At 55.4% G+C, this 57,671-nt stretch carries 53 protein-coding genes and 1 pseudogene (2 of these 54 cut by a window edge); 33 read left to right on the forward strand and 21 right to left on the reverse strand.

Annotated elements, in window-relative coordinates; genetic code table 11:
- From argH to argC, 3 genes are all read right to left on the reverse strand, one after another.
- Positions 1-346, reverse strand: the 5' portion of a protein-coding gene (gene argH / locus Q5705_18365) for an argininosuccinate lyase (GenBank protein ID WLI76515.1). Its footprint begins 1,028 nt before the window's first position; 346 of the gene's 1,374 nt are visible here — the first part of the coding sequence; it begins with the start codon at positions 344-346; its stop codon lies beyond the left edge, outside the window.
- Between the two features lie 72 nt (positions 347-418).
- Positions 419-1,195, reverse strand: a complete 777-nt coding sequence (argB, locus tag Q5705_18370; protein WLI76516.1) for an acetylglutamate kinase — start codon at positions 1,193-1,195, stop codon at positions 419-421.
- 13 nt (positions 1,196-1,208) lie between these two features.
- Positions 1,209-2,213, reverse strand: coding sequence for an N-acetyl-gamma-glutamyl-phosphate reductase (gene argC / locus Q5705_18375; protein WLI76517.1), 1,005 nt, complete (start codon positions 2,211-2,213; stop codon positions 1,209-1,211).
- A gap of 170 nt (positions 2,214-2,383) precedes the next feature.
- On the opposite strand from argC, the gene argE reads away from it, so the two are divergent.
- The 6 genes from argE to Q5705_18405 all read left to right on the forward strand — a co-directional run bounded on the left by argE (position 2,384) and on the right by Q5705_18405 (position 11,325).
- Positions 2,384-3,535, forward strand: coding sequence for an acetylornithine deacetylase (gene argE, locus Q5705_18380; GenBank protein WLI76518.1), 1,152 nt, complete (start codon positions 2,384-2,386; stop codon positions 3,533-3,535).
- A 252-nt stretch (positions 3,536-3,787) separates the two neighbouring features.
- Positions 3,788-6,439: a phosphoenolpyruvate carboxylase gene (gene ppc / locus Q5705_18385; GenBank protein WLI76519.1), complete on the forward strand. Its 2,652-nt coding sequence runs from the start codon at positions 3,788-3,790 to the stop codon at positions 6,437-6,439.
- A 228-nt stretch (positions 6,440-6,667) separates the two neighbouring features.
- Positions 6,668-8,401 carry a phosphoethanolamine transferase CptA gene (locus Q5705_18390; GenBank protein WLI76520.1) on the forward strand — a complete coding sequence of 578 codons (1,734 nt, stop codon included), beginning with the start codon at positions 6,668-6,670 and terminating at the stop codon, positions 8,399-8,401.
- Between the two features lie 83 nt (positions 8,402-8,484).
- Positions 8,485-9,330, forward strand: a complete 846-nt coding sequence (locus Q5705_18395) for an AraC family transcriptional regulator (GenBank protein ID WLI76521.1) — start codon at positions 8,485-8,487, stop codon at positions 9,328-9,330.
- Positions 9,331-9,544: 214 nt separating this feature from the next.
- Entirely contained in the window at positions 9,545-10,207 is a 663-nt protein-coding gene (fsa, locus tag Q5705_18400) for a fructose-6-phosphate aldolase (protein WLI76522.1), read from the forward strand.
- A gap of 14 nt (positions 10,208-10,221) precedes the next feature.
- Positions 10,222-11,325 carry a glycerol dehydrogenase gene (locus tag Q5705_18405; GenBank protein WLI76523.1) on the forward strand — a complete coding sequence of 368 codons (1,104 nt, stop codon included), beginning with the start codon at positions 10,222-10,224 and terminating at the stop codon, positions 11,323-11,325.
- Positions 11,326-11,393: 68 nt separating this feature from the next.
- On the opposite strand, the gene metF is transcribed toward Q5705_18405, so the two are convergent.
- From metF to metB, 3 genes are all read right to left on the reverse strand, one after another.
- Positions 11,394-12,284 carry a methylenetetrahydrofolate reductase gene (gene metF, locus Q5705_18410; GenBank protein WLI76524.1) on the reverse strand — a complete coding sequence of 297 codons (891 nt, stop codon included), beginning with the start codon at positions 12,282-12,284 and terminating at the stop codon, positions 11,394-11,396.
- A 201-nt stretch (positions 12,285-12,485) separates the two neighbouring features.
- Positions 12,486-14,918, reverse strand: a complete 2,433-nt coding sequence (locus Q5705_18415) for a bifunctional aspartate kinase/homoserine dehydrogenase II (protein WLI76525.1) — start codon at positions 14,916-14,918, stop codon at positions 12,486-12,488.
- 2 nt (positions 14,919-14,920) lie between these two features.
- Positions 14,921-16,081 carry a cystathionine gamma-synthase gene (metB, locus tag Q5705_18420; protein WLI76526.1) on the reverse strand — a complete coding sequence of 387 codons (1,161 nt, stop codon included), beginning with the start codon at positions 16,079-16,081 and terminating at the stop codon, positions 14,921-14,923.
- Between the two features lie 263 nt (positions 16,082-16,344).
- On the opposite strand from metB, the gene metJ reads away from it, so the two are divergent.
- A complete protein-coding gene (gene metJ, locus Q5705_18425; protein WLI76527.1) occupies positions 16,345-16,662 on the forward strand; it encodes a met regulon transcriptional regulator MetJ in 318 nt (105 codons plus the stop codon).
- Between the two features lie 96 nt (positions 16,663-16,758).
- Here the strand turns inward: metJ and rpmE are convergent, their stop codons facing one another.
- Positions 16,759-16,971 (reverse strand): 50S ribosomal protein L31, encoded by a 213-nt coding sequence (gene rpmE, locus Q5705_18430; GenBank protein WLI76528.1) that lies wholly within the window; start codon positions 16,969-16,971, stop codon positions 16,759-16,761.
- Positions 16,972-17,178: 207 nt separating this feature from the next.
- Here rpmE and priA point away from each other — a divergent pair, with 207 nt between their 5' ends.
- The 7 genes from priA (at position 17,179) to rraA (ending at position 25,122) form a co-directional block, all read left to right on the forward strand.
- Entirely contained in the window at positions 17,179-19,371 is a 2,193-nt protein-coding gene (gene priA / locus Q5705_18435) for a primosomal protein N' (GenBank protein ID WLI79060.1), read from the forward strand.
- A 124-nt stretch (positions 19,372-19,495) separates the two neighbouring features.
- Positions 19,496-20,521 (forward strand): DNA-binding transcriptional regulator CytR, encoded by a 1,026-nt coding sequence (gene cytR / locus Q5705_18440; protein ID WLI76529.1) that lies wholly within the window; start codon positions 19,496-19,498, stop codon positions 20,519-20,521.
- A 94-nt stretch (positions 20,522-20,615) separates the two neighbouring features.
- The gene (ftsN, locus tag Q5705_18445) at positions 20,616-21,581 is read left to right on the forward strand and encodes a cell division protein FtsN (protein ID WLI76530.1); all 966 of its coding nucleotides are present in this window, start codon (positions 20,616-20,618) and stop codon (positions 21,579-21,581) included.
- Between the two features lie 92 nt (positions 21,582-21,673).
- On the forward strand, positions 21,674-22,204 hold the full coding sequence (hslV, locus tag Q5705_18450) for an ATP-dependent protease subunit HslV (GenBank protein ID WLI76531.1): 531 nt from the start codon (positions 21,674-21,676) through the stop codon (positions 22,202-22,204).
- A gap of 9 nt (positions 22,205-22,213) precedes the next feature.
- Positions 22,214-23,548 carry an HslU--HslV peptidase ATPase subunit gene (gene hslU, locus Q5705_18455; GenBank protein WLI76532.1) on the forward strand — a complete coding sequence of 445 codons (1,335 nt, stop codon included), beginning with the start codon at positions 22,214-22,216 and terminating at the stop codon, positions 23,546-23,548.
- A 66-nt stretch (positions 23,549-23,614) separates the two neighbouring features.
- A complete protein-coding gene (menA, locus tag Q5705_18460) occupies positions 23,615-24,544 on the forward strand; it encodes a 1,4-dihydroxy-2-naphthoate polyprenyltransferase (GenBank protein ID WLI76533.1) in 930 nt (309 codons plus the stop codon).
- 92 nt (positions 24,545-24,636) lie between these two features.
- Positions 24,637-25,122, forward strand: coding sequence for a ribonuclease E activity regulator RraA (rraA, locus tag Q5705_18465; protein WLI76534.1), 486 nt, complete (start codon positions 24,637-24,639; stop codon positions 25,120-25,122).
- Between the two features lie 202 nt (positions 25,123-25,324).
- On the opposite strand, the gene zapB is transcribed toward rraA, so the two are convergent.
- Positions 25,325-25,570 carry a septal ring assembly protein ZapB gene (gene zapB / locus Q5705_18470; protein ID WLI76535.1) on the reverse strand — a complete coding sequence of 82 codons (246 nt, stop codon included), beginning with the start codon at positions 25,568-25,570 and terminating at the stop codon, positions 25,325-25,327.
- 479 nt (positions 25,571-26,049) lie between these two features.
- Here zapB and Q5705_18475 point away from each other — a divergent pair, with 479 nt between their 5' ends.
- From Q5705_18475 to fpr, 4 genes are all read left to right on the forward strand, one after another.
- Positions 26,050-26,904 carry an MIP/aquaporin family protein gene (locus Q5705_18475; GenBank protein ID WLI76536.1) on the forward strand — a complete coding sequence of 285 codons (855 nt, stop codon included), beginning with the start codon at positions 26,050-26,052 and terminating at the stop codon, positions 26,902-26,904.
- Positions 26,905-26,925: 21 nt separating this feature from the next.
- Entirely contained in the window at positions 26,926-28,434 is a 1,509-nt protein-coding gene (gene glpK, locus Q5705_18480; GenBank protein ID WLI76537.1) for a glycerol kinase GlpK, read from the forward strand.
- Between the two features lie 108 nt (positions 28,435-28,542).
- Positions 28,543-29,553 carry a class II fructose-bisphosphatase gene (glpX, locus tag Q5705_18485; GenBank protein WLI76538.1) on the forward strand — a complete coding sequence of 337 codons (1,011 nt, stop codon included), beginning with the start codon at positions 28,543-28,545 and terminating at the stop codon, positions 29,551-29,553.
- Between the two features lie 96 nt (positions 29,554-29,649).
- Complete coding sequence (gene fpr / locus Q5705_18490) at positions 29,650-30,396, forward strand: ferredoxin--NADP(+) reductase (protein WLI76539.1); 747 nt, start codon at positions 29,650-29,652, stop codon at positions 30,394-30,396.
- Here fpr and Q5705_18495 read toward each other — a convergent pair whose 3' ends face one another.
- Positions 30,397-30,816 (reverse strand): DUF805 domain-containing protein, encoded by a 420-nt coding sequence (locus Q5705_18495; protein WLI76540.1) that lies wholly within the window; start codon positions 30,814-30,816, stop codon positions 30,397-30,399.
- Between the two features lie 113 nt (positions 30,817-30,929).
- On the opposite strand from Q5705_18495, the gene Q5705_18500 reads away from it, so the two are divergent.
- Both Q5705_18500 and tpiA read left to right on the forward strand, forming a co-directional pair.
- Positions 30,930-31,529, forward strand: coding sequence for a DUF1454 family protein (locus Q5705_18500; GenBank protein WLI76541.1), 600 nt, complete (start codon positions 30,930-30,932; stop codon positions 31,527-31,529).
- Positions 31,530-31,636: 107 nt separating this feature from the next.
- Positions 31,637-32,404: a triose-phosphate isomerase gene (tpiA, locus tag Q5705_18505; GenBank protein ID WLI76542.1), complete on the forward strand. Its 768-nt coding sequence runs from the start codon at positions 31,637-31,639 to the stop codon at positions 32,402-32,404.
- A gap of 38 nt (positions 32,405-32,442) precedes the next feature.
- Here tpiA and Q5705_18510 read toward each other — a convergent pair whose 3' ends face one another.
- The 6 genes from Q5705_18510 to cpxP form a co-directional block, all read right to left on the reverse strand.
- The gene (locus Q5705_18510) at positions 32,443-33,747 is read right to left on the reverse strand and encodes an SLC13 family permease (GenBank protein WLI76543.1); all 1,305 of its coding nucleotides are present in this window, start codon (positions 33,745-33,747) and stop codon (positions 32,443-32,445) included.
- Between the two features lie 73 nt (positions 33,748-33,820).
- The gene (locus tag Q5705_18515; protein ID WLI76544.1) at positions 33,821-34,579 is read right to left on the reverse strand and encodes a CDP-diacylglycerol diphosphatase; all 759 of its coding nucleotides are present in this window, start codon (positions 34,577-34,579) and stop codon (positions 33,821-33,823) included.
- A 112-nt stretch (positions 34,580-34,691) separates the two neighbouring features.
- Positions 34,692-35,681: a sulfate ABC transporter substrate-binding protein gene (locus tag Q5705_18520; GenBank protein ID WLI76545.1), complete on the reverse strand. Its 990-nt coding sequence runs from the start codon at positions 35,679-35,681 to the stop codon at positions 34,692-34,694.
- Positions 35,682-35,832: 151 nt separating this feature from the next.
- Positions 35,833-36,795 carry a 6-phosphofructokinase gene (pfkA, locus tag Q5705_18525; GenBank protein ID WLI76546.1) on the reverse strand — a complete coding sequence of 321 codons (963 nt, stop codon included), beginning with the start codon at positions 36,793-36,795 and terminating at the stop codon, positions 35,833-35,835.
- A gap of 200 nt (positions 36,796-36,995) precedes the next feature.
- Entirely contained in the window at positions 36,996-37,880 is an 885-nt protein-coding gene (gene fieF / locus Q5705_18530; GenBank protein WLI76547.1) for a CDF family cation-efflux transporter FieF, read from the reverse strand.
- A 150-nt stretch (positions 37,881-38,030) separates the two neighbouring features.
- Positions 38,031-38,525: a cell-envelope stress modulator CpxP gene (gene cpxP / locus Q5705_18535; GenBank protein ID WLI79061.1), complete on the reverse strand. Its 495-nt coding sequence runs from the start codon at positions 38,523-38,525 to the stop codon at positions 38,031-38,033.
- Positions 38,526-38,681: 156 nt separating this feature from the next.
- Here cpxP and cpxR point away from each other — a divergent pair, with 156 nt between their 5' ends.
- The gene (cpxR, locus tag Q5705_18540) at positions 38,682-39,380 is read left to right on the forward strand and encodes an envelope stress response regulator transcription factor CpxR (protein WLI76548.1); all 699 of its coding nucleotides are present in this window, start codon (positions 38,682-38,684) and stop codon (positions 39,378-39,380) included.
- Positions 39,377-40,750 carry an envelope stress sensor histidine kinase CpxA gene (cpxA, locus tag Q5705_18545; protein ID WLI76549.1) on the forward strand — a complete coding sequence of 458 codons (1,374 nt, stop codon included), beginning with the start codon at positions 39,377-39,379 and terminating at the stop codon, positions 40,748-40,750. Before cpxR ends, cpxA begins: the two co-directional genes overlap by 4 nt.
- On the opposite strand, the pseudogene yiiM reads toward cpxA, so the two are convergent.
- A pseudogene (gene yiiM, locus Q5705_18550) lies at positions 40,715-41,456 on the reverse strand (6-hydroxyaminopurine reductase). The gene cpxA and the pseudogene yiiM sit on opposite strands and share 36 nt — an antisense overlap.
- Before the next feature lie 160 nt (positions 41,457-41,616).
- On the opposite strand from yiiM, the gene Q5705_18555 reads away from it, so the two are divergent.
- On the forward strand, positions 41,617-42,510 hold the full coding sequence (locus Q5705_18555) for a dihydrodipicolinate synthase family protein (GenBank protein WLI76550.1): 894 nt from the start codon (positions 41,617-41,619) through the stop codon (positions 42,508-42,510).
- 38 nt (positions 42,511-42,548) lie between these two features.
- Here the strand turns inward: Q5705_18555 and kdgT are convergent, their stop codons facing one another.
- Both kdgT and sodA read right to left on the reverse strand, forming a co-directional pair.
- Complete coding sequence (gene kdgT, locus Q5705_18560; protein ID WLI76551.1) at positions 42,549-43,532, reverse strand: 2-keto-3-deoxygluconate transporter; 984 nt, start codon at positions 43,530-43,532, stop codon at positions 42,549-42,551.
- A 235-nt stretch (positions 43,533-43,767) separates the two neighbouring features.
- A complete protein-coding gene (gene sodA / locus Q5705_18565) occupies positions 43,768-44,388 on the reverse strand; it encodes a superoxide dismutase [Mn] (GenBank protein WLI76552.1) in 621 nt (206 codons plus the stop codon).
- Between the two features lie 289 nt (positions 44,389-44,677).
- On the opposite strand from sodA, the gene rhaT reads away from it, so the two are divergent.
- A complete protein-coding gene (gene rhaT / locus Q5705_18570; protein WLI76553.1) occupies positions 44,678-45,712 on the forward strand; it encodes an L-rhamnose/proton symporter RhaT in 1,035 nt (344 codons plus the stop codon).
- Here rhaT and rhaR read toward each other — a convergent pair whose 3' ends face one another.
- Positions 45,713-46,561, reverse strand: a complete 849-nt coding sequence (gene rhaR / locus Q5705_18575) for an HTH-type transcriptional activator RhaR (protein WLI76554.1) — start codon at positions 46,559-46,561, stop codon at positions 45,713-45,715.
- A 72-nt stretch (positions 46,562-46,633) separates the two neighbouring features.
- Entirely contained in the window at positions 46,634-47,470 is an 837-nt protein-coding gene (rhaS, locus tag Q5705_18580; GenBank protein ID WLI76555.1) for an HTH-type transcriptional activator RhaS, read from the reverse strand.
- 301 nt (positions 47,471-47,771) lie between these two features.
- On the opposite strand from rhaS (Q5705_18580), the gene rhaB reads away from it, so the two are divergent.
- The 9 genes from rhaB to rhaM all read left to right on the forward strand — a co-directional run bounded on the left by rhaB (position 47,772) and on the right by rhaM (position 57,636).
- Positions 47,772-49,241: a rhamnulokinase gene (rhaB, locus tag Q5705_18585; GenBank protein WLI76556.1), complete on the forward strand. Its 1,470-nt coding sequence runs from the start codon at positions 47,772-47,774 to the stop codon at positions 49,239-49,241.
- Positions 49,238-50,497, forward strand: a complete 1,260-nt coding sequence (locus Q5705_18590; GenBank protein ID WLI76557.1) for an L-rhamnose isomerase — start codon at positions 49,238-49,240, stop codon at positions 50,495-50,497. The genes rhaB and Q5705_18590 overlap by 4 nt, the downstream gene beginning before the upstream one ends.
- A 120-nt stretch (positions 50,498-50,617) precedes the next feature.
- Entirely contained in the window at positions 50,618-51,448 is an 831-nt protein-coding gene (rhaD, locus tag Q5705_18595) for a rhamnulose-1-phosphate aldolase (protein WLI76558.1), read from the forward strand.
- Between the two features lie 80 nt (positions 51,449-51,528).
- Complete coding sequence (gene rhaS, locus Q5705_18600; GenBank protein ID WLI76559.1) at positions 51,529-52,515, forward strand: rhamnose ABC transporter substrate-binding protein; 987 nt, start codon at positions 51,529-51,531, stop codon at positions 52,513-52,515.
- A 49-nt stretch (positions 52,516-52,564) separates the two neighbouring features.
- A complete protein-coding gene (locus Q5705_18605) occupies positions 52,565-54,076 on the forward strand; it encodes a sugar ABC transporter ATP-binding protein (protein WLI76560.1) in 1,512 nt (503 codons plus the stop codon).
- Positions 54,076-55,080 carry an ABC transporter permease gene (locus tag Q5705_18610; protein ID WLI76561.1) on the forward strand — a complete coding sequence of 335 codons (1,005 nt, stop codon included), beginning with the start codon at positions 54,076-54,078 and terminating at the stop codon, positions 55,078-55,080. The genes Q5705_18605 and Q5705_18610 overlap by 1 nt, the downstream gene beginning before the upstream one ends.
- Positions 55,077-56,081, forward strand: a complete 1,005-nt coding sequence (locus Q5705_18615; GenBank protein ID WLI76562.1) for an ABC transporter permease — start codon at positions 55,077-55,079, stop codon at positions 56,079-56,081. The genes Q5705_18610 and Q5705_18615 overlap by 4 nt, the downstream gene beginning before the upstream one ends.
- Before the next feature lie 95 nt (positions 56,082-56,176).
- Entirely contained in the window at positions 56,177-57,325 is a 1,149-nt protein-coding gene (gene fucO, locus Q5705_18620) for a lactaldehyde reductase (protein WLI76563.1), read from the forward strand.
- Entirely contained in the window at positions 57,322-57,636 is a 315-nt protein-coding gene (gene rhaM / locus Q5705_18625) for an L-rhamnose mutarotase (protein ID WLI76564.1), read from the forward strand. Before fucO ends, rhaM begins: the two co-directional genes overlap by 4 nt.
- Before the next feature lie 32 nt (positions 57,637-57,668).
- Here the strand turns inward: rhaM and Q5705_18630 are convergent, their stop codons facing one another.
- A protein-coding gene (locus tag Q5705_18630; protein WLI76565.1) for a molecular chaperone crosses the window boundary here: on the reverse strand, positions 57,669-57,671 show its 3' end. 741 nt of this gene lie beyond the right edge of the window; 3 of the gene's 744 nt are visible here — the last part of the coding sequence; its start codon lies off the right edge, out of view; its stop codon occupies positions 57,669-57,671.

The following is a 57,671-nucleotide window of genomic DNA, read 5'->3' on the forward strand; positions in this document are numbered from 1 at the left end:
CTGTCGCCACCTGGTCGTTACGGCTGCGCCCGGTGTGCAGTTTTTTGCCCAACTGGCCCACTTTGTCGATGAGCTTACCTTCCACCCAGCTGTGAATGTCTTCCGCATCGCTTTGCAGGATCTGCTGCGGGTTGGCGCGCACCTCTTCCAGCAAATTGTTGAGCGCTTCTTCCAGTTGCTGCTGCTCAGCCTGAGTCAGCACGCCAACGGTCACTAACGCTTTAGACCAGGCCACAGAGCCAACGATATCCTGCTCCGCCAGGCGGTAGTCAAAGCGCAAAGAGTCATTGAACTGTTTGAACCGTTGATCCGCTGCCTGAGTAAAACGCCCGCCCCAAAGTGCCATAATATGCTTCCTTCTTTTTTCATTTTGCCGGATGGCGCTGCGCTTATCCGGCCTACATAAATGTGTCTGTGATTAAGCCAGAATACGCGTGCCAATCGGCGTGCCGTTAAACAGCGCCGGTAACTGTTCGGCATGGCGCCAGGAAGCGATATCCACCGGGCGACCCAGCGAGCGGGCCGCATCGAGCGCCGCATTCACTTTCACGATCATGCCATCGGTAATAATGCCCTGCGCAATCAATTGCTCAGCTTTGGCCGCTGTCATTTCCGCAATGCGCTGGCCTTTGCCATCCAGAATACCGCTCACATCAGAGAGCAGGATCAGATCTGCACCCAGCGTTGCCGCCAGCGCGGTCGCGGCCTGGTCCGCATTGACGTTCATCAGTTCACCTTCATCAGTCACGCCGATGGAGCTGATCACCGGCAGAAAACCACCGTCCAGCAGCGCATTAATCAGCTTTGGTGAACCCGGCTGCGCTAAACCGACATGGCCGAGTTCTTCATCCAGTTGCGTCACTTTTACGCTGTCGCCGTCACCGAGGAACAGGCCCACCGAGGCGATGTGATGTTTTTTCGCCCATGCCAGCAGCGTCTTATTGGCGGTACCCGCCAGCGCGCCGGTAATAATGTCGATTTGATCGGCGGGCGTCACACGCAGGCCGTTTTTCTTTTTCACCGGCAGATTAAGCTGCTTCATTAACTCATCGACCACGCAACCGCCGCCGTGGACGATCACTAACGGACGTTGATGAGATGCGCGGTATTGCACCAGTGCGGTAAACAAACGTTCCAGCGCTTCTTCACTATCCAGCAGTACGCCACCGAGCTTAATAATTAATGGATTCATCATCACGCCTGTTCGATTAGATAAGAGACTGAGTTTCAGCATAGCCGAAACGAATATTGGCACACTGCATCGCCTGCGCCGCCGCGCCTTTCAGCAAGTTATCTTCCGTGGCGACGACAATCAGATGCTCGCCCTGCACGGCAAAACCGATATCGCAAAACGGCAGGCCAACCACATTTTTCAGCGCCGGAACGCCTTTGTCATACAGACGTACCAGCGGTTTGCTGTCATAGGCTTGTTTGAACACATCCGCCACCTGCGCGTGCGTCACGCCAGCTTTTAAACGGCAGGTAATGGTTTCCAGGATCCCGCGCGGGAAGCTCGCCAGATGCGGAGTGAAAATCACATCGGTGCCAAGATGCGTGGCGATCTCCGGGTGGTGACGATGGTTGAAGATGCCATACGGTTGCAGGCTCACTTCACAAAAGCTGTTGGAGAGCGCCGCTTTGCGCCCTGCTCCGCTTACGCCGCTGGTAGCGTTGATCACCGGCCACTGGTTGAGATCCAGCAGCCCGGCATCGATCAGCGGTTTTAACGACAGCTGCGCCGCTGTCGGGTAGCAACCCGGCACGGCAACCAGTTGCGCCTCTTTGATTTGATCGTGGTTCCACTCCGCCAGGCCGTAAACCGCCTGCGCAAGCAGATCGGCGTGCTGATGGGTAAAACCATAAAATGTTCCATAAAACGCGGGATCGTTAACGCGGAACGCGCCGGAGAGATCGAACACCACGCAGCCCGCCGCCAGGCACACTGGCGCTAAATCGTGGCTCACTTCATGCGCCGTGGCGAGGAAAACAACATCGACGTCGTCAAGGAAGTCGCCAATGTCTGCCATCGGCTGTAGCGGGAGATCAACAATGCCTTTCAACTGCGGATGTAAATCAGAGATACATTTTCCTGCATCATTACTTTGCGCAGAAACCGTCAAAGCGGTTATGTTCATATCTGGATGGCGATTTACATAGGTCACAAGCTCTGCGCCGGCGTAACCGCTGGCACCCACAATTAATGTGTTCAACATCGGGGCGGTCTACCTTCTTACGTCATGTTCGGCCATGGAAGGGTTCAGCATCCCTCCCGCGTCGCTGAGCAAAGTCGCCTCGCGGGTTCCCTTACGCTCAACATTATTGTATTTTTATTCACATTTAGTGCATGAATATTGATACTATCACGAACTCAGGTATGTCAACAATGAAAATGAATTTGCCGCCATTTATCGAGATTTACCGCGCCCTGATTGCCACTCCGTCGATCAGCGCAACGGAAGAAGCACTGGATCAAAGCAATGCGTCTTTAATCAATTTGCTGGCAGGATGGTTTGGCGACCTCGGTTTCACTGTTGAAGTGCAGCCGGTGCCCGGCACGCGCAATAAATTCAACATGCTTGCCAGCGCGGGAACCGGTGCAGGCGGTTTGCTGTTAACCGGCCACACGGATACGGTGCCCTTTGATGATGGGCGCTGGACGCGCGATCCTTTCACCCTGACCGAGCATGACAACAAGCTCTACGGCCTTGGCACTGCCGATATGAAAGGCTTTTTTGCATTTATTCTCGATGCGCTGCGTGACGTCGATGTGACAAAACTGAGCAAGCCGCTGTATGTCCTTGCCACCGCCGATGAAGAGACCAGCATGGCCGGCGCGCGTTATTTTTCGGAAAATACGCAACTGCGCCCGGATTGCGCCATTATCGGCGAACCCACGTCATTGCAACCGGTTCGCGCCCATAAAGGCCATCTCTCTAACGGCATTCGCATTCTCGGCCAGTCCGGCCACTCCAGCGATCCAGCGCGCGGCGTCAACGCCATCGAACTGATGCATGACGCCATCGGCCATATTCTGCAACTGCGCGACAACCTGAAAGAGCGCTATCACTACGACGCCTTTACCGTGCCGTACCCGACGCTGAACCTTGGACATATTCACGGTGGTGATGCGGCAAACCGTATTTGCGCCTGCTGTGAATTACATATGGATATTCGCCCGCTGCCAGGCATGACGCTCAACGATCTGAACGGTCTGCTTAATGAGGCGCTGGAGCCGGTCAGTGCTCGCTGGCCGGGTCGACTGAATGTGTTTGAGCTGCATCCGCCAATCCCCGGTTACGAATGCCCGCCGGATCATCAATTGGTGGAAGTGGTGGAAAACTTACTCGGGGTAAAAACCGATGTGGTGAACTATTGTACCGAAGCGCCGTTTATTCAAACGCTCTGCCCGACACTGGTGCTGGGGCCCGGTTCAATCAACCAGGCGCATCAACCGGATGAATACCTGGAAACACGCTTTATTAAGCCGACGCGCGAACTTATTACGCAAGTTGTGCACCATTTCTGCTGGCATTAACGGCTGTTCATCGCTTTATCGTCCCCTCTTTTGAGGGGATTTTTATGCACGCGAAGGGTGATTTTCATAAGCGAAACTTATCTGGCCCGAAGTGAATTAAATTTCATAAATTGCCACCGTTTATTCGTTTGCTGAACCGATTTCGCCGCAATTGACGCGATGAATTTTACGTGGCTTTATAAAAGACGGTGTCTGATATCTGCTCAACGGCAGGTATAACAAAATAAATTGAGATGGGGTGTCTGGGGTAACATGAACGAACAATATTCCGCGTTGCGTAGTAATGTCAGTATGCTCGGCAAACTGCTGGGGGATACCATCAAGGATGCACTGGGCGAGAACATTCTCGACCGCGTCGAAACAATCCGTAAGCTGTCCAAATCGTCTCGCGCCGGTAACGAAGCCGACCGCCAGGAACTGCTCACCACCTTGCAGAATCTGTCCAATGACGAGCTGCTGCCAGTCGCGCGTGCATTCAGCCAGTTTCTGAATCTGGCGAACACCGCCGAGCAGTACCACAGCATTTCAGCGAAAGGCGAAGCCGCTAACAACCCGGAAGTGATTGCCCGCACCATCAGAAAGCTGAAAGACCAACCTCATCTCAATGAAACCACCATCATCAAAGCGATTGAATCGCTGTCGCTGGAGCTGGTACTGACCGCGCACCCGACCGAAATCACGCGTCGCACGCTGATCCATAAAATGGTGGAAGTAAATGCCTGCTTAAAGCAACTGGATAACAGCGATATCGCCGATTATGAACGCCACCAGCTGATGCGCCGTCTGCGCCAGCTGATTGCGCAGTCCTGGCACACTGATGAAATTCGCAGAAACCGCCCAAGCCCGGTAGACGAAGCCAAATGGGGCTTTGCAGTGGTGGAAAATAGCCTGTGGGAAGGGGTGCCAAACTACCTGCGTGAGCTGAACGAACAGCTGGAAGAGAACCTGAATTACAAGCTGCCGGTCGATTTTGTGCCGGTACGCTTTACCTCCTGGATGGGCGGCGACCGCGACGGCAACCCGAACGTCACCGCCGATATCACCCGCCACGTACTGTTGCTCAGCCGCTGGAAAGCCACCGATCTGTTCCTGAAAGATATCCAGTTGCTGATTTCTGAACTGTCGATGGTGGAGTGTACCGACGAATTGCGCGAGCTGGCTGGCGCTGAAGGTGCACGCGAGCCGTATCGCTATCTGATGAAAAAGCTGCGCGGCGATTTGATGGCAACGCAAAGCTGGCTTGAAGCGCGTCTGAAAGGCCAGAAATTGCCGAAACCCGCCGGGCTGTTGACGCAGAATGAGCAACTTTGGCAACCGCTGTACGCCTGTTATCAATCGCTGCAAGCCTGCGGCATGGGCATTATCGCCAACGGCGAACTACTCGATACCTTACGCCGCGTGAAGTGCTTCGGCGTGCCGCTGGTGCGTATCGATATTCGTCAGGAAAGTACCCGCCATACCGAAGCGCTGGGCGAACTGACCCGCTATCTCGGCATTGGCGATTACGAAAGCTGGTCAGAAGCAGACAAACAAGCCTTCCTGATCCGCGAACTCAATTCCAAACGTCCGCTGCTGCCGCGCCAGTGGGAGCCGAGCGACGAGACCCGCGAAGTGCTGGACACCTGCAAGGTGATCGCCGAAGCGCCGCGCGGATCCATCGCCGCGTATGTGATCTCGATGGCGAAAACGCCGTCCGACGTGCTGGCCGTCCACTTGTTGCTGAAAGAAGCCGGCATCGGTTTCGCGCTGCCGGTCGCGCCGCTGTTTGAAACCCTTGATGACCTGAACAATGCCGACGACGTAATGACCCAGTTGCTGAATATCGACTGGTATCGCGGCTTTATCCAGGGCAAACAGATGGTGATGATTGGCTATTCCGACTCCGCAAAAGACGCGGGCGTGATGGCCGCAAGCTGGGCGCAATACCAGGCCCAGGACGCGCTGATTAAAACCTGCGAAAAAGCGGGCATTGAACTGACGCTGTTCCACGGTCGCGGCGGTTCTATCGGGCGTGGCGGTGCGCCAGCGCATGCGGCACTGCTTTCGCAACCGCCGGGCAGCCTGAAAGGTGGCCTGCGCGTGACCGAACAGGGCGAGATGATCCGCTTTAAATACGGCCTGCCGGAAGTCACCATCAGCAGCCTGTCGCTGTACACCAGCGCCATTATGGAAGCCAACCTGCTGCCGCCGCCGGAGCCGGAAGCGGAATGGCGTCATATTATGGATGAGCTGTCAGAGATCTCCTGCGAGATGTACCGCGGCTATGTGCGCGAAAATAAAGACTTTGTTCCCTATTTCCGCTCAGCAACGCCAGAGCAGGAACTGGGTAAACTGCCGCTGGGTTCCCGCCCGGCGAAACGTCGCCCGACCGGCGGCGTTGAATCTCTGCGCGCAATCCCGTGGATCTTCGCCTGGACGCAGAACCGTCTGATGCTTCCGGCCTGGCTCGGCGCAGGCGCGGCGCTGCAAAAAGTGGTGGAAGACGGCAAGCAGAGCGAGCTGGAAGCCATGTGTCGCGACTGGCCGTTCTTCTCAACGCGCCTTGGCATGCTGGAGATGGTCTTCTCGAAAGCGGATCTGTGGCTGGCGGAATATTACGATCAGCGCCTGGTGAAACCGGAACTGTGGCCGCTGGGCGAAGAGCTGCGCAAGCTGCTGGAAGCGGATATCAAAGTGGTGCTGGACATTGCTAACGATTCGCACCTGATGGCCGATCTGCCATGGATTGCCGAGTCCATCCAGCTTCGCAACATCTATACCGACCCGTTAAACGTCTTGCAGGCCGAATTGCTGCACCGTTCGCGCCTGGCGGAAGAACAAGGCAAAGAGTCGGACAGCCGCGTCGAACAAGCGCTGATGGTCACCATCGCCGGTGTCGCGGCGGGGATGCGTAACACCGGCTAAAAGCCCAACTTCAACCAACGCTCAACAAATGCAGCATTTTTGTCCAGTGGATAAAAATGCTGCAAAATTTGATTGTCATATCTCCTTCATATTCCCTATATTCCTTCCGAAATTCACTCTCATTGATGAATGTTCACTAAAAGAAATCTGCCTGAATAGACAACATTCAGGTTCGCTTAAGCTTTAGTCGCTATTTTTTGGCGCTATTTACTCACACAGGCTCTTCGTATGCGTTCCACTTACACTCACGCTAAACAGACGTTTAGTGTGAAAGCCCTTGGATGGGTGCTTCTCTACTTTTGGTATTTCTCCACGGTATTGCAGATAGCTATTTTGACGAGCGGCTACAGTGGAACCAACGGGTTCCGTGACTCTGTCCTGTTTAGCTCCTTATGGCTTATTCCGGTTTTCCTGTTACCGCGTTACACCCGCATTCTGGCCGCCGTGATCGGCATCGTGTTGTGGGCGGCTTCTCTGTCGATGCTCTGTTACTACGTCATTTACGGGCAAGAGTTCTCGCAGAGCGTATTGTTTGTGATGTTTGAATCCAATTCCCACGAAGCGAGCGAGTTTTTAGGCCAGTACTTTAGCCTGAAGCTGGTGCTGGTTGCGCTGGCCTACACGGCCGGGGCGATTTTCCTCTGGACGCGCCTGCGCCCGGTTTATATCCCAACCCCGTGGCGCTGGCTGGTTTCATTCGTCCTGCTGTATGGATTGATTCTCCATCCGGTGGCGATGAATATGCTGAAGAACAAACAGGATCTCGCCAAAGCTTCTTCGGGCCTGACCTCCAGGCTGGAGCCTGCCGCGCCGTGGCAACTGGTGATGGGATACGTGCAGTATCGTCACCAGTTAAGCAGTCTTAATAAACTGCTCGACAGCAACCATGCCTTGCCGCCGCTGGCGAATCTGCACGATACCTCCGGTGATGCGCCGCGTACGCTGGTGCTGGTGATTGGCGAATCCACGCAGCGCGGTCATATGAGCCTGTATGGCTACCCGCGCGAAACGACGCCGGAACTGGATGCGCTACATAAAAGCGATCCGCGTATGACCCTGTTCAATGATGTGGTGACGTCGCGCCCGTATACCATCGAAATCCTGCAACAGGCGCTGACCTTTGCGGATGAGCAGCATCCCGACCTTTATCTCACCCAGCCTTCGCTGATGAACATGATGAAGCAGGCCGGGTATAAAACCTTCTGGATAACCAACCAGCAGACAATGACCGAGCGCAACACCATGCTGACGGTGTTCTCAAAACAGACGGATGTGCAGTTCTATATGAACCAGCAACGCACGCAGAGCGCCCGTGAATATGACACGAACGTCTTGCAACCGTTTAAAACCGTGCTTGCCGATCCCGCGCCGAAGAAATTCATTATTGTTCATCTGCTGGGTACGCATATTCGTTACGACTTCCGCTATCCACAAGACTGGGGAAAATTTACGGATAAGACCGACCATCAGCCCGCCGGGCTGGATCACGATCAGTCCGAGACTTACAACAGCTATGATGATGCCAACCGCTTTAACGATCATGTTGTCGCCTCGCTGATTAAGGATTACAAAGCGACGGATCCTGACGGCTTCCTGCTCTACTTCTCCGATCACGGTGAAGAGGTCTACGACACGCCGCCGCATAATATTCAGGGGCGTAACGAAGCAGAACCCACGCGCCATATGTACACCATTCCGTTTATCCTCTGGACCTCGGATAAATGGCAGGCCGCACATCCGCGTGATTTCGCCGCTGACGTCAACCGCAAATACAGCAGCTCGCAGTTGATTCATACCTGGTCAGATTTGGCGGGTTTACGCTATGACGGTTACGATGCGACGCGTTCTGTCGTCAGCCCGCAGTTTGTCGAGGCGACCCGCTGGATCGGCAACCCGTACAAGAAAAATGCGCTGCGTGATTACGACGCGCTGCCTTATGGCGATCAGATCGCCAATCAGTAAACGTGTTCGGGCCATCCCCTGCGGGATGGCTTTTTTTTCGCCCCGGCGCTATGGTTGTCCTGTTTTTTATCACCAGGACCATCATGAGCCACGACGTCACTCATCTTCTCTCCCGCCTGATAAACGGCCCGGCTACGCTTCGGAAAATCCGCTTCGCGGCCGTGAACGGAACGGTACCTGCGCTGGCCTGTCAGGTCGATTTTCCGCGTCTGGAAATCGTGCTGGATGGCGCGCTAACCGATACCGGCATTGCCGGCGGAACCTCGCTGATGACGCAGCATGATGTTTTGTATGTTCCCGCAGGCGGCTGGAATTACCAACAGTGGCTGGCACCGGCAACGACCCTGAGCGTGCTGTTTGGCAAGCAGCAACTGAGCTTTAGCGTGATGCAGTGGGATGGCATGGCGCTACAAAACCTGGCGAAACAGCATGTTGCCCGCCGTGGCCCGCGCGTGGGCTCATTCCTGCTGCAAACCCTGCATGAAATGCAGATGCAGCCCGCCGAACAGCAAACGGCCCGTTTGATTGTCACCAGCCTGCTTAGCCACTGCCACGATTTGCTTGGCAGCCAGATCCAGACCGCGTCCCGTACCCAGGCGTTGTTCGAAGCCGTTCGCGACTACATCGACGAACATTACGCTCTGCCGCTGACCCGCGAATCCGTTGCGCAGGCATTTTATATTTCGCCCAATTACCTCTCTCACCTGTTTCAGAAAACCGGTGCCATTGGTTTTAATGAGTACCTCAATCACACCCGGCTGGAGCATGCGAAAACGCTGCTCAAAGGCTACGACCTGAAAGTTAAAGAAGTGGCGCACAGTTGCGGGTTTGTCGACAGTAATTACTTCTGCCGCCTGTTTCGCAAAAACACCGAACGATCCCCTTCCGAGTATCGCCAGCAATACCATAGCCATCTCAGTGAGAAATAAGCTTGCTTCTGGATTTTTGTACGTTAAAAACGCACAGCTTCATGTCTCACCCCGTTCCAAACCCTCTTTTCTCCCTATTGCAACGTAATTTGTGAGCAAAATCTCACTTTGCCACTGAGCGTACATTTGTCCAGTGTTTGGCAGAATTGTTATATGGCAGGCAACCGGCCCGCACTCGTATCCTGTGAGCAGAAATGTTATCGGAGGAAGCACGATGGAACTGTATCTGGATACCGCAAACGTTGCGGAAGTAGAACGCCTGGCGCGTATTTATCCGCTGGCGGGTGTGACGACTAACCCCAGTATTATCGCGGCGGGTAAAACCGCTGTGTGGGATGTATTGCCCCGCCTGCAAGACGTCCTTGGCCCGCAGGGAACGCTGTTTGCACAAGTGATGAGTCGAGACGCGGACGGCATGGTGAACGAGGCGAAACGCCTCAGTAATGCCCTGCCGGACATTGTGGTGAAAATCCCGGTCACCGCAGAAGGCCTTGCCGCAATCAAACAGTTGAAAAAAGAGGGCATTGTGACGCTCGGCACCGCCGTATACAGCGCAGCGCAAGGGTTGCTGGCCGCGCTGGCCGGGGCGAAATATGTCGCGCCTTACGTTAACCGCGTCGACGCACAAGGCGGCGACGGTGTGCGCATGGTGCAGGAGCTGCAAACCTTGCTGAAACTGCACGCGCCAGAAAGCAAGGTGCTGGCCGCCAGTTTCAAAACACCACGCCAGGCCCTCGATTGTCTGTTAGCTGGATGCGAGGCTATTACGCTTCCTTTAGATGTAGCGCAACAAATGCTCAATACGCCAGCAGTAGAGTCAGCCATTGAGAAGTTTGAGCAGGACTGGAAAACGGCTTTTGGCAACCTCAACATGTAATAAGGAGGCAGTATATGGATCGCATCATCCAGTCGCCAGGCAAGTACATCCAGGGTGCAGACGTTATCACCCGTCTCGGCGACTATCTCAAACCGCTGGGCGACCGCTGGCTGGTCGTCGGCGATAAATTTGTTCTCGGCTTCGCCCAGGAAACGCTGCAAAAAAGTCTGGCCGATGCCGGGCTGGCCTGTGAAGTGGTGCCGTTCGGCGGCGAATGTTCACAAACGGAAATCGACCGCTTACGCGGTATTGCCCAGACAGCTGGCTGTGGCGCAGTGCTGGGCATCGGTGGCGGTAAAACGCTGGATACGGCGAAAGCGCTGGCGCATTTCATGCAGGTGCCAGTAGCGATTGCCCCAACGATTGCGTCAACCGATGCGCCTTGCAGTGCGCTGTCGGTGATTTATACCGACAACGGCGAGTTCGACCGTTATCTGTTGCTTCCCAATAACCCTGACCGCGTGATTGTCGATACCAAAATCGTCGCCGGTGCGCCCGCGCGTTTACTGGCGGCAGGCATTGGCGATGCGCTCTCCACCTGGTTTGAAGCCCGCGCCTGTTCACGCAGTGGCGCAAAAACCATGGCGGGCGGGCAATGTACGCAATCTGCCCTGGCGCTGGCGGAGCTCTGTTACAACACACTGCTGGAGGAGGGTGAAAAAGCGATGATGGCCGCCGACCAGCATGTAGTCACGCCAGCGCTGGAGCGCGTAGTGGAAGCGAATACCTTCCTCAGCGGTGTAGGTTTTGAGAGCGGCGGGCTGGCGGCGGCGCATGCCATCCATAATGGTTTAACCGCCATTGCGGATACGCATCACTACTACCACGGCGAGAAAGTGGCGTTCGGGACCTTAACCCAGTTGGTGCTGGAAAACGCGCCGACAGAGGAGATCGAAACCGTCGCCGCGCTGTGCCATACCGTCGGTCTGCCGATTACGCTGGCGCAACTGGATATCAAAACCGATATCCCGACGAAGATGCGCATTGTGGCACAGGCGGCCTGCGCGGAAGGCGAAACCATTCACAATATGCCGGGCGGCGCAACGCCGGATCAGGTGTATGCCGCGCTGCTGGTCGCCGACCAGTACGGCAAACGTTTTTTAGGTGAGTGGGAATAACATTTAGAATAGAAAACCCGGTGGCGCTGCGATTGCCGGTTAAGCGCAGCGCCATCCAGAGGATTATTTTAGATCGCCGGGCGAACGCCCAACGTATGGCAAATGGCATAACTCATTTCGGCGCGGTTCAGCGTGTAGAAGTGAAAATCCTTCACCCCTTCGCGGCTTAAAATCTTCACCATATCCATGGCGATATTTGCACCCACCAGCTTGCGGGTTTCCGCATCATCATCCAGCCCTTCGAACATTTGTGACATCCACGCCGGGATGCGCACATTGGTCATATCGGCGAATTTTTTCGCCTGCTTAAAGTTGGATACCGGCAGAATGCCAGGGATGATCTCTACATCAATACCCGTTGACGCGCAGCGATCGCGAAAACGCAGATAGCTTTCAACATCAAAGAAGAATTGCGTAATGGCTCGGCTGGCACCGGCGTCAACTTTACGTTTCAGATTAAGCAGATCGGCCTGCGCGCTTTTCGCTTCCGGGTGGACTTCCGGGTAAGCGGCGACAGAAATATCGAAATCCGCCACCTCTTTCAGCAATGTCACCAGATCGGCGGCATACATATCCGGCTTCCCACCGCCCGGCGGTAAATCCCCGCGCAGCGCCACAATATGGCGAATCCCGTTATTCCAGTAATCCTGAGCAATGGTGCGCAGTTCATCACGCGTGGCGTCAATGCAGGTCAGATGCGGCACGGCTTCAAGCCCGGTGCGCTCTTTAATACCTTTGATAATGCTGTGTGTGCGATCGCGCTCGCCGGAGTTCGCGCCGTAAGTCACCGAAACAAATTTCGGTTTAAGGCTGCTTAAGCGATCGATGGAGCTCCATAAGGTCTGTTCCATTTCACTGGTGCGCGGCGGGAAAAATTCAAAGGAAACATTAATCTGGCCGTGTACTTCCGCCAGGCTCTGGTTCAGGGCTTCCCGCTGGTTGGCGTGAAAAAAGCTCATACCTTACCTCATCAATCACAAGTCGTTGTCTGTTGGTTGTGAACTTCTATACGTTTAGACGTCCGGATGTAAAAATGACGGAATTCGGTTAATGCGTCAACAGAAAAATCTTTATTACGCGTGAGGAATGTTCAGCGAAGGTGAAAAAAATTCACGATGGGGCGAAGCCTCCTCCCCCCACAGGGAGAGGAGAAGAGAAAATTACAGCAGTTGCGCCAGGCGGTTAATATCGGACTGAATCGCACCGGCGGTGACATCACGGCCTGCGCCCGGCCCACGGATCACCAGCGGATTATCACGATACCAGCGGCTTTCAATGGCAAACACGTTATCGCACGGCAACAGTGACGCCAGCGGATGTTCCATGCGCACCGCTTCAACGCCAACGCGGGCTTTGCCATTGGCATCGAAACGCGCTACGTAACGCAGCACCAGCCCCAGCTCGCGGGCGGCTTCCAGACGCTGAAGCATCTGCTCATTCAACGTTTCGCCATTTTCGAAGAAGTGATCAACCGACTCCTCTTCGCAGCCCGGCGGCACCAGCGACTCCACGCGCACTTGATCCGGCTCGATGTCATAACCCGCTTCACGGGCGAGGATCACCAGTTTGCGCATTACATCTTTACCGGAGAGATCCACGCGCGGGTCCGGCTCGGTCAGCCCCTGCTGCCAGGCCTGATCCACCAAATCCGTAAACGGCACGGTGCCGTCAAATTGCAGGAATAGCCAGGAGAGCGTCCCGGAGAAAATCCCGCTGATCGCCAGAATCGAATCCCCGCTGTCGCGCAGGTCACGCACGGTGTGGTTCACCGGCAGCCCGGCTCCGACAGTCGCGTTATACAGCCAGTGACGGCCGGTTTTTTCAAACGCATCATGGATCTGGCGATACTTATCACTGGTGCTCGCCCCGGCCAGTTTGTTGGCGCTAATGACATGGAAACCATGGCTGGCGAAATCAAGATACTGCCCGGCAAGCTGCTCGCTCGCGGTAACGTCCAGCACCACTAAATCGTCATACGGATGGGCGCGCATCCACAGGAACAGCGACTCTTCGTCCTGCTCCACCGCTTCATCATTGAAGAACGCCAGCGCACGGCTGGCATCCAGCCCCTCGTAGCTCAGCAGGCTGCGGCGGCTATCCACCACGCCCGCCAGCACAAATTCAAACCCGGTACGCGCCGACAGCGCGCTCTGCTCACGCGAGAACAACTCCAGCCAGCGGGAACCGATATTCCCTTTGCCAAACAGCATCAGGCCAATGCGTTTTTCCGCGCGGAACAGCGACTGGTGCAGCCCCTGGATCAGGCTTTCTGTCGGCCCAACACGCAGCACGGCAACCAGGCTAATACCTTCGTCAGATTGCCAGATAAACTCGACTGGCTGGCCTTTCAACTGCTGCCAGAAACGGTGGCTATGCAGCGGATTACGGCAAACACCGGCGCCCACCATTGCCACCAGCGCCAGCCCCTGACGCAAACGCAACTCGCCCGGCAGACCGGCTTCATCAAGCAGTTTAAAGACGCTATCAACTACTTCAGCGGTATAGCAAAGTTGCAGCAGGTTACGGTCAGCATGTGCACCAACTGCCAGCGGACGCACCTGGGCGCGTTTCAGGATAAGATCTATCTCTTTTTGCGCCAGTTTGAAGTCCTGACCCGCAGGCACAAGGAACTCAATCAGGCACACGTCATCATGGCTGGTCACAATTCGCGCGCCTGTACCGGACGCCAGCACGCGTTCAATGCGCGTTGAGCCCTGTTCCGGGTTATAGCTACACCGTAATTGCAGATCGATATTGCTGCCGGAAACCGGCTGTAATGTGCGGGCATGCAGCACCGGTGCGGCCAGCCGCGCCAGTTCGCTGGCTTCATCAAGGCGCAGCAGCGGCAACAGGCAGGCGTCTTTCACTTTGCGCGGATCGGCGCTATAAACACCCGCCACGTCGCTCCAGATAGTCACCCGCGTCACGTCGCCCAGCGCGCCAATCTGTGTGGCGGAATAGTCAGAGCCGTTACGCCCGAGCAGCACGGTTTCGCCCGCTTCGTTACGGCTGATAAAGCCAGTCACCACAATCCGTTTGCCCGGATGCTGCGCCAGTTGTTGTTGCAATAAGGGGTACGACGCGCCTTCGTTCACCTGGGGTTGTGCGGCGCGTTCCGCGCGCAGGAAATCGCGGGCATCCAGCCAGGTTGCGTCCAGGCCTTGTTGATTCAGAAGAGCAGACATCAACCGCGCCGACCAGATTTCACCGTGGCCGACCACTTCTGCGTAGACCGCATCGGTGATGCCGCTGTCGAGCAGCACGGCAAGGTGTTCAAGATCGTGAATAAACGCGCTGGTCAGGCCGTCAGCGACCTCGGCAGGTAACAAACCGGTAATCAAATCAATCTGGTAACGTCGTAGTGATTGTTGAACCTGATGCGCAGAAAGGCGATCGGTCTGGCTAAGCTTCAGCCAGCTGATCAGTTGGTTGGTCGTGCTGCCTGCGGCCGAGACAACCATCATGTCGCCCGGTTGTGAGTACTCCGCCATGATCCCTGCAACGCGGAGGTAACATTTCACATCCGCCAGACTACTGCCACCAAATTTGTGCAGCTGACGAGCCTTCGTCCCTGCCTGCGCAATCACACTCATGTTTACCCCTCAGCGGCGACCCGGAAGCCATTTTCCAGATCGGCAATTAAATCTTCACTATCTTCAATACCAGTTGAGATGCGTAACAGCGTCTCAGAAATCCCGGCGGCAGCGCGTGCTTCAGGCGCCATGCCCGCATGGGTCATGGTGGCGGCGTGGGAAATTAAACTCTCTACCCCACCTAACGATTCCGCCAGCGTAAACAGCGATAAGCCGCTCAGGAAGCGACGCAGCGTTTGCTCATCGCCATCCAGCTCGAAACTTAACATTGCGCCAAAGCCTTTTTGTTGACGCGCAGCAATCTCATGCCCCTGATTATCCGGCAGAGAAGGATGGTACAGCTTTTTCACCAGCGGCTGGGTTTGCAGAAAATCGACAATCGCCTGCGCGTTACGCTGCGCCACTTCCATGCGCGGCGACAAGGTACGCAGACCGCGCAGCAGCAAATAGCTGTCGAAGGCGCTGCCGGTGACGCCAATGTTATTTGCCCACCATGCCAGTTCGGTGACAGTCGCCTCATCTTTCGCAATCACCACGCCTGCCACCACATCGGAATGCCCGTTAAGATATTTGGTGCAGGAGTGCAGGACCAGGTCAGCACCCAGCGCCAGCGGGTTTTGCAACGCCGGGCTAAGGAAAGTGTTATCCACCACGCTAACTGCGCCGGCTTCACGGGCGAGCTGGCAGATTTTCGCAATATCCACGACGCGCAACAATGGGTTGCTTGGACTTTCTACCAGCACCAGTTTCGGTTTTTCCGCCAGGGCCGCTTTCAGCGCCTGCTCATCCCCTTGATCCACAAACTTCACACGGTAGCAGCCGCGTTTCGCCAGGCTATCGAACAGGCGATAGCTGCCGCCGTAGCAATCATGCGGTGCAACCAGCAGATCGCCAGGCTTGAGGAAAACAGTGGTCACCAGAAGAATCGCCGACATACCGGTATTGGTCAGCACCGCGCCCGCGCCGCCTTCCAGTTCTGCCAGTGCACGCTGTACCACATCGCGCGTTGGGTTGCCGCGGCGAGAATAATCATGAGCGCGAGGTTCGTTAAAACCGGTGAAGTTATAGGTACTGGAGAGATGAATCGGCGGGACAACGCAACCGTACTGCTCGTCATCATTCAATCCGCTACGCACTGCGATGGTGGCCTGTTTACGCGTCATGGTGAAGGCTTCCTGGCTTAATGGATGAAAAGTCAGGCCACAGAGTAAACATTGAAATAATAGACGTCAATACATCTGGACATCTAAACTTCTTTGCGTATAGATTGAGCAAAAGCATAATAGCCGTTAAAATTATATGCTTTAGTACAGCAACGTTACGCAATACACCGTGTCACCTCGTTGACTCTACGGTAAACTACGCGGAATTACAGCCCGGGCGCGCCTGGGTTAAGACTAATGACTGAGAGGATTAAAGGTATCTCATGGCTGAATGGAGCGGCGAATATATCAGCCCATACGCTGAGCACGGCAAGAAGAGTGAGCAAGTAAAGAAAATTACGGTTTCCATTCCTCTTAAGGTGTTAAAAATCCTCACCGATGAACGTACCCGTCGTCAGGTGAACAACCTGCGCCACGCCACCAACAGCGAGCTGCTGTGCGAGGCGTTTTTGCATGCGTTCACCGGCCAGCCTCTGCCGAATGATGAAGATCTGCGTAAAGAGCGCAGCGATGAAATTCCGGAAGAGGCAAAAGTGATTATGCGTGAACTGGGTATCGACCCGGATACGTGGGAATACTGATCCCAATAAAAAGGGCGGAAGATGTCTTCCGCCCTTTTTACATCTCAAACCGCAGAGACAAAAAAAGCGCCTTGCGGCGCTTTTTTCTTTGGCAACTTATTTGCTGCCCGGGATGCTGAAGCGTTTGTTGAAACGGTCAACACGGCCACCAGTTGCAACATCACGCTGCTTGCCGGTGAAGAACGGGTGGCATTTACCACACACGTCCAGGTTCAGATCGTGACCCAGCGTTGAGTGGGTTTTGATCACATTACCGCAAGAGCAAGTTGCAGTAATAGCTACATAATTCGGGTGAATACCTTTTTTCATGGGAAACCTCAGTTTAAGGCCGCGTCGCTCTTCCAGCCCTAACGCCAGACACCACGCGAGTTGATATGTAAGTTTATCTTCGACACGTCAATTACGCATCAAAGGCGGCGAATCATACAGAAATTAACCAGCACATGCAAACTGATCCGCTCGCCAGTCTTAACAATGTGTATACTAACCCGCCAGTTTTCAAGCCAGGAAGATGAGATGCCCGTCGCCCGCGTTGCGCTATCTGTACCTTTGCCCCGTACCTTTGATTACCTGCTGCCGGATGAGATGTCCGCAAGCAGCGGTTATCGCGTACGCGTGCCGTTTGGTAACCAGCAACGTGTTGGCATTGTGGTAGCGGTGAGCGACAAAAGCGAGCTGCCGCTGAGCGAACTGAAAAGCGTCGCAGAGGTGCTCGACAGCGAACCGGCCTTTTCTCCTCCCGTCTGGCGTATGCTGCTGTGGGCCGCAGAGTATTATCACCATCCGATTGGCGATGTGTTGTTCAACGCGCTTCCCGTTTTGCTTCGGCAAACGAAACCCGCCAGCGCGGAGTTTCAGGGTTACTGGTTTGCCACTGAGCAAGGCCAGGCGATGGACATCAACCGCGTAAAATCGCCCAAACAGCAACAGGCGCTATCGGCGCTGCGCAAAGGTAAAATCTGGCAGCACCAGTTAGCGGCGCTGGAACTGAAAAGCGTGACGCTACAAGCGCTGCGCGCCAAAGGGCTGGCGGAGATGAACAGTGAAGCGCCCACGTTTAGTGACTGGCGCAGCACCTTTTCCGTCAGTGGCGAGCGCCTGCGGCTCAATACCGAGCAGGCAACAGCCGTGGGCGCAATCCATAGCGCGGCGGATCACTTCTCTGCCTGGCTGCTGGCGGGCATCACCGGTTCCGGCAAGACGGAAGTCTACTTAAGCGTGCTGGAAAACGTGCTGGCGCAGGGCAAGCAGGCGCTGGTGATGGTGCCGGAAATTGGCCTGACGCCGCAAACCATTGCCCGTTTTCGTGAGCGTTTCAACGCGCCGGTCGAGGTCCTGCACTCCGGGCTGAACGACAGCGAACGCCTCGCCACCTGGCAGAAAGCGAAAAGCGGTGAAGCGGCAATCGTCATCGGCACGCGCTCATCGCTGTTTACCCCGTTTAAAAACCTCGGCGTGATCGTCATCGACGAGGAGCACGACAGCTCTTATAAACAGCAGGAAGGCTGGCGCTACCACGCGCGGGATCTGGCGGTTTACCGCGCTCACAGTGAACAAATCCCGATAATCCTTGGCTCGGCGACCCCGGCGCTGGAAACCCTGCATAACGTGCGGGCGCGCAAATACCATATTTTGCGTCTGACGCGCCGTGCCGGTAACGCGCGCCCGGCCATGCAGCATGTGCTGGATATGAAAGGCCAGCCGTTGCAGGCTGGCCTGGCTCCGGCGCTGATAAACCGCATGCGCCAGCATCTGCAAGCCGGAAATCAGGTCATTTTATTCCTCAACCGCCGTGGCTTTGCGCCAGCGTTGCTGTGCCATGATTGCGGCTGGATAGCGGAATGCCCGCGCTGCGATCACTATTACACCCTCCACCAGGCGCAACAGCATTTGCGTTGCCACCACTGTGACAGCCAGCGGCCAGTGCCGCGCCAGTGCCCGTCCTGTGGCTCCACGCACTTATTGCCTGTTGGTCTCGGTACGGAACAACTGGAACAGGCTCTGGCACCGCTCTTTCCCGACGTGCCGGTGTCGCGTATCGACAGAGATACCACCAGCCGCAAAGGCGCGCTGGAACAGCACCTTGCCGAAGTCCATCGCGGCGGCGCGCGCATTTTGATCGGCACCCAAATGCTGGCAAAAGGACACCACTTCCCGGATGTCACGCTGGTGGCGTTACTCGACGTCGACGGCGCGCTGTTCTCGGCAGATTTCCGCGCAGCGGAACGTTTTGCTCAACTTTATACTCAGGTTTCAGGCCGCGCCGGGCGCGCCGGAAAACAGGGCGAAGTGGTGTTGCAAACCCATCACCCGGAACATCCGCTGCTGCAAACGCTGCTACATAAAGGCTATGACACCTTCGCGGAACAGGCGCTGGCCGAGCGGCAAACCATGCAATTACCGCCGTGGACCAGCCATGTGCTGATCCGCGCCGAAGATCAGAACAATCACCACGCCCCGCTGTTCCTGCAACAGCTAAAAAACCTGGTGCAATCCAGCCCACTGGCGGATAACCAACTGTGGGTGCTCGGCCCGGTTCCGGCGCTGGCGGCCAAACGCGCCGGGCGCTACCGCTGGCAGATCCTGCTGCAACACCCTTCCCGTATACGCCTGCAACATATTGTTCATGGCGCATTAGCCCTGATTAACACCCTGCCGGATGCGCGGCGCGTAAAATGGGTGTTGGATGTCGATCCGATCGAAGGCTAATGCTGCGAGGCAGGCCGTAAAATTCAACTTTCATCACACTTTTCGTGAAAATTCTGTAACCGGTGCGGTTAACTATCTGATAAAAATGTGGCTACGCCTGCGCCGTGCATGCGAGGAGAACAAGGTGAAACCCAAAAATCAGGTTGCGGCAGCAACCATGAAAGATGTTGCCATGAAAGCAAAGGTTTCGACGGCAACCGTATCTCGTGCATTAATGAACCCGGATAAAGTCTCACAGGCTACCCGCAACCGGGTGGAGCAGGCAGCCATGGAAGTGGGCTATTTGCCCCAGTCGCTGGGACGAAACGTTAAACGCAACGAATCCCGTACGCTGCTGGTGATCGTGCCGGATATTTGCGATCCCTTCTTCAGTGAAATCATTCGCGGTATCGAAGTGACCGCAGCCGAACATGGCTACCTGGTGTTGATTGGCGACTGCGCTCATCAAAATCAGCAGGAAAAAACCTTTATTGATCTGATTATTACCAAGCAAATCGACGGGATGTTGCTGCTGGGCTCGCGCCTGCCGTTTGATGCCAGCATCGAAGAACAGCGTAATTTACCGCCGATGGTGATGGCCAACGAATTCGCGCCGGAACTGGAACTGCCGACGGTGCATATCGATAACCTGACCGCCGCCTTTAACGCCGTGAATTATCTGCAAGAGCAAGGGCATCACTTGATTGGTTGTATTGCTGGCCCGGAAGAGATGCCGCTGTGCCATTACCGCTTGCAGGGTTACATACAGGCGCTGCGCCGCTCCGGTGCCACCGTCGATCCGCATTATATTACGCGCGGCGATTTTAGCTTCGAAGCCGGTGCGCGCGCCCTGGAAAAGCTGTTAACGCTGCCAAAACCGCCTACCGCCGTGTTTTGCCATAGCGATGTGATGGCGCTTGGCGCGCTATCGCAGGCCAAACGCAGCGGGCTGAAAGTGCCGGATGATTTATCCATTATCGGCTTCGATAACATTTCGCTGGCAGAGTACTGCGATCCACCACTCACAACCGTTGCGCAGCCGCGCTACGAGATTGGTCGTGAAGCCATGCTCTTACTGCTGGAACAGCTGCAAGGCCATACGGTGAGCAGCGGATCGCGCCTGCTGGATTGTGAGCTGATCCTGCGCGGGACAACCCGGGCGTTAACGTAAAGCCGCAGGCTTTAAGACGCCCTCTTCTGGTCAAAACCCCGTCGCTTAAGTAACATGGCGGGCTGATAAACGAAATAAATACAGCGAAACGATAGTGGCACAACGAGATTATGTACGCCGCAGCCAGTCGGCTCCTTCGCGGCGAAAAACGAGCAACTCAAGGAAAAAACAGCGCAGGTCATCTGCGGTCTCTCCAGCGATGGTCGCTATTGCAGCCGCCGTGCTGGTCGCCTTTATCGGTGGTTTGTACTTCATTACGCACCACAAGAAAGAAGAATCCGAATCGCTGCAAAACCAGAAAGTGACCGGCAACGGTCTGCCGCCAAAGCCGGAAGAACGCTGGCGCTATATCAAAGAGCTGGAAAGCCGCCAGCCTGGCGTGCGTGCGCCAACCGAACCAACGGCAGGCGGTGAAGTGCAAAAACCGGAGCAGTTGACCGATGAGCAGCGCCAGTTGTTAGCCCAGATGCAGGCAGATATGCGCCAGACGCCGACGCAGCTCAGCGAAGTGCCGTGGAACGAGCAAACCGCAGAACAGCGCCAGCAAACGCTGCAACTGCAACGCCAGCGCCAGGCCCAGCAGCAGTCGCAATGGACGCAAACCCAGCCGGTACAGCAACCGCGCACGCAGCCTCGCGTGGCTGAGCAACCTGAACGCACGTCTACGCCGCCGCGCCAGACTCAGCAGAAGCCGGCATCGAATTCTCAGCCGTATCAGGATCTGGTGCAGACTCCGCCGCATAACACCGCGTCGCAGCCTAAACCGCAGCAGGCCGCGCCCGTCACGCGGGAAGCGGAACTGGCGAAGCCGCAAACCGCAGAGAAAAAAGATGAACGTCGCTGGCTGATTCAGTGCGGTTCGTTTAAAGGCCAGGATCAGGCTGAAACCGTCCGCGCCCAGTTGGCGTTTGAAGGTTTTGACTCACGCATTACCAGCAACAACGGCTGGAACCGCGTGGTAATGGGCCCGCTGAAAGGCAAAGATAACGCCGACGCCACTATCGGCCGCCTGAAACTGGCCGGCCATGCAAACTGCATCCGACTCGCCGCCGGGGGTTGAAACCCCCGAAATCCCCCCCATTTATAATTGCATTCTGCCCCGAACACCGTGCGGGGCGCTGTATTGTGCATTTGTAACCAAGGGGTCTGCTCGTGACAACAATCGTAAGCGTACGCCGTAACGGCCATGTCGTTATCGCCGGTGATGGCCAGGCCACACTGGGCAACACCGTGATGAAAGGCAACGTGAAAAAAGTTCGCCGTCTGTATAACGACAAAGTCATTGCAGGCTTTGCGGGCGGTACGGCTGATGCCTTCACGCTGTTTGAACTATTCGAACGCAAACTGGAAATGCACCAGGGTCATCTGGTGAAAGCGGCTGTCGAACTGGCAAAGGACTGGCGAACCGATCGAATGCTGCGCAAGCTGGAAGCGCTGCTGGCGGTCGCCGACGAAACCGCGTCCCTGATCATCACCGGTAATGGTGATGTGATTCAGCCGGAAAATGACCTGATCGCTATCGGTTCCGGCGGGCCATACGCCCAGGCCGCTGCCCGTGCTCTGCTGGAAAATACCGAGCTTGGTGCGCGCGAAATTGCTGAGAAGGCGTTGGGGATCGCAGGCGATATCTGCATCTATACCAACCACTTCCATACCATCGAAGAATTACCCTCTAAAGCGTAAGGATCTCCCATGTCTGAAATGACCCCACGCGAAATTGTCAGCGAACTGAACAAACACATCATCGGCCAGGACGCCGCAAAACGTTCGGTGGCAATTGCCCTGCGTAACCGCTGGCGTCGCATGCAGCTCGACGAAGAGTTGCGTCATGAAGTGACACCGAAAAATATTCTGATGATCGGCCCAACCGGCGTTGGTAAAACTGAAATCGCCCGCCGCCTGGCGAAACTCGCCAATGCGCCGTTTATTAAAGTTGAAGCAACGAAGTTCACCGAAGTGGGCTATGTCGGGAAAGAAGTGGATTCTATCATCCGCGATCTGACCGATGCCGCCGTGAAAATGGTGCGTATTCAATCCATCGAGAAAAACCGCTACCGCGCGGAAGAGATGGCGGAAGAGCGCATTCTCGACGTGCTGATCCCGCCGGCGAAAAACAACTGGGGCCAGCCAGAGCAGGCGGCTGAGCCTTCGGCTGCGCGTCAATCTTTTCGCAAAAAACTGCGCGAAGGCCAGCTTGACGATAAAGAGATTGAAATCGATCTCGCCGCTGCGCCAATGGGCGTAGAGATCATGGCGCCTCCGGGCATGGAAGAGATGACCAATCAGCTTCAGTCCATGTTCCAGAACCTGGGCGGTCAGAAGCAGAAACCGCGTAAGCTGAAAATCAAAGACGCGATGAAGCTGCTGATCGAAGAAGAAGCGGCAAAACTGGTGAATCCGGAAGAGCTGAAACAGGAAGCTATCGACGCCGTTGAGCAGCATGGGATCGTGTTTATCGACGAAATCGACAAAATCTGTAAGCGCGGTGGCAACACCTCCGGCCCGGATGTTTCCCGCGAAGGTGTGCAGCGCGATCTGCTGCCCCTGGTTGAAGGCTGCACCGTATCGACCAAACACGGGATGGTGAAAACCGACCACATTCTGTTTATCGCTTCTGGTGCGTTCCAGGTCGCCAGCCCGTCAGATCTGATCCCGGAACTGCAAGGCCGTCTGCCGATCCGCGTTGAGTTGCAGGCACTGACCGCAGAAGATTTCGAACGCATTCTGACTGAGCCAAACGCCTCTGTAACCGTGCAGTACAAAGCGCTGATGGCGACCGAAGGTGTGAACATTGAGTTCACCGACGACGGCATTAAGCGAATTGCTCAGGCGGCATGGCAGGTAAACGAAACCACCGAAAACATCGGTGCGCGTCGTTTGCATACTGTGCTGGAGCGTTTGATGGAAGATATCTCTTATGACGCCAGCGATCTGGGCGGTGAGACGATCACGATTGATGCAGATTATGTGAGTAAGCACCTGGATGCTTTAGTGGCGGATGAAGATCTGAGCCGTTTTATCTTATAATCCCGGTCACAACGTTTTCATCACACTCGATGGGGGCTTTTGCCCCCATTTTTGTTGGCTAAACTTATGAACGAAACGCAATCTCTGAACCTCACCCAGGCGTGGCTGGAAAGCCTGCGACCTAAGACATTACCGCTGGCCTTTGCCGCTATTGTTGTCGGTACGGTGCTGGCCTGGTGGCAGGGCCATTTTGATCTGCTCGTCGCGGTGCTGGCGCTGATCACCGCAGGCTTACTGCAAATTCTCTCCAACCTCGCAAATGATTATGGCGACGCGGTGAAGGGCAGCGATAAACCAGATCGCATCGGACCATTGCGCGGTATGCAGAAAGGCGCGATAACGCTTGCGCAAATGAAGCGTGCACTGATTATCGTTATCGTGCTGAGCTGCATTTCCGGGCTGCTGCTGGTGACGGCTGCGACGCAGACGATGGCAGATTTTATTGGTTTTCTGGTGCTGGGCGGGTTGTCGATTATTGCCGCCATCACCTATACCATCGGCAAGCGCCCTTATGGCTACCAGGGCCTGGGCGATATTTCCGTGCTGACGTTCTTCGGCTGGATAAGTGTGATGGGAAGTTGGTATCTGCAAACCCATACGCTGATCCCGGCAGTATTTTTGCCCGCCACTGCCTGTGGTTTACTGGCTACGGCGGTGTTGAATATTAACAACCTGCGCGATATCGAAAGCGACAGAGATAATGGCAAAAACACGCTGGTAGTCCGTTTAGGGCCGGTGAATGCCCGTCGCTATCATGTCGGTTTGCTGATTGGCGCCCTGCTGTGCTTCGCGCTGTTTAACCTCTTTTCGCTGCAAAGCCTGTGGGGCTGGTTGTTTGTGCTGGCGGCACCGCTGCTTATCAAACAGGCGCGTTATGTGCTGCGCGAGCGCGATCCGCGAGCCATGCCGCCAATGCTGGAACAGACGGTCAAAGGGGCGCTGTTAACTAATCTCTTGTTTGTGGTCGGGATTGTTTTGAGCCATTTGCACTTTTAAGTGAAAAAGGCCAATTAAAAATTGATGGTTTTGCCAACGGCGCGTGATGCGCGATATACTGGCGCTTCTCGCAGCAACTGAACGTTAATCCTATGAAATACGATACTTCTGAGCTTTGTGACATCTACCAGGAAGAGATCAACGTCGTGGAACCCCTGTTCTCGAATTTTGGCGGGCGGTCCTCTTTTGGCGGACAAATCATCACGGTGAAATGTTTCGAGGATAACGGGTTGCTCTACGATCTGCTCGAACAGAATGGCCGTGGGCGTGTCCTGCTGATTGACGGTGGCGGTTCAATGCGCCGCGCGTTAATCGACGCAGATCTCGCACGCACTGCGGTGCAAAACGAGTGGGAAGGCATTGTGGTCTACGGCTCTGTGCGCCAGGTAGACGACCTGGAAGAGCTGGATATTGGTATTCAGGCAATTGCCGCCATTCCGGTTGGCGCAGCGGGTGAAGGCATTGGCGAAAGCGACGTACGCGTTAACTTCGGCGGTGTGACTTTCTTCTCCGGCGACCATCTTTATGCCGATAACACCGGCATTATCCTTTCCGAAGATCCTCTCGATATCGAATAAACGAAAGGGCACCATCAGGTGCCCTTTTTTCTTGTTGTCGGATGGCGCTTCGCTTATCCGACCTACATGCATTTACTCAATACGCGAAAGATTTCGTGTTGTAGCAAGGCAGCAAGCAAGTGAATCCCCGGGAGCATAGATAACTATGTCAGGGGCAAATGCGCGCAGCCAACACCGCTACAGCGCGAAAGATAAAGCGTAATTACACTTCTTCCATGCGTCCTAACAGAGCCTGCAAACGCTCCTGCCAACCGTGCTGCTGCTCTCTCAGCTGGTGATTTTCACGCTCCAGCTCTTCACGGCTATGCTGTGCAGACTGTACGTCCTGCGCCAGGCTGTTGTTCTTCTCTTTCAGTTCTTCGATTTCCATCTGCAACAGCGTGATCGTATCAATCGCCTGCTGCACTTTTGCTTCCAGTTTCTCAAACACTTCTAATGACATAGTCATACTTCTCCTGAGTTGCAAGGCGTTGATGGATATACACTTAACATTGAGCCCATTCCTGCAACTCGCATGAAACGTGTATTTAAAAATCCTCGTCCCGAATATCGGTGACGCCTTAATAAGATGAGCGGATTTCGCTTGTTACCGATTGTATGAATCGCACCAGCCCCTGTCCAGCGCGGAGCCACGCTGTTTGCGCTTTGCAACACTTTTAGTCCTCGTCCTGGTGCAAAGCGGACATATACCCCGTAATTGTTAATGCCCTGGTTACAAAAATGATTCAGCTCACATTTCGTTATGGTGCAAAAATGCGCCTTGCCGCTCGAAAACGCTCATTTTATTGACGCAGTACACACATTTTGATTTCGATATTTCTCGTTTTTGCTCGTTAACGATAAATTAACACTATGTCTACACGACATCATGAGGCTGCCGTTTCCCTCATGCATACAAAAACCATCAAACTTTTGCAGGATCCGATTATGAGTCAAACATCAACCTTAAAAGGCCAGTGCATCGCCGAATTTCTCGGTACCGGGTTGTTGATTTTCTTCGGTGTGGGGTGTGTCGCGGCATTAAAAGTGGCGGGAGCCACCTTTGGCCAGTGGGAAATCAGCATCATCTGGGGTTTGGGTGTGGCGATGGCCATTTACCTGACCGCAGGGGTTTCCGGTGCGCACCTTAACCCGGCAGTCACAATCGCACTATGGCTCTTCGCGAGCTTTGACGGACGCAAAGTTGTTCCTTTTATTTTTTCTCAATTTGCCGGCGCGTTTTGCGCGGCTGCACTTGTTTACGGGCTTTACTACAATCTTTTCCTCGATTTCGAACAAACGCACAACATGGTGCGCGGCAGTGTTGAAAGCCTTGATCTGGCTAGTATTTTTTCAACGTATCCTAACCCGCACATCAACTTTGTGCAGGCCTTCGCCGTTGAAATGGTGATTACCGCTGTTCTGATGGGCGTCATCATGGCGTTAGGTGATGACGGTAACGGTATTCCGCGCGGCCCGCTGGCACCCTTGCTTATCGGTTTGCTGATTGCGGTTATCGGCGCATCCATGGGGCCGCTGACCGGCTTCGCCATGAACCCGGCGCGTGACCTTGGCCCGAAAACCTTCGCCTGGTTGGCCGGCTGGGGCAACGTCGCCTTTACCGGCGGTAGAGAAATCCCCTACTTCCTCGTGCCGCTGTTCGGGCCAATCGTAGGCGCGGCGCTTGGCGCATTCGGCTATCGCAAGCTGATTGGTCGCCACCTGCCGTCGGGCGCCAGTGAGGCGGCGGAAGAGAAAGGCACCGCCTCCACGACCACGACTCAACCAAAAGTTTCGCTGTAATGTGACTACGGGACCATAACCATGACTGACAAAAAATATATCGTTGCGCTCGATCAGGGCACTACCAGCTCCCGCGCCGTTGTGATGGATCACGATGCCAACATCATCAGCGTCTCACAGCGCGAATTCGAACAAATTTATCCGAAGCCAGGCTGGGTTGAGCATGACCCGATGGAAATCTGGGCTTCGCAAAGCTCCACGCTGGTGGAAGTGCTGGCGAAAGCGGATATCAATTCCGATGAGATTGCCGCTATCGGCATTACCAACCAGCGTGAAACCGCGATTGTCTGGGAACGTGAAACCGGCAAACCGATTTACAACGCCATTGTCTGGCAGTGCCGCCGTACCTCCGAAATTTGCGAGCAGCTCAAACGCGACGGCATGGAAGAGTATGTGCGTAACACCACGGGCCTGGTGATTGACCCGTACTTTTCCGGCACCAAAGTGAAATGGATCCTCGACCATGTTGAAGGCTCCCGCGAGCGGGCTAAGCGCGGCGAACTGCTGTTCGGCACCGTCGATACCTGGCTTATCTGGAAAATGACCCAGGGCCGTGTTCATGTGACCGATTACACCAACGCCTCGCGCACCATGTTGTTCAACATCCATGAGCTGGACTGGGACGACAAAATGCTCGACGCGCTGGATATTCCGCGCGCCATGCTGCCGCAAGTGCGTAAATCCTCTGAAGTCTATGGCCAGACCAACATCGGTGGTAAAGGCGGGACGCGTATTCCCATCGCCGGGATCGCCGGTGACCAGCAGGCGGCGCTGTTTGGCCAACTGTGTGTGAAAGAGGGGATGGCGAAAAACACTTACGGTACCGGCTGTTTTATGCTGATGAACACCGGTGAGAACGCGGTGAAATCAGAACACGGCCTGCTGACCACCATCGCCTGCGGCCCGAAAGGGGAAGTGAACTACGCGCTGGAAGGCGCGGTGTTTATGGCCGGGGCGTCCATTCAGTGGCTGCGTGATGAGATGAAGCTGATTAGCGACGCTTTCGACTCCGAATACTTCGCCACCAAAGTGAAAGATACCAATGGCGTGTATGTGGTTCCGGCCTTTACCGGCCTCGGCGCACCGTACTGGGATCCGTATGCGCGCGGCTCCATCTTCGGTTTGACCCGTGGCGTAAACGCGAACCACATTATTCGCGCCACGCTGGAGTCTATCGCCTTCCAGACCCGCGATGTGCTGGAAGCGATGCAGGCTGACTCCGGTATCCGTTTACACGCCCTGCGCGTGGACGGCGGTGCGGTCGCGAACAACTTCCTGATGCAGTTCCAGTCCGATATTCTCGGCACCCGCGTAGAACGCCCGGAAGTGCGTGAAGTGACGGCACTGGGCGCGGCGTACCTTGCCGGTCTGGCGGTCGGTTTCTGGCAGAACCTGGATGAGCTACAGGAAAAAGCGGTTATTGAGCGCGAATTCCGCCCGGGTATCGAAACGACCGAACGTAATTACCGCTACAGCGGCTGGAAAAAAGCCGTCAAACGCGCAATGGCATGGGAAGAGCACGACGAGTAATTCTCCCCAACCGTGCCCTCTCTCAACAGGGAGAGGGCATCTGCCTCAAAACCCTCCTCCCCTCCCTGTGATAAACTTCGCTCAATTTCTTTCACTATAGAGTTTGTTATGAGACGAGAACTTGCCATCGAATTCTCCCGTGTTACCGAGGCTGCGGCGCTGGCTGGCTACAAATGGCTGGGGCGTGGCGACAAAAACACGGCAGACGGCGCAGCAGTCCACGCTATGCGCATCATGCTCAACCAGGTCAATATTGACGGCACGATTGTCATTGGCGAAGGGGAAATCGACGAAGCGCCGATGCTGTTTATCGGTGAAAAAGTCGGTACCGGCAAAGGCGACGCGGTTGATATCGCCGTCGATCCGATTGAAGGAACGCGCATGACGGCGATGGGCCAGGCAAACGCGCTGGCGGTATTAGCGGTTGGCGACAAAGGCTGTTTCCTGAACGCGCCAGATATGTACATGGAAAAACTGATTGTCGGCCCTGACGCGAAAGGCGCGATCGACCTGAACCTGCCGCTGGCGGATAACCTGCGCAATATCACTGCGGCTCTCGGTAAACCGCTGACTGAACTTACCGTCACTATCCTTGCCAAACCGCGCCACGACGAAATTATTGCTGAGATGCAGCGGCTTGGCGTGCGCGTGTTTGCCATTCCCGATGGCGATGTCGCCGCGTCAATTCTCACCTGCATGCCAGATAGCGAAGTAGACGTGCTGTACGGCATCGGCGGCGCACCGGAAGGGGTTGTTTCAGCGGCGGTGATCCGCGCGCTGGATGGCGATATGCAAGGCCGTTTGCTGGCACGCCATCAGGTGAAAGGCGATAGCGAAGAGAACCGTCGTATCGGCGAGCATGAGTTAAAACGCTGTCGCGGCATGGGCATTGAAGCGGGCAATGTGCTGCGCCTGGATGATATGGCGCGCAGCGACAACGTTATCTTCTCGGCAACGGGCATTACCAAAGGCGATCTGCTGGACGGCATCACGCGCAAAGGCAATATCGCCACCACGGAAACGCTGCTTATTCGCGGTAAATCCCGCACTATCCGCCGCATTCAGTCCATTCATTACCTGGATCGTAAAGACCCGGACGTACAACGACATATACTGTAAGTCTGTTTGTTCAATTGAGCTTTCCGGCCCTCACGGGCTGGAAATCTCCGGCGACAGGCACGAAGATAAGGCAACGTTACAGAACAGGAGAAAACCATGGCGGATTGGGTAACAGGAAAAGTCACAAAGGTGGAGTTCTGGACCGATGCACTCTTCAGCCTCACCGTTCATGCCCCCGTTCACCCCTTCACAGCCGGACAATTTGCCAAGCTTGGGCTGGAAATTGACAGTGAGCGCGTACAACGCGCCTACTCTTATGTGAATGCCCCGAGCAACCCCGATCTGGAGTTCTACCTCGTTACCGTCCCGGAAGGGAAGCTGAGCCCGCGCCTGGCCGCGTTACAGCCGGGAGACGAAATCTTAATCGTCAGCGAAGCCGCCGGCTTTTTTGTGCTGGAGGAAGTGCCAGACTGCGACACGCTGTGGATGCTGGCAACGGGTACCGCCATCGGGCCGTATCTGTCGATGCTGCAAGAAGGCAAAGATCTGGAGCGTTTCAAAAACATCGTGCTGCTCCACGCGGTGCGCTATGCAGCGGATTTGAGCTATTTACCGCTGATGCTGGAGCTGCAAAAACGCTACGAAGGGAAATTACGCATTCAGACTGTGGTCAGCCGGGAGACGATTTCTGGTTCCCTGACGGGGCGCGTTCCGGCGCTGATTGAAAGCGGCGCGCTGGAAGAGGCGGTCGGTCTGCCATTAACCCCTGAAACCAGCCACGTGATGCTGTGTGGTAACCCTCAGATGGTGCGCGATACGACACAACTGCTGAAGGATACCCGGCAGATGACGAAGCACCTTCGCCGCCGTCCGGGGCATATCACTGCGGAACATTACTGGTAATCAGCGGTACTTCACGTCCAGCGTCTCTTTACCGTATTTGTTTTCCCCCTGGGTGCCGACAAACGCGCCCAGGTCAATCAACATCATGACGATGATCACCACCGGGATCAGGCGTCCCACCGCCCACTCCAGTGAACCGTTCAACATATCCCAGTGGCCGGAAAGCAGCATCCAGGCCAACACCATCAGCAACCCCCACGCGCCGTGACGACCGCGATCGTGCAGACGTTTCACCAGCACGCAGGCCGTGGGCCAAATCAGGCAAACGAGAACAAAAGCCGCCATCTGGAAATCGAGCATACCGCCATTCGCCAACGCGAACAGCGCCGTCATACTCAGCACCCAGAGGATCATCCACACCCAGAAATCGCGGCGTCCAATACGCCCTTTAAACGAAAACAACCACTGCTGTATGCCCATGTAAGGCTCCTTATTCTCGTAATGGCCGCTAGTTTACCCTGGCGACGGGAGTTTTTGACAAGCCAGCCCGATATCGTTTTAATCGTGGGCACACTCAACAGAGGGCGATGTGAATGAAAGTACGGCGTTATCCGGTTTGGCTGCTCTTTTCCGCGCTGGTATTCTGCTCGCCTGGCCGGGCGGACGAGGCTCCCGTCGCCGTAACAGCGCCTTATTTATTGCCTGGTGCACCTACTTTTGATCAATCTATCAGCCAGTTTCGGGAGAAGTTTAATACTGACAATCCCACCCTTGCGCTGAGCGAATTTCGCGCCGTTGATGGCCGTAACGATCAGGCAAACCTGACGCGGGCGGCAACGCGCATCAATGACTACCTCTATGCGTCGACGGCGCTGGAGCGCGGTACGCTGAAAATCAAATCCATGCAGATAACCTGGCTGCCGGTGCAGGGGCCGGAGCAAAAAGCGGCGAAAGCGAAAGCGCAGGAGTACATGGCGGCCTTTATTCGCGCGTTTTCACCGGCGATGACGGCAATGCAAAGTACGCAAAAACTGCAAAAATTGCTGACCAACGGCAAAAACAAAGCGTACTACGCAGAAACAGAAGGTGCTGTTCGCTATGTTGTGGCAGATAACGGCGAAAAGGGGCTGACCTTCGCTGTTGAACCGATTAAGCTGACGCTATCTGAGCCTCTGGATGCGAACAATAAATGACAAAAAGCAAAGCCTTTCAGGGGATGAATCTCTATACTGTTTGACAGACCATGCTGCCCTGAAGGGCGGCCATCTTCCTTAATTCGCCAAGCGCGTGGAGAGTAAAAATGCGACATCCCTTAGTGATGGGTAACTGGAAATTGAACGGCAGCCGCCACATGGTAAACGAACTGGTTGCGAACCTGCGTACCGAGCTGGCTGGTGTCACGGGTTGTGCAGTGTCAATTGCGCCGCCGAACCTGTACCTGGATCTGGCGAAACATGCGGCTGACGGCAGCCATATCATCCTGGGCGCACAGAACGTTGACGTTAACCTGTCTGGCGCCTTCACCGGCGAAACCTCTGCCGAAATGCTGAAAGATATCGGCGCGAAATACATCATCATCGGTCACTCTGAGCGTCGTACTTATCACGCTGAATCTGATGAATTGATCGCGAAAAAATTCGCCGTGCTGAAAGAACAAGGTCTGATCCCGGTTCTGTGCATCGGTGAAACCGAAGCGGAAAACGAAGCAGGCAAAACAGAAGAAGTGTGCGCGCGCCAGATCGACGCAGTGCTGAAAACCCAGGGCGCAAGCGCGTTCGAAGGTGCAGTCATTGCCTACGAACCGGTTTGGGCTATCGGTACCGGCAAATCCGCTACCCCGGCGCAGGCGCAGGCTGTTCACAAATTTATCCGTGACCATATTGCGAAGGTCGATGCGAAAGTGGCTGAACAAGTGATCATCCAGTACGGCGGTTCTGTAAACGCAAGCAACGCGGCAGAGCTGTTCGGGCAGCCGGATATCGACGGCGCGCTGGTTGGCGGTGCATCCCTGAAAGCAGACGCTTTTGCGGTGATCGTGAAAGCAGCCGAAGCAGCAAAACAGGCGTAATGCTGTTTTACCCTCTCCCTGCCGGGAGAGGGTATTTTCTACAATTTCCCCAACACGCTAAACCACGCGTAATCCAGCGGTAATAACACCAGATACGTCACCACCGCCAGTGCCAGACAGAGCAACATGCCTGCGCGTGCCGGCACCTTTCCAAGCGCCATCGCCACCACAATTGGCGACGCCTGATACGGCAACAGCGGCGTGGAATATCCCAACACCTGAATCATGATCACTGACAACAGCGGGAAACCGGTCGCGTCGGAAAAACTCTGCGCCAGCGTGGTAAACAGCGCCGGAACCCCGTTAGCGGTCATTATAAAATTGAGGGCGGTGGTGATACCGGTCAGCGCAAGGAAACTGGTGAACGGGCGAGCGGGATCGAGCGGCATGACCTGCATTAGCGCTTCGCCAACCGCGCTGCCGATGCCGGTTTGCGTCACGGTGATCGCCAGACCCAGAATCCCCGCAACATAAATACAGGTGCGGATATTCACTCCGCTGGAAAATTCGTCGCCATTGATAAACCCCACGCGCGGCAGCAGCGTCACACACGCCGCCGCAAGGCCAGTCCATGCCGGGCCGATACCGTGCCAGCTCTCCGTCACCCACAACGTCAGCACTACCGCCAGCAGCCAGGCGAGCCGCTTTTCGTCCCGGCTCATCGGTTCTGACGGCGCGTGTTCACGCGGCGCGTGCGGCTTGCCGGGAAAGAGCCAGCAGATCAGGCCAATCAGGATAATGCCTTTCAAAATACCCAGCACCGGCGTATGCAGCAGCAAGTACGGCACATAGTTGAGATGGATGCCATACGAGCCTTCCGCCGCGCCGCTCATTACCAGGTTTGGTACGTTGGCGGGCAAAATGGTGGCTGAAAGCTGAAAAGTGCCGAACCCGACCGCCAGCGCCAGTCCGTACCAGGATCGCGTCCCTTCGGTGATCCCGGCCCGCGCCGCCATCGCCGCAACAATAGGCATTAACAGCGCAATTCGCCCCATATTCGATGGCATAACAAATGCCAGGGCATAACTCAGCAGCACGACGCTTCCCACCATTTGCAGCCATGAGTCCGTCATTTTCGCCGACAGCGCCCTCGCCGCCCGATCCGCCAGCCCGGTTTTGCGAATGGCCACGCCGAGCACAAAACCACTGAATACCAGCCAGAACGCAGAAGACGCAAAACCACCGAAAATCACCTCCGGCGGTGCGATTTTCGCCACCATCGCTGCCGTAAAGAACAGCAATGCGGTGATGAACTCCGGCAGCAACGACGTCGCCCACAAAACAATGGTGATACCGACAATAAGCGAGGGAAGGAACAGAGAGTGTGAAAGCCAGAGCGACATGCCTGTCTCCTGTAGATTTTTCCAGCAAGTCTACGGCGACAGGCACATTGAGTAAACGCGAATTATGGGAGTGCTATTTGAGGATCTCGCACTGATGATCCTGTATCTCCCCGGACGATGCGCGGTTCAACGCCAGCAGGTTACGCTCCGTTGCCAGCAACACAAAAGAGCCGTCCGACTGCTGCGCCATCGCCAGAGCAAAGCGCCCCATATGCTCTTTTGCTTCCGGCACTTCTTCCGCCAGCATCAAAAACGGGCTGCGTTGTGCCAGCTCCGCTTCGGTTACCCGTCGCGCTAAATATTGATGACCGAGCAGACCGCCAGGAAATTCCAGCCACTGGCTGCTAATGCGGGCGGCGTTGTCATCAAGTTTTTCGCGCACATCCGGGCGCAGGCAGGAGATGTGAATATGGAAATGATTCTGCGAACGCCCCAGACGGGAGTTGATCGCCAGCGAGACGGCGTTATCCGGCACCGGGCTGCCACGCAGTTTGCTCATCACATCGCGGGATTGCCATGATTGCCAGAAAAAATTAGGCGTGGAGGGCTTAAGCAGTAACGGGCTTTCAGTGCCGTTAATGCGATAGGTAGGCATCAATAAAAACTGCAACGGGCCGTTGCGGTCTTTCATCAGCACGTAGCCGCTTTCAAGATTGACCTGTTCACAGGGCGCGGGATCGTTGTGCTCACGCGCATTGGGCAGGCATTGTTCGGTGACGATTTGGCGCAGCGCATCCGGGTTGCCGCTGAACGTTATCCATATCCATGCGCCTGCTGCCACCAGTAAAACCAATACCAACAGAGCAATGACGATACGTCGAACTGTTTTCATATTTCCGCTTCCTTTGCTGAAAGAAACGGCATCATAGCGCAAAAATTAAGCAAAGTAGGAATCGTTTTGTTGGAAGCCCGGTAAACATAGCGCCACCGGGCATTTAACAATTTTAACGTTTACTGATCTGATCGAACGTGCCGCCGTTCGAGAAGTGCTCTTTCTGTGCTTTGGTCCAGCCGCCGAATTCTTCGTCAATAGTGAAGAGTTTCAGTTTCGGGAACGCGTCAGCATACTTCGCCGCCACTTTTGCATCGCGCGGGCGATAGAAGTTCTTCGCTGCGATTTCCTGGCCTTCCGGCGAGTAGAGATACTTCAGGTAAGTTTCCGCGACTTTCTGCGTCCCTTTTTTCTCGGCCACTTTGTCGACAACCGAAACGGTTGGCTCGGCGAGAATCGATTCGCTCGGGGTCACGATTTCAAATTTGTCTTTGCCCAGTTCGTTTGTCGCCAGCAGCGCTTCGTTTTCCCACGCAATCAGCACATCGCCGATCCCGCGTTCAACAAAGGTGTTGGTTGCGCCACGCGCGCCGGAATCCAGCACTTCCACGTTTTTAAATAGCGCTTTTACGAACTCCTGCGCTTTGGCCTGATCGCCGCCGTTATGGTGCAGGGCGTAGCCCCAGGCCGCCAGGTAGTTCCAGCGTGCGCCGCCAGAGCTTTTCGGGTTTGGCGTGATGACAGAAACGCCCGGTTTAACCAGATCGTTCCAGTCATGAATCTGTTTCGGGTTGCCTTTACGCACCAGGAAAACGATGGTCGAGGTGTACGGCGCGGAGTTATCCGGCAGGCGTTTGATCCAGTTTTTATCGATACGACCGCGCTCAGCAATCGCGTCAACATCGTAAGCCAGCGCCAGCGTTACCACATCTGCATCAATGCCGTTGATAACCGATGTTGCCTGTTTACCGGAGCCGCCATGAGACTGGCGGACGACTACATTGTCGCCGGTTTCCTGTTTCCAGTGCGCGCTAAACGCTTTGTTGTACTGCTCGTACAGCTCACGCGTCGGATCGTACGACACATTTAATAACTGGATGTCCTTAGCCAGTACGCTGGTGGAAGCCAGCAGTAAAGTTAATCCCACGCCCCATTTATTCATCGCCCACTCTCTCTGGTCGTCTATTTTGATGATTCCAGCCTGCCAGAAAGGCATCCAATGATTAAAGAATAAAAAAAGATTGGCTATAACGTTGGGGAATATATGGTGATAAAAAAACGCCCTCACTAGCAGAGGGCGCTTTGAGGATGAATTAGTAGAGCTTTTTCGCGCAGTCCAACCAGTCGCCTTTGAACGGACGCTTCATGTTTTCAATCGCGTCGATGATGTCGTGGTGCACCATTTTTTCGTTCTGGATACCGACGCAGCGACCACCAAAGCCTTGCAGCAACAGGTCGATAGCGTAGGAACCCATGCGGGAAGCAAGTATACGGTCGTAAGGCACCGGAGAACCGCCGCGCTGGATGTGGCCGAGCACGGTAGCGCGAGTTTCACGCTGCGTTTCGCTTTCGATGTATTTCGCCAGCTCATCGATATCGCAGATATGCTCAGTAATTGCCACGATTGCGTGTTTCTTACCCTTGGCAATACCGGCTTTGATCTCTGCTACCAGGTCTTCGCGGTTGAACTCCACTTCCGGCAGGACGATAAATTCACAACCACCCGCAATCGCCGCCGCCAGCGTCAGGTCGCCGCAGTAACGGCCCATCACTTCCACAATGGAAATACGCTGGTGAGAAGAAGAGGTGTCACGCAGGCGGTCAATTGCTTCAACCACGGTTTGCAGCGCGGTGAAGTAACCGATGGTGTAGTCAGTGCCGGCAACGTCATTGTCGATGGTGCCAGGCAGACCGATACACGGGAAGCCCATTTCGGTCAGGCGCTTCGCACCCATATAGGAACCGTCGCCGCCGATAACAACCAGCGCGTCGATGCCGCGTTTTTTCATGTTTTCGATAGCCACTGCGCGGATATGCTCTTCACGGAATTCCGGGAAGCGGGCAGAGCCGAGAAAGGTACCGCCACGGTTGATCATGTCGGAAACGCTGTAGCGGTCGAGTTGGATCATACGGTCTTCGTATAAGCCGAGGTAACCATCATAGATACCTGCAACTTCCAGACCTTCTGTTAATGCGGCACGGACAACGCCGCGGATCGCGGCGTTCATGCCTGGCGCATCACCGCCACTTGTCAACACACCGATTTTTTTAATCATGACTACCTCTGAACTTAGGAATGCAAAATAAAATTCTGTGGCCCGAAGCAACTCCCCATCGGGAGCGAACAACAATGCTGCAAATAGTATATCAATCCACACTTGCTGAATTGATTCAGGTCAGACCAAATGGCGGTAATTTATACACAAATGGTTGGTCTGGCTCACGCTTTAAATGAATTACGAAAGCCTCTATGGGCTTATCGTCCTTGAGGTACGACAGAACAGGGATCCTGGTGAATTATCACGTCGGAGCCTGGAAAACGTTGCAGGATCGCCTGCTCAACTTGTTCGGCCACAAGATGCGCCTGAACTAACGGCAGGTGATCGTCCATTTCTAAATGTATTTGAATAAAGCGAGTCGGCCCTGACTGCCGCGTACGAAGATCGTGAGCGCCGCTGACGCCCGGCCAGGAGGTGACAATATCGACAATCTCCTGACGTTCTTCATCGGGTAAGGCGCGGTCTAAAAGTGCTTGAACCGCGTCGTATCCCATGCGTAACGCGCTATACAAAATATAGCCGCCGATACCCAGCGCAAACAGCGCATCCGCCCGGTGCCAGCCATACCACGACAGCCCAAGCGCGATGAGAATTGCGCCGTTCATCATAACATCAGACTGATAATGAAGCATATCCGCGCGCACGGCCTGGCTGTGGGTTTTCCGCACAACCCAGCGCTGAAAAGTGACCAGTATCACAGTACTGAACAGCGCAATTAACGTCACCGTGATACCAATGCCCGCCGACTGGAGAGGCTCGGGCTTCGCCAGATGCTGAATGCCCGTTAAAAACAGGAACAGCGCAGAACCGGAAATAAACATGCTTTGCGCCAGCGCCGCCAGCGATTCGGCTTTGCCGTGACCAAACGTATGTTCTTCATCGGCAGGTTGCAGCGAATAACGCACAACCAACAGGTTGGTGAGCGATGCGGCGATATCCACCAGTGAATCAACCAGCGCCGCGAGGATACTGACCGAACCGGTATACCACCACGCGAAGATTTTAATTAACAGCAGTGACGACGCCATGACGGTCGCCGCAATCGCCGCCCGGGTTACCAGCCGACCATAGGATTCTTTCATACACGCTCCTGCTTTTTCCTGCGGGGAATTATAACGGATAGAAAAATCAGCAATGGGGAAATTAAGCTGTGGAATTGCGGGCAAAAAAAACCCCCACATCATGTGGGGGAAGACAGGGATGGTGTCTATGGCAAGGAAAAACAGGGTTTGTTACCTGGTACTGCTACTACTCAAAACGGTCAACGGAGAACTTTGTTGCATCTGCGCGACGTTGCGCAGTTTAGTCATCCGTTGCTGATGTTTCTGGTTCAAAACCGCTTGCTGCTCCGGCGTCAGTAGGTTGTACATTTGGTTGCGGACTTTCGCCATTTCAACCTGACGCGCTACTTGTTCCTGCGCCATTTTTTCTGCCTGAGCGCGTACAGCGGTTTCATCAAATTTTTCTGCGGTGACAAGGCGATGCATTGTCTCCATTTCGCTAACATTAACAGGTGGCTGATCGTGCCGCGCCTGTGTCATCAGATCCCGCATCTGCTGGCGCTGATGTTCGGTTAGATTAATCCCATCGAACATATGGCTCTGAACGCTGCGCTGTGCGAATCCCTCAATGGGGTGCCAGTTATCACCTGTTACGACTTCAGCAGCCTGGCTAACAGTGCTTAACGCCAGTGTTGAGGCCATGACGGCAGCGGTAGCGATGCGCATCATTTACTCCAGTAACCTATTTGTTTTGTCTCACGAGTGAACGAAAATCAGTCTACGATTCAGGCTGCAAACAAGCGTCAGGGGGTGTAAAACAACGTAAAGTCATGGATTAGCGACTCTTGATGACGTAATTTCTGCCTCGGAGGTATTTAAACAATGAATAAAATCCTTTTAGTAGATGATGACCGAGAGCTGACTTCCTTGCTAAAAGAGCTACTCGACATGGAAGGTTTTAATGTGCTCGTTGCCCACGATGGGGAGCAGGCGCTCGACCTCCTCGACGACAGCATCGACCTGCTTTTGCTCGACGTTATGATGCCGAAGAAAAACGGTATCGACACCCTTAAAGAGCTACGCCAGACGCACCAAACACCGGTAATTATGTTGACCGCCCGCGGAAGCGAGCTGGATCGCGTTCTCGGCCTTGAGCTGGGCGCGGATGACTACTTGCCGAAACCGTTTAACGATCGTGAACTCGTCGCACGCATCCGTGCGATCCTGCGCCGCTCGCACTGGAGTGAGCAGCAGCAAAACAGCGACAACGGCTCGCCAACGCTGGAAGTGGATGCCTTAAGCCTCAATCCGGGCCGCCAGGAAGCCAGCTTTGATGGCCAGTCGCTGGAATTAACCGGCACCGAATTTACCCTGCTCTACCTGCTGGCTCAGCACTTAGGCCAGGTAGTATCGCGCGAACACTTAAGCCAGGAAGTGCTGGGTAAACGCCTGACGCCGTTCGATCGCGCCATCGACATGCACATCTCGAACCTGCGCCGCAAATTGCCGGATCGCAAAGATGGGCATCCGTGGTTTAAAACCCTGCGTGGTCGCGGTTATCTGATGGTATCCGCTTCATGATAGGAAGTTTGACCGCCCGCATCTTTGCTATTTTCTGGTTAACGCTGGCACTGGTACTGATGCTGGTTTTGATGGTGCCGAAACTGGATTCCCGTCAAATGACGGAGTTGCTGGACAGTGAGCAGCGTCAGGGCGTGATGATTGAACAGCATGTCGAAGCGGAACTGGCTAACGACCCGCCGAATGACCTGATGTGGTGGCGCAGGCTCTTTCGCGCTATCGACAAATGGGCTCCGCCGGGTCAACGCCTGCTGCTGGTCACCAGCGAAGGGCGCGTGATCGGCGCCGAGCGCAACGAGATGCAGATCATTCGTAACTTCATCGGTCAGGCGGATAACTCCGACCATCCGCAGAAGAAAAAATATGGCCGCGTCGAAATGGTTGGCCCCTTTTCTATTCGTGACGGGGAAGATAACTATCAGCTTTACCTGATTCGTCCCGCCAGCAGTTCGCAATCTGACTTTATCAACCTGCTGTTTGACCGCCCGCTATTGCTGCTGATTGTCACCATGCTGATTAGCTCACCGTTGCTGTTATGGCTGGCGTGGAGCCTGGCGAAACCGGCGCGTAAGTTAAAAAACGCGGCGGATGAAGTGGCGCAGGGCAACTTACGACAACATCCGGAACTGGAAGCCGGGCCGCAGGAATTTCTTGCCGCCGGGGCCAGTTTTAACCAGATGGTGAGCGCACTGGAACGTATGATGACCGCCCAACAACGTCTGCTTTCTGATATCTCACACGAGCTGCGCACACCGCTGACGCGCTTACAACTGGGCACCGCCCTGTTGCGTCGTCGCAGCGGGGAAAGCAAAGAGTTAGAGCGCATCGAAACCGAGGCGCAGCGCCTCGACAGCATGATCAACGATCTGCTGGTGATGTCGCGCAATCAGCAGAAAAACGCGCTGGTCAGCGAAACGGTGAAAGCCAATCAGATGTGGAACGAAGTGCTGGATAACGCCGCGTTTGAAGCCGAACAGATGGGCAAATCTCTGACGGTGAATTTCCCGCCTGGACCGTGGCCGATGTACGGCAACCCGAACGCGCTGGAAAGCGCGCTGGAAAACATTGTTCGCAACGCGCTGCGCTACTCGCACAGCAAAATCGAAGTCAGTTTTGCGGTGGATAAAGACGGCATCACCATTAACGTGGACGATGACGGCCCCGGCGTCAGCCAGGAAGATCGGGAGCAGATTTTCCGCCCGTTCTACCGCACCGACGAAGCGCGCGATCGCGAATCCGGCGGCACCGGCCTCGGGCTGGCAATTGTCGAAACCGCTATTCAGCAGCATCGCGGCTGGGTGAAGGCAGACGACAGCCCACTCGGCGGTTTACGCTTAACGATGTGGCTGCCGCTGTATAAACGCTCCTGATAATGCGCCCTCTCCCAACGGAGGGGGCGTTTTATCAGCCCAATAACCGCCGCGAATTATCTTCAATCTTGCCGCTGATGCGCCGTTTTTGCATGGTGCGCGTCCAGCTTGCCGATAACCCCGCCGCCGACAGCAAACGGTGATACTGCTCATCATCAAAAGGCTGGAACCAGGCAATCGCCGCCGCCTCATACACGCTGACATCGCTGACCCGTGAGACCAATTCCAGCGGTGCTTCTGCCGATACTTTTCCCGCCGCAATCACCCGATAAAGCCAACCAATACGGCCGCTGGACTGCATCTGCGAAGCCATATCGTTAATACCGAAATGGTAATTGAGCTTGAAGCAGGGCGAACGCGGCTGGGTGACCTGAATCAGCGTTTCGCCCCAGCGAAAGATATCGCCGATAAACACATTTTCTTCTGTCAGCCCGCTGGTAGAGAGGTTCTCACCAAACGCCGGCGCGCAAAACAGCGCAGCCTGTTCCGGGAAGGCTTGCGCCCAGTACGCGTAATGCTCGCGCGGATAGTGACACAACGCGCGATCCGCGCCGCCGTGGTAACTTTTTTCCGCCTGCTCATCTCCGGCAAGCCCTGATTCCGTCAGGGTTAATTCCCCTTCCACCTGCAATTTGCCGATGGCGCTGGGTCGGCTACCGTCATAATCCCTGACCTTTCCTGTAAAGACGTCTACCTGATGTCGCATTTTCCCTCCCGGACACGCGTTGTTCGTCGCGCTATTACAGCACACTTTTTTGCCGGGCAAACCTGCGAAAATGAGACATTCATGCGCGTGTACTTTCCTGAGCCGTGCTATCACTTACCTTAAGTTTTGAAACGCGATTTCATTAATCAAGGAGAGTGACGTGACCAATAAAACTCCATTTTCCGGCGTCTGGTGCCCTTCTATCACGCCGATGGACCGCGAAGGGAATATTGATCTGGCGGGCTTAAAACAACATATCTCCCGTCTGACGGCAGCGAAAATCGACGTGCTGTTACTGATGGGCAGTATCGGCGAGTTTGCTTCTTTATCCCTGCACGAGCGGCTTACGCTTATTCGCGACGCACGAAGTATGTCGTCCATCACCATGGTGGCGAACGTCTCGTCCACCTGCTTTAACGATATGGTGCAGATGGCAGATGAAGCCCGGCGCGTCGGCTATGAAGCCGTGATGGTACTGCCGCCTTATTACTACGGGCAAACCAGCGGGCAGTTGTTGAGTTACTTCCGGGCGATCGGTAAGGCGATAAGCGGCAAATGGTTCGCCTATAACTTTCCGGCGCGTACCGGCTGCGATCTGACGCCGGAGCTGGTCGCTACGCTTGCCGCCGAGTTTCCTGATTTTGCCGGTATCAAAGACACCGTGGATTGCCAGTCTCATACGCGCAATATGATTATGGCAACGGCGCGCGTACGGGATGATTTCGCCGTGCTGAGCGGCTATGACGAATATTACATTCCTAACCTGCTGGCAGGCGGCGCAGGGGTGATTTCCGGGCTGAACAACGTAATGCCGGAATTGTTTGTGCAAGCGCGGGACGCCTGGCGAGCGGGCGATTTGGTCATGCTACAAAACGCCCAGCAGGAGATTGGCAAGTTTATGGCAATTTACGCCATCGGCGATGATTTCGTGACCACCATCAAAACCGTGGTGTCACGCAAGTTTGGTTATTGCACACCAACCGCGCGTAACTTTGGCGGCACGCTAAATGAAGAGCAGTGCAAAATTGTTGATCGGGTGTTTGGGATTGCTTAAACGATTGCCCGGTAAGCGCAGCGCCACCGGGCAAAACGTTATTTCACCGTATTGCGTATCGCGATCTCTGCTTCAACACCTTTCACTTTCCGCGACCAGACTGAGGTTAAAATCGGCACCAGAATCGAGGTGACGATCACCGAAGTTGCCACCAGCGCGGTCGCGGCGGGAGCCATCGGTTTAAAGTCTGGCACCATTTCGGCAATCAGTACCGGCGTAGCCACCGCGGCACCCGCAGAACTCGACGCCGCCAGGCCTGCTGTGCCATCGCCGCCGCCAATCAATTTATCGGCAATGATCAGCGGAATACCGGTCACTATAATCACCGCCACACCCAACAGAACGCCGAGCAGCCCGGTCTGCGCAATCACGCTCAAATCAATGGTATTCCCGAGCGCAAAGGCAAAGAACGGGATCAGGGTTTGCACCGCTTTGCTGAAGAATTCGCGCAGCTCCGGGTCGAGATTGCCAAGAGCAAAGCCCACAAGGAACGGCAGCACCGCACCGACAAACACATGCGGTTCAAACGAGGCGATCCCCGCCGTACCAAGAATAATCATCGTCATCAGCGGGCCAGATTCCAGCGACATCAGCACAAACGCCCCGGCCTCCTCTTTGGTGCCGTATTGCTGCATGATGGACGCATATAGCCCGCCGTTGGTCATATCCATCGATGCTACCAGCGCCAGCGTCGACAAGCCGGCAAAGAAACCCACTTCCACACCGTGTTCCGGAATAACCCGCGACGCAATAGCCGCCACCACCCACGCCACCGCAATTTTTGTCACCACCAGCGTGCCGGATTTACGCAGCACCGTGCCGGTCGCGCTCAACTTAATGGATGCGCCCATGCAGAAAAACCACACTGCCAGAATCGGCACCGTACCGGTGATCATCCCGTTGGTAAACGAACCGAAGTATTTTCCCGCACCGGGCGCAAAGGTGTGGCATAACGCACCGATAAACAAGGGAACCAGCATCATCCCGCCTGGGATCTTTTCAATTGCACGCTTGATTTGCATATCTTCACCTGTCAAAAACGTCCGATTTTTGTACGCTGACACTCCGGTGTTGCGGGAAAACAGCAGCGCGGATGAAGAGATGGTAGAGGCAGAGCAGGCGAAGAAAAGTGATCAAACAACCATAACGAAACAATATTTCATTATTTTAGGATCGCCGTTCCCGATAGTTTCAGGCGCATAAAAAACCCCCGACGTCGGGGGCTTGACTCACGTAACAGTGAGGAATGAAACAGGCTTATTTTTTCGCCGCGAAACGCGCAGCAGCTTCGTCCCAGTTCACCACGTTCCAGAACTCTTTGATGTAGTCCGGGCGGCGGTTCTGGAATTTCAGGTAGTAAGCGTGTTCCCACACATCCAGGCCGAGGATTGGGAAACCAGACGCGCCAGAAATCGCTTCGCCCATCAGCGGGGAGTCCTGGTTAGCGGTAGAAACAACCGCCAGTTTGTCGCCTTTCAGCACCAGCCACGCCCAGCCGGAACCAAAACGGGTTGCTGCCGCTTTTTCAAATTCTGCTTTGAAGTTATCAACAGAACCGAAATCGCGCTCGATTGCCGCTTTCAGATCGCCCTGCAATGTGGTGCCTTTTTTCAGGCCCTTCCAGAACAGGCTGTGGTTAGCGTGGCCGCCTGCGTTATTGCGCAGAACGGTTTTTTTGTCGGTTGGCAGCTGATCCAGTTTGGTGATCAGTTCTTCAACCGGCAGGCTGGCGAACTCCGGCAGGCTTTCCAGCGCGGCGTTGGCGTTGTTAACGTAGGTCTGGTGATGTTTAGTGTGATGGATTTCCATCGTTTGCTTATCGAAATGAGGCTCGAGGGCATCATACGCATAAGGCAGAGCAGGCAGTGTATAGCTCATTTTCATCTCCATTATTGTCTGGCGGCAGGGGTGTTAATGCCGCGTAAGCAGTCGGATCATTATAGTTAATTAAATGATATTGAAAATGTTTATCAATGCCGTAGTTTTTATATGGTTATAACTTTTGGTTATGTTCCTGAATTTGTGAAGCGGCTCACCTCCATAACGCCCTCATTGCCAGCCCCAGGCGCAACGCGGCAATCGCCTCAAGGTTAATCATCTGACCGATTTTTACACTCATCAGGTCGGCTGCTCGTATCCCGACGATAAAAACGATGAGGATTAAGCAATGAGTAACGCGATTACGATGGGTATTTTTTGGCATTTGATAGGCGCGGCCAGTGCAGCCTGTTTCTATGCCCCGTTTAAAAAAGTAAAAAATTGGTCCTGGGAAACCATGTGGTCAATCGGTGGCATCGTCTCCTGGTTGATTCTCCCCTGGACCATCAGTGCGCTGTTATTGCCTGATTTTTGGGCCTATTTCAGTTCGTTCAATGCCTCCACGCTGCTGCCGGTGTTTCTGTTTGGCGCAATGTGGGGCGTGGGTAACATCAACTATGGCCTGACCATGCGCTATTTAGGCATGTCGATGGGCATTGGTATCGCCATTGGCATCACGCTGATTGTCGGTACGTTGATGACGCCGATTCTCAACGGTAATTTCGATGTCCTGATCAACACCGAAGGCGGTCGTATGACGCTGCTGGGCGTGCTGGTCGCGCTGATTGGCGTTGGCATTGTTACCCGCGCGGGCCAGTTAAAAGAGCGCAAAATGGGCATCAAAGCCGAAGAGTTCAGCCTGAAAAAGGGGCTGGCGCTGGCGGTGATGTGCGGCGTTTTCTCTGCCGGAATGTCCTTTGCGATGAACGCCGCCAAACCGATGCATGAAGCGGCAGCCGCGCTGGGTATCGATCCGCTCTACACCGCGCTGCCAAGCTATGTGGTGATCATGGGCGGCGGTGCGCTGGTGAACCTCGGTTTCTGCTTTGTCCGTCTGGCAAAAGTGAAAAACCTGTCGGTAAAAGCCGACTTCTCGCTGGCAAAACCGCTCATCATCAGCAATATCCTGCTTTCCGCATTAGGCGGTTTAATGTGGTATCTGCAATTCTTCTTCTACGCCTGGGGTCACGCGCGAATTCCAGCGCAGTATGACTACATCAGCTGGATGCTGCATATGAGCTTCTACGTGCTGTGCGGCGGTATCGTTGGGCTGGTGCTGAAAGAGTGGAAGAACGCCGGGCGTCAGCCGGTGAGTGTGCTGAGCCTTGGCTGCGTGGTGATTATTGTCGCGGCCAATATTGTCGGCCTCGGCATGGCGAGCTAATCAGGCCGCAACCCGACTGCGATGACGCCACTGCCCTGGCGTCATCCCCACCTCACGGCTAAAGACCACCGAAAAGTAGTTACTGTCTTCAAACCCGCACTGCATGGCGATTTCGCCGATCATCTGCTCGGAATGCTGTAATAAATACTGCGCATGGCAAATGCGCAACTGGCGCAAATAGTGGTTGATGGTCATGCCGGTCTGCGTGCGAAACTGCTGACGCAGCGCCCGCTCGCTGCACTGCTCCTGCTCGCAAAAATGTTCCAGCACGAAGCTGCGATTGAGGCTACCAGAGAGCGCGGTAATCAGTTTATCCAACAGCGCTTCGCTGTGGGTCGCGGCAAGGTTATCGGTGGCGAAACGGTGGCGTTTTAAGGTCATCACCAGTTGAGCAAACAGGGTTTCTGCCATCAAATTCGTCAGCGGATCGCTTTTGGTACTCTCATGTTCCAGCTGCGAAATCACCTGCCGCGCCTGCGCCATGCCGGTGCTGCCAATGCGCCAGTGCGGGTTCCACGGCGCACCGTTCAGACCGGGGATCAGCGCCGCCCAATCCATATTCAGCGTCAGCTTTTCCGGGCAGTAGATGATATTCTGCAACACCAGGTCATTGACCGAGGCGTAAGAGTGGCAATCTTGCGCGCGGATATAAAACAGATCTCCGCGCGTGATGCGATAAGGGCGGTCATTAAGCACATGCAGGCCGTTGCCGCGCCACACCATCACCAGTTCATTAAACTCATGGGTATGTTCAGCAAAAACATTTTGCGGGTAGCGATCTGCCACCGCCACCGTTTGCCCGGCGCGGGAGAAGAAATCTGCCTGACGAAGAATTAGCTGGCCTGCCACAAAGTCACCTCTGCCATAACAACCTGACATTATTAGCGGAAGTCCGGCAAAAAATCGGTGATAGCCTTCTCGTTACTGAAGCAGCGTGTCGCGACCCTGGCGAATATCGCGCGGCGACCAGTCGAACTCACGGCGAAACAGCGTCGAAAAGTGGTTACTATCGCCAAACCCGCAGCGAAATGCGATTTCGGTTACGCTCTCATCGCTGTGGCGCAGCATATGGCGGGCTTTAATGAGCCGCAGGCGGTTCAGGTAGCGCTGCGGCGTCATGCCGGTGGATTGCTTAAGCTGGCGATGCAGGGTGCGCAATGAAAGGGTGAATTGCTCCGCCAGCGACTCCCAACACACCTCTTCCGCAAAGTGATCCTCCAGCCACAGCATCAGTTGATTAAGCCGCGCATCGCTGTTACCGGCCCCCTCTTGTTGGCTGCCTTTGCGCAGCAACACCAGCAACTGCATAAACAAAATCTCGCGGTTGGCAATGCCGTGCGTGTCCATTTCCCCTTCGCGCGCTTCCATCTGGCTAATAATGCTGCGTACCTGACCCAGCGTTTGCTGGCTCACCCGCCAGTGCGACGGATAATTGCCGTCCTGCTCCTGCGGCAACAGCTTGTTCAGGCCCGCCAGAAACTGGAATGCGTCCGGTGACCGGTACAACACATTTGTCAGACAGAGGTTATCCGTGTGCTCATACAGATGCCTGTCGTGATCGCGCACAAAACACACCGTCCCACCGCTGATGGTATAAGGCTGGCCGTTAAACACATGAATGCCCGTGCCGTGCTCGACAATCACAATTTCGTGAAAATCATGATGATGCTCAGGAAACGCGGCCTGCGGTAGCCGCGGCTCAATGGCAATGGGTGTTTTACCGGTCGGGAAAAAATCCACGCTATGCAGTACGGTCATGATCGCCCCAGCAGATGAGAAATGGTCTCAAAATAGTAATTAAGGGATCTCATCCTCACCTTGAATTTTCGACACCATTTCGCGCATAGCCTGCCGTTTTTTCAAGAAACGGGCGGAAAGATCGGGAAATGTGGCCAGGGTCACAATGGCTGAAAGCCCCGCCATTACTGGAAACTGTGAACTCTCTCACGTTCATCTTTGCTTTCTTGCCAGCGCTAAATGGCCACTGTCAGTAACAAGAAGGTACGCCTCCCGGCCCTTTTTTAGACTGTCCGCAATGACTCTATGAAGGACCCCCAACATGACTTTTCGCCATTGTGTCGCGGTTGATTTAGGTGCCTCCAGCGGACGGGTAATGCTGGCGCGCTATGACCGCCAGCACCGCGCGCTTACGCTTCGCGAAATTCACCGTTTTGTTAACTGCCTGCAAAAAGTGGACGGCTTTGATTGCTGGGATATCGACAGCCTCGAAGCCGAAATTCGTACAGGTCTTGAGAAAGTGTGCGAGCAAGGCATCCAGCCGGACAGCATCGGCATTGATACCTGGGGCGTTGATTACGTGCTGATTAACCGTGAAGGCCAGCGCGTCGGGCTGCCCATTGCTTACCGTGACGATCGCACCGACGGCGTCATGCATCGCGCCATGCAGCAACCGGGCAAAGCCGATATCTATCGCCGCAGCGGTATCCAGTTTCTCCCTTTCAACACCCTTTACCAGTTTCGTGCACTGGCGGAACAGCAGCCGGAACTGCTTGAGCAGGTCGAAAACGCCCTGCTGATCCCGGATTACTTCAGCTACCGCCTGACCGGCAATCTGAACTGGGAATACACCAACGCCACCACCACGCAACTGGTCAATATCAATACCGATAACTGGGATGCGACATTGCTCGCATGGGCCGGGGTGCCTGCCCGCTGGTTTGGTACGCCGACCCATCCGGGGAATGTGATTGGCAACTGGATCTGCCCGCAGGGCAACGCCATTCCGGTGGTGGCCGTCGCCAGCCACGATACCGCTAGCGCAGTTATCGCCTCGCCGCTGGCGGATAACGACGCTGCGTATCTCTCGTCCGGGACCTGGTCATTAATGGGTTTTGAGAGCAAAACCCCCTACACCAGCGACGACGCGCTCGCCGCCAATATCACCAATGAAGGGGGCGCGGAAGGCCGCTACCGTGTGCTGAAAAACATCATGGGGCTGTGGCTGTTGCAGCGAGTACTGAAAGAGCAAAACGTCACCGACCTGCCTGCGCTGATTGCGCGTACCGAACAAATTCCGACCTGCCGCTTCGTGATCAACCCGAACGACGATCGCTTTATCAACCCGGACGACATGAGCGCCGAAATTCAGGCCGCCTGCCGTGATGCCAACCAGCCTGCGCCGCAGAACGCCGCCGAACTGGCACGCTGCATTTTCGATAGCCTGGCGCTGCTGTATGCCGATGTGCTTAGCGAACTGGCAACCCTGCGCGGCAAACCCTTTACCCGCTTACATATTGTCGGCGGCGGTTGCCAGAACCAGTTGCTGAACCAGCTCTGCGCCGACGCCTGCGGTTTACCGGTGGTTGCCGGGCCGGTTGAAGCCTCGACGCTCGGCAATATCGGCGTGCAACTGATGACCCTTGATGAACTGACCCATGTCGATGATTTCCGCCAGGTGGTGGTGGCTAACCACAACCTGCTTACATTTACCCCTCATCCTGATAATGAAATCGCCCGCTATGTCGCGCGCTTTCAGCAAAAACGACAGACAAAGGAGCTTTGCGCATGACCACTCAACTTGAACAAGCCTGGGAAATTGCCAAACAGCGTTTCGCCGCTGTGGGGATTGATGTCGAGGAGGCGCTGCGCCAGCTCGACAGGCTGCCGGTCTCTATGCACTGCTGGCAGGGCGATGACGTTGCCGGTTTTGAAAACCCGGAAGGCAGCCTGACCGGCGGCATTCAGGCCACCGGAAACTATCCGGGTAAAGCGCGTAACGCAACCGAATTGCGTGCCGACCTTGAGCAGGCGCTGAGCCTGATCCCCGGCCCGAAACGCCTTAACCTGCACGCCATTTATCACGAAGCCGATGCGCCGGTTGCGCGTAACGAAATCAAACCGGAACATTTCAAAAACTGGGTGCAGTGGGCGAAAGCCAATAATCTGGGGCTGGATTTTAATCCCTCCTGCTTTTCCCACCCGCTGAGTGCCGAGGGTTTTACGCTCTCCCACGCTAATGATGAAATTCGCCAGTTCTGGATTGATCATGTGAAAGCCAGCCGCCGCGTTTCGGCGTATTTCGGTGAGCAACTGGGCACGCCGTCGGTGATGAACATCTGGATCCCGGACGGGATGAAAGATGTCACCGTTGACCGCCTGGCGCCGCGCCAGCGCCTGCTGAATGCGCTTGACGAGGTCATCAGCGAAAAACTGAACCCGGCGCACCATATCGACGCCGTAGAAAGTAAATTGTTCGGCATCGGCGCAGAGAGCTACACCGTGGGCTCCAACGAGTTCTATATGGGGTATGCCACCAGCCGCCAGACCGCGCTGTGCCTCGATGCCGGTCACTTCCATCCGACTGAAGTGATTTCCGACAAAATTTCCGCCGCCATGCTCTATGTGCCGCGCCTGCTGCTGCACGTCAGCCGCCCGGTGCGCTGGGACAGCGACCACGTTGTGCTGCTGGATGATGAAACCCAGGCCATCGCCAGTGAAATCATTCGCCACAAACTCTTTGACCGCGTGCATATCGGTCTCGACTTCTTCGACGCCTCTATCAACCGTATCGCCGCCTGGGTGATTGGCACGCGCAATATGAAAAAAGCCCTGCTGCGCGCCCTGCTGGAGCCGGTTGAGCAACTGCGCCAACTGGAAGCCGACGGCGATTACACCGCGCGTCTGGCACTGCTGGAAGAGCAGAAATCCCTGCCGTGGCAGGCGGTGTGGGAGATGTATTGCCAGCGTCACGATACGCCAGCCGGCAGCCAGTGGCTGGAGAGCGTGCGGGCGTATGAAAAAGACGTGTTAAGCCAACGCCAGTAAATGATGTGCCGGATGGCGGCTTGCGCCTTATCCGGCCTACGAAAACAGGACATACCGCTCAACGTAGGCCGGATAAGCGCAGCGCCATCCGGCAACAGAACCAACAGGAACATAGCAATTATGCAGACCATTATTAATGCCTGGTTCGTCCAGGGGATGATCAAAGCCACAACCGATGCCTGGCTGAAAGGCTGGGACGAACGCAACGGCGGCAACCTGACTCTGCGACTCGATGATGCGGACATTGCGCCGTTTGAGGCGGATTTCCACCAAACGCCGCGCTATATCCCCCTGAGCCAGCCGATGCCGCTGCTCGCCAACACGCCGTTTATCGTCACCGGTTCCGGCAAGTTCTTTCGCAACGTGCAGCTCGATCCGGCGGCGAACCTGGGCGTAGTAAAAGTGGACAGTGATGGAGCGGGTTACCACATTTTATGGGGGCTTACCCATGAGGCGGTGCCGACCTCTGAACTGCCGGCGCACTTCTTATCCCACTGTGAACGTATCAAAGCCACCGGCGGGAAAGATCGCGTGATCATGCACTGCCACGCCACCAACCTGATCGCCCTGACGTACGTGCTGGAAAATACCTCAGACCTTATCACCCGCAAGCTGTGGGAAGGCAGCACCGAGTGCCTGGTGGTGTTCCCGGATGGCGTCGGCATTCTGCCGTGGATGGTGCCAGGCACCGATGAAATCGGCCAGGCAACCGCCAGCGACATGCAAAAACATGCTCTGGTGCTGTGGCCGTTCCACGGTGTTTTCGGTAGCGGCCCGACGCTCGATGAAGCCTTTGGCCTGATTGACACCGCCGAAAAATCTGCCGAAGTGTTAGTCAAAATCTATTCGATGGGCGGTATGAAACAAACCATCACCCGCGAAGAATTAATCGCGCTGGGTAAACGCTTCGGCGTTACTCCGCTGCAATCGGCGTTAGATCTGTACCAATAAAAACATCGCGCCCCGCAAACATTGACGGGGCGAATCCTCACCTGCAAACCCTACAAACACTGACTCGTGGAGTAAAAGCAATGAAAACAAAAGCAAGCTTGATCCTCACCGTTGCCATTATGGCGTTGTCCGGTTCCGCTTTAGCTGAAGTAAAAATCGCCCTCGTGGCGAAATCTTTAGGTAATGGCTTTTTTGAAGCAGCAAACACCGGCGCGCAGGAGGCAGCCAAAGAGTTAGGTGACGTTAAAGTGATTTATACCGGCCCGACCACCACCACGGCAGAAGCGCAGATCGAAGTGCTCAACGGCTTGATCGCCCAGGGCGTGGATGCGATCGCTATTTCTGCCAACGATCCGGATGCGGTCGTGCCGGTGCTGAAAAAAGCGATGCAGCGCGGCATCAAAGTGGTGTCGTGGGATTCCGGCGTGGCAAAAGCCGGGCGGCAGATCCACCTGAACCCGTCCAACAACGCGCTGATTGGCGAAACCAACGTTAAGCTTGCCGCCGAGGCGCTGAAAACGTTGAAGGTTGAAAAAGGCGATGTCGCCATTCTCAGCGCCACGCCCACCTCCACTAACCAGAATATCTGGATTGCGGAGATGAAAAAGGTGCTGCCGAAGTACCCGTCCGTCAATCTGGTGACCGTCGCCTATGGCGATGATCTCTCGGATAAAAGTTACCGCGAAGCGGTCGGTTTGTTGAAATCGTACCCGGATCTGAAAGTGATCGTCTCGCCGTCGTCCGTCGGCATCGTTGCTGCGGCGCAGGCGGTAAAAGACCAGGGCAAAATTGGCAAAGTGTATGTCACCGGCCTGGGGTTGCCGTCTGAAATGGCAGGCGCAATCAAATCAGGTGCCAGCAAAAGTTTTGCTATCTGGAACCCGATCGATCTTGGTTATGCCGCAACGTATTTAGCGGATGATTTAGTGAAAGGCACGGCGACGAAAGAGGAAGCCAGTATGGGCCGGCTGGGTAAAGTCAAACTGGATGCCGACGGCAATGGCGCAATGGCTGAGCCGTTCGTCTACGACGCCAGCAATATTGATAAGTTCTCGAAGATGTTTTGATCCCCTTCCCTCTCCCTGAGGGGAGAGGGTTAAAAACTGGAGAATTATCATGACGGCATCCACGCCTCTGCTGTCGCTTAAGGGCATCACCAAAGTCTTTCCCGGTGTGCGCGCCCTTGAGAACGTACAGCTCGATCTCTGGCCCGGCAAAGTCACCGCCCTGATCGGTGAAAACGGTGCGGGGAAATCCACGCTGGTTAAAGTGATGACCGGCATTTACCAGCCCGAAGAGGGCGAAATCCTCTATAAAGCGATCCCCATTTCACTGCCGACGCCCGTATCGGCGCACAAAGTGGGGATCACCGCCATTCACCAGGAAACGGTGCTGTTCGATGAACTGTCGGTGACGGAGAACATTTTCGTCGGCCAGTATTTGTATAAAGGGCTGCTGAAAAAACTCGACTGGCCCGCCATGCACAAGCAGGCGCAAGAAATCCTCACCCGGCTGGAAGTGCAGATCGATCCGCGCGCGACGTTAAAAACACTCAGCATCGCCCAGCGCCATATGGTGGCGATTGCCCGCGCGTTGTCCTTTGAAGCGCAGGTGGTGATTCTGGACGAACCGACCGCCGCGCTCTCGCAGCATGAAATTCTGGAGTTCTACCAAATCGTCGAGCGCCTGAAACAGGAAGGCAAAGCGATCCTGTTTATCTCGCACAAGTTCGATGAAATTTTTGAGCTGGCGGATCACTACACCATTTTGCGCGACGGCGTGTATGTCGATTCCGGTGCAATCAAAGACATTACTGAAGAGCGGATGGTGGCGATGATGGTCGGGCGCGCCATTAATCAAAGCTGGCCGAAAACCGACTGCGAACCCGGCGAAACGGTGCTGGAGGTGAAAGATCTCTGCCATCCCACCGAGTTTGCCCATATCAACTTTACCCTGCGCAAAGGCGAGATCCTCGGCTTTTACGGCCTGGTGGGCGCAGGGCGCACCGAGCTAATGCAGGCGCTTTCTGGCGTAACGCGCCCCTCTTCTGGCGAAATCATCCTGAAAGGGAAAACGGTGCAGTTCCACCAGCCAGCGGATGCGATTAACGCCGGGATTGTCTGCGTACCGGAAGAGCGGCAAAAACAGGGCGCAATTATCGAACTGTCGATTGCCCAGAACATCAGCCTGCCGCAGTTGAGCAAACTGAACGGTAATGGCGTGCTGAACGATGCTAAAGAGTGGGCGCTGGCGGATGAGTACGCCCGACGTTTGCAGGTGAAGGCGTTTAGCTGGCGGCAGGCGGTCGAGACGCTTTCCGGCGGTAATCAGCAAAAAGTGGTGATCGGCAAATGGCTCGCCACCCACCCGGACGTGATCATTCTTGATGAGCCGACCAAAGGCATTGATATCGGCTCGAAAGCGGCGGTGCACCAGTTTATGGCAGAACTGGTTTCGCACGGGCTGGCGGTGATTATGGTCTCGTCCGAACTGCCGGAAGTGATGGGCATGGCCGACCGGGTGATCGTGATGCACGAAGGGCTGATGGTCGCGCAGTACCGGGCGGGAGAAGCCACGGCGGAAACCATTGTCAGCGCCGCCAGCGGCGCCGGTAAGGAGGCTGCGTAATGTGGCAACAACTGCTTAAACATCGCGAAGCGCTGCTCGGCGGCGTGATTGTGCTGCTGGTGCTGGCTATCGGCAGCCGCGTTCCGTCCTTTATCGGCCCCGCTAATCTGGTGGAGATGTTCAACGACACCGCCATTCTTATCATCCTTGCGCTCGGGCAGATGATGGTGCTGCTGACCAGGGGCATCGATCTGTCGATGGCGGCGAACCTGGCGCTGACCGGCATGATTGTCGCGCTGATTAACTTTCATCATCCCGATGTGCCGGTGTGGTCGTTGCTGCTGCTGGCAACGGTGCTCGGGTTGGTGATGGGCATGATCAACGGCCTGCTGGTGTGGAAGTTGGGCATTCCGGCGATTGTCGTGACGCTCGGCACCATGAGCATTTATCGCGGGATTATCTTTTTGCTCTCCGGCGGCGGCTGGGTGAACTCCAACCAAATGGGCGCAGATTTTCTGGTGCTGCCGCGCACATCCGTGTTGGGTTTGCCGGTACTGAGCTGGTGCGCCATTGCTGCTCTGCTACTGGTCGGTTATTTCCTGCGCTACAGCCGCACCGGGCGAGCGCTCTATACCGCAGGCGGCAACGCCACGGCGGCGTATTACACCGGCATCAACGCCGGGAAAATGCAGTTTGTCAGCTTCTGTCTTTCCGGCGCGCTGGCCGGGTTCTGCGGCTATTTATGGATTTCCCGCTTTGCCGTGGCGTATGTCGATGTCGCTAACGGTTTTGAGCTGCAAGTGGTGGCAGCGTGTGTGATCGGCGGTATCAGCACCATGGGGGGCACCGGGCGCGTGCTCGGCTGTTTGTTCGGCGCGCTGTTCCTCGGCGTTATCAACAACGCGCTGCCAGTGATCGGTATTTCTCCTTTCTGGCAGATGGCGATTTCCGGCACGGTGATTGTCATTGCGGTGCTGCTGAATGAGCGCGGTAACAAGCGCAAAGGGCGGCTTATCCTGCGCGATGCGGCGCTCGCCCGGCAAAAACAGGCGGTGAAACCATGAGCAAAATCCTGACGTCTGATTCTACAAAAACGCGGGCCGCGCCAACGCCGCTCTTTCGCCGTCTGCTGTGCTGGGAAGGGTTTTTACTGGCGGTGACGCTGGCAGTATTTGTGGTGAACGCTATTGCCTCGCCTTACTTTCTTAATATCTGGAACCTCTCGGATGCGACGTTCAACTTCACCGAGAAAGCGATCATCGTGTTGCCAATGGCAATGCTGATTATCGCCAGGGAGATTGATTTGTCGGTCGCCGCCACTATCGCGCTGAGTTCAACGGCGATGGGCTTTTGCGCCCAGGCCGGGGTCGATACGCCGCTGTTGGTGTGCGTCGGTCTGGGCGTCGGGCTGCTGTGCGGGCTGTTCAACGGCATTCTGGTGACCCGCTTTAACCTGTCGTCAATTGTGATAACCATCGGCACCATGAGTTTGTATCGCGGTATTACCTACATTCTGCTGGGCGATCAGGCGCTGAACACCTGGCCGGAGAGTTTCGCCTGGTTTGGTCAGGGTTATGTGTGGGGCGCGCTGTCGTTTGAGTTTGCCCTGTTCATCGTGCTGGCGCTGGTATTTGCCTTTGTGCTGCACAGAACCAACTTTGGCCGCCGGACGTATGCCATTGGCAATAACCCGACCGGCGCGTGGTATTCCGGCATCAATGTGAAGCGCCACAACCTGATCCTGTTTGCGCTGGTGGGATTAATGGCGGGTCTGGCCTCGGTGCTGCTGACGTCGCGTTTGGGCAGTACGCGCCCGACGATTGCGCTGGGTTGGGAACTGTCGGTGGTGACAATGGCGGTGCTCGGCGGCGTCAATATTCTTGGCGGCTCCGGCAGCATGGTGGGCGTGATTATCGCTGCCTTCCTGATGGGGCTGGTGACCTTTGGCCTGAGCCTGCTTAACGTGCCGGGCATTGTGATGTCGATTATCGTCGGCGCGATGCTGATTGTGGTGATTTCGCTGCCGATCATTACCCGCCGCGTGATACAGCGCAAACAAACGTAAGCCCGGTAAGCGCAGCGCCACCGGGCAAAAAAATTCATCCGGCGACATGGAGTATCGCCGCCGGAAAAAATCACAGCAAATTAAGGAGAGTTACGATGAGTTTTATGTTGGCACTACCCAAAATCAGCCTGCATGGCGCAGGCGCAATTGGCGATATGGTCAATCTGGTGGCAAATAAACAGTGGGGCAAAGCCCTGATTGTTACCGACGGGCAACTGGTGAAACTGGGCTTGCTGGATAGCCTGTTTACCGCGCTGAAAGCACACAATATGCCTTACCATCTGTTTGATGACGTCTTCCCGAACCCGACCGAAGCGCTGGTGCAAAAAGGTTATGCTGCGTACCAAAACGCGGCCTGCGATTACATTATCGCCTTTGGCGGCGGTAGCCCGATCGATACCGCCAAAGCAGTAAAAATCCTCACCGCTAACCCAGGCCCGTCCACGGCTTATTCCGGCGTCGGTAAAGTGAAAAATGCCGGTGTGCCGCTGGTGGCGATTAACACCACAGCGGGTACGGCGGCGGAAATGACCAGTAACGCGGTGATTATTGATTCCGCGCGTCAGGTCAAAGAGGTGATTATCGATCCCAATATCATCCCGGATATCGCGGTAGACGATGCCAGCGTGATGCTGGAGATCCCCGCCGCAGTCACCGCTGCAACCGGTATGGATGCCCTGACCCACGCGGTGGAAGCCTATGTTTCGGTGGGCGCGCATCCGTTAACCGATGCCAATGCGCTGGAAGCGATTCGCTTGATCAATCTGTGGCTGCCGAAAGCGGTAGACGATGGGCATAACCTTGAAGCGCGCGAGCAAATGGCGTTTGGTCAGTACCTGGCGGGCATGGCGTTTAACAGTGCCGGTCTTGGCCTGGTGCATGCGCTGGCGCATCAGCCGGGCGCAACCCACAACCTGCCGCACGGTGTATGCAACGCCATCCTGCTGCCGATCATCGAAAACTTTAATCGCCCGAGTGCGGTGACCCGCTTTGCCCGCGTCGCACAGGCGATGGGTGTCGACACCAAAGGCATGAGCGATGAAGCGGCAAGCAGGGAAGCGATCAACGCTATTCGTAAACTGAGTGCGCGCGTCGGTATTCCTTCCGGCTTTAGCAAACTGGGTGTGACCAAAGCGGATATCGAAGGCTGGCTGGATAAAGCGCTGGCCGATCCGTGCGCGCCGTGCAACCCGCGAACTGCCAGCCGGGATGAAGTCCGCGAGCTCTATCTGGAGGCATTATGATCCGCAAAGCCTTTGTGATGCAGGTTAATCCCGATGCGCACGAAGAGTATGAACGTCGCCATAACCCTATCTGGCCGGAGCTGGAAGCGGCACTGAAAGAGGGCGGCGCGCACCATTACGCCATTTACCTCGATAAAGAACGCAACCTGCTGTTCGCAACGGTCGAGATCGAATCCGAAGCACGCTGGAATGCGGTAGCCAATACCGACGTGTGCCAGCGCTGGTGGAAACATATGCGCGATGTAATGCCCGCTAACCCGGATAACAGCCCGGTGAGTGCGGAGCTACAGGAAGTGTTTTATCTGGCATAGCCGTTTGCCCCCTCTCTATTGCAGGGAGGGGGTTA

The organism is Kosakonia sp. H02, from assembly GCA_030704225.1.
Classification (GTDB): domain Bacteria; phylum Pseudomonadota; class Gammaproteobacteria; order Enterobacterales; family Enterobacteriaceae; genus Kosakonia.

Bases quoted from the DNA above. Each gene is read 5' to 3' on its own strand.
- argB (WLI76516.1), bottom strand. From the start codon at position 1,195: ATGATGAATCCATTAATTATTAAGCTCGGTGGCGTACTGCTGGATAGT.
- argC (WLI76517.1), bottom strand. From the start codon at position 2,213: ATGTTGAACACATTAATTGTGGGTGCCAGCGGTTACGCCGGCGCAGAG.
- argE (WLI76518.1), top strand. From the start codon at position 2,384: ATGAAAATGAATTTGCCGCCATTTATCGAGATTTACCGCGCCCTGATT.
- ppc (WLI76519.1), top strand. From the start codon at position 3,788: ATGAACGAACAATATTCCGCGTTGCGTAGTAATGTCAGTATGCTCGGC.
- Q5705_18390 (WLI76520.1), top strand. From the start codon at position 6,668: ATGCGTTCCACTTACACTCACGCTAAACAGACGTTTAGTGTGAAAGCC.
- Q5705_18395 (WLI76521.1), top strand. From the start codon at position 8,485: ATGAGCCACGACGTCACTCATCTTCTCTCCCGCCTGATAAACGGCCCG.
- fsa (WLI76522.1), top strand. From the start codon at position 9,545: ATGGAACTGTATCTGGATACCGCAAACGTTGCGGAAGTAGAACGCCTG.
- Q5705_18405 (WLI76523.1), top strand. From the start codon at position 10,222: ATGGATCGCATCATCCAGTCGCCAGGCAAGTACATCCAGGGTGCAGAC.
- metF (WLI76524.1), bottom strand. From the start codon at position 12,284: ATGAGCTTTTTTCACGCCAACCAGCGGGAAGCCCTGAACCAGAGCCTG.
- Q5705_18415 (WLI76525.1), bottom strand. From the start codon at position 14,918: ATGAGTGTGATTGCGCAGGCAGGGACGAAGGCTCGTCAGCTGCACAAA.
- metB (WLI76526.1), bottom strand. From the start codon at position 16,081: ATGACGCGTAAACAGGCCACCATCGCAGTGCGTAGCGGATTGAATGAT.
- metJ (WLI76527.1), top strand. From the start codon at position 16,345: ATGGCTGAATGGAGCGGCGAATATATCAGCCCATACGCTGAGCACGGC.
- rpmE (WLI76528.1), bottom strand. From the start codon at position 16,971: ATGAAAAAAGGTATTCACCCGAATTATGTAGCTATTACTGCAACTTGC.
- priA (WLI79060.1), top strand. From the start codon at position 17,179: ATGCCCGTCGCCCGCGTTGCGCTATCTGTACCTTTGCCCCGTACCTTT.
- hslU (WLI76532.1), top strand. From the start codon at position 22,214: ATGTCTGAAATGACCCCACGCGAAATTGTCAGCGAACTGAACAAACAC.
- menA (WLI76533.1), top strand. From the start codon at position 23,615: ATGAACGAAACGCAATCTCTGAACCTCACCCAGGCGTGGCTGGAAAGC.
- rraA (WLI76534.1), top strand. From the start codon at position 24,637: ATGAAATACGATACTTCTGAGCTTTGTGACATCTACCAGGAAGAGATC.
- zapB (WLI76535.1), bottom strand. From the start codon at position 25,570: ATGACTATGTCATTAGAAGTGTTTGAGAAACTGGAAGCAAAAGTGCAG.
- Q5705_18475 (WLI76536.1), top strand. From the start codon at position 26,050: ATGAGTCAAACATCAACCTTAAAAGGCCAGTGCATCGCCGAATTTCTC.
- glpK (WLI76537.1), top strand. From the start codon at position 26,926: ATGACTGACAAAAAATATATCGTTGCGCTCGATCAGGGCACTACCAGC.
- glpX (WLI76538.1), top strand. From the start codon at position 28,543: ATGAGACGAGAACTTGCCATCGAATTCTCCCGTGTTACCGAGGCTGCG.
- fpr (WLI76539.1), top strand. From the start codon at position 29,650: ATGGCGGATTGGGTAACAGGAAAAGTCACAAAGGTGGAGTTCTGGACC.
- Q5705_18495 (WLI76540.1), bottom strand. From the start codon at position 30,816: ATGGGCATACAGCAGTGGTTGTTTTCGTTTAAAGGGCGTATTGGACGC.
- Q5705_18500 (WLI76541.1), top strand. From the start codon at position 30,930: ATGAAAGTACGGCGTTATCCGGTTTGGCTGCTCTTTTCCGCGCTGGTA.
- tpiA (WLI76542.1), top strand. From the start codon at position 31,637: ATGCGACATCCCTTAGTGATGGGTAACTGGAAATTGAACGGCAGCCGC.
- Q5705_18510 (WLI76543.1), bottom strand. From the start codon at position 33,747: ATGTCGCTCTGGCTTTCACACTCTCTGTTCCTTCCCTCGCTTATTGTC.
- Q5705_18515 (WLI76544.1), bottom strand. From the start codon at position 34,579: ATGAAAACAGTTCGACGTATCGTCATTGCTCTGTTGGTATTGGTTTTA.
- Q5705_18520 (WLI76545.1), bottom strand. From the start codon at position 35,681: ATGAATAAATGGGGCGTGGGATTAACTTTACTGCTGGCTTCCACCAGC.
- pfkA (WLI76546.1), bottom strand. From the start codon at position 36,795: ATGATTAAAAAAATCGGTGTGTTGACAAGTGGCGGTGATGCGCCAGGC.
- fieF (WLI76547.1), bottom strand. From the start codon at position 37,880: ATGAAAGAATCCTATGGTCGGCTGGTAACCCGGGCGGCGATTGCGGCG.
- cpxP (WLI79061.1), bottom strand. From the start codon at position 38,525: ATGCGCATCGCTACCGCTGCCGTCATGGCCTCAACACTGGCGTTAAGC.
- cpxR (WLI76548.1), top strand. From the start codon at position 38,682: ATGAATAAAATCCTTTTAGTAGATGATGACCGAGAGCTGACTTCCTTG.
- cpxA (WLI76549.1), top strand. From the start codon at position 39,377: ATGATAGGAAGTTTGACCGCCCGCATCTTTGCTATTTTCTGGTTAACG.
- kdgT (WLI76551.1), bottom strand. From the start codon at position 43,532: ATGCAAATCAAGCGTGCAATTGAAAAGATCCCAGGCGGGATGATGCTG.
- sodA (WLI76552.1), bottom strand. From the start codon at position 44,388: ATGAGCTATACACTGCCTGCTCTGCCTTATGCGTATGATGCCCTCGAG.
- rhaT (WLI76553.1), top strand. From the start codon at position 44,678: ATGAGTAACGCGATTACGATGGGTATTTTTTGGCATTTGATAGGCGCG.
- rhaS (WLI76555.1), bottom strand. From the start codon at position 47,470: ATGACCGTACTGCATAGCGTGGATTTTTTCCCGACCGGTAAAACACCC.
- rhaB (WLI76556.1), top strand. From the start codon at position 47,772: ATGACTTTTCGCCATTGTGTCGCGGTTGATTTAGGTGCCTCCAGCGGA.
- Q5705_18590 (WLI76557.1), top strand. From the start codon at position 49,238: ATGACCACTCAACTTGAACAAGCCTGGGAAATTGCCAAACAGCGTTTC.
- rhaD (WLI76558.1), top strand. From the start codon at position 50,618: ATGCAGACCATTATTAATGCCTGGTTCGTCCAGGGGATGATCAAAGCC.
- rhaS (WLI76559.1), top strand. From the start codon at position 51,529: ATGAAAACAAAAGCAAGCTTGATCCTCACCGTTGCCATTATGGCGTTG.
- Q5705_18605 (WLI76560.1), top strand. From the start codon at position 52,565: ATGACGGCATCCACGCCTCTGCTGTCGCTTAAGGGCATCACCAAAGTC.
- Q5705_18610 (WLI76561.1), top strand. From the start codon at position 54,076: ATGTGGCAACAACTGCTTAAACATCGCGAAGCGCTGCTCGGCGGCGTG.
- Q5705_18615 (WLI76562.1), top strand. From the start codon at position 55,077: ATGAGCAAAATCCTGACGTCTGATTCTACAAAAACGCGGGCCGCGCCA.
- fucO (WLI76563.1), top strand. From the start codon at position 56,177: ATGAGTTTTATGTTGGCACTACCCAAAATCAGCCTGCATGGCGCAGGC.
- rhaM (WLI76564.1), top strand. From the start codon at position 57,322: ATGATCCGCAAAGCCTTTGTGATGCAGGTTAATCCCGATGCGCACGAA.